This is a genomic window from Saccharothrix sp. ALI-22-I (genome assembly GCF_001984175.1).
In the GTDB taxonomy this organism is placed as follows: Bacteria; Actinomycetota; Actinomycetes; order Mycobacteriales; family Pseudonocardiaceae; genus Actinosynnema.
Map to the genome: position 1 here is coordinate 281484 of NZ_MTQP01000062.1, position 55183 is coordinate 336666.

63 protein-coding genes and 1 pseudogene (2 of these 64 only partly in view) are annotated in these 55183 nt (G+C 69.5%); 31 read left to right on the forward strand and 33 right to left on the reverse strand.

Annotated features, from left to right (window positions below):
- Both ALI22I_RS23065 and ALI22I_RS23070 read left to right on the forward strand, forming a co-directional pair.
- A protein-coding gene (locus ALI22I_RS23065) for an ABC transporter ATP-binding protein (protein WP_077007598.1) crosses the window boundary here: on the forward strand, window positions 1-571 show its end. Its footprint begins 1019 nt before the window's first position; the window shows 571 of its 1590 coding nt (coding positions 1020-1590); the start codon falls outside the window, past its left edge; the stop codon is at window positions 569-571.
- Entirely contained in the window at window positions 571-2274 is a 1704-nt protein-coding gene (locus ALI22I_RS23070; protein ID WP_077007599.1) for an ABC transporter ATP-binding protein, read from the forward strand. Before ALI22I_RS23065 ends, ALI22I_RS23070 begins: the two co-directional genes overlap by 1 nt.
- A gap of 218 nt (window positions 2275-2492) precedes the next feature.
- Here the strand turns inward: ALI22I_RS23070 and ALI22I_RS23075 are convergent, their stop codons facing one another.
- Window positions 2493-2996 (reverse strand): DUF3145 domain-containing protein, encoded by a 504-nt coding sequence (locus ALI22I_RS23075; RefSeq protein ID WP_143532371.1) that lies wholly within the window; start codon window positions 2994-2996, stop codon window positions 2493-2495.
- A 276-nt stretch (window positions 2997-3272) separates the two neighbouring features.
- Window positions 3273-4730: a S8 family peptidase gene (locus ALI22I_RS23080; RefSeq protein ID WP_238598514.1), complete on the reverse strand. Its 1458-nt coding sequence runs from the start codon at window positions 4728-4730 to the stop codon at window positions 3273-3275.
- Window positions 4731-4895: 165 nt separating this feature from the next.
- Between ALI22I_RS23080 and ALI22I_RS23085 the strand changes: the two genes are divergently transcribed.
- A complete protein-coding gene (locus ALI22I_RS23085) occupies window positions 4896-6143 on the forward strand; it encodes a hypothetical protein (RefSeq protein ID WP_077007601.1) in 1248 nt (415 codons plus the stop codon).
- Between the two features lie 10 nt (window positions 6144-6153).
- On the opposite strand, the gene ALI22I_RS23090 is transcribed toward ALI22I_RS23085, so the two are convergent.
- The 5 genes from ALI22I_RS23090 to ALI22I_RS23110 form a co-directional block, all read right to left on the reverse strand.
- Window positions 6154-6525 (reverse strand): hypothetical protein, encoded by a 372-nt coding sequence (locus ALI22I_RS23090; protein ID WP_077007602.1) that lies wholly within the window; start codon window positions 6523-6525, stop codon window positions 6154-6156.
- Window positions 6526-6659: 134 nt separating this feature from the next.
- Window positions 6660-8036: a dihydrolipoyl dehydrogenase family protein gene (locus tag ALI22I_RS23095; RefSeq protein ID WP_238598515.1), complete on the reverse strand. Its 1377-nt coding sequence runs from the start codon at window positions 8034-8036 to the stop codon at window positions 6660-6662.
- A 76-nt stretch (window positions 8037-8112) separates the two neighbouring features.
- Window positions 8113-8718, reverse strand: a complete 606-nt coding sequence (locus tag ALI22I_RS23100; RefSeq protein WP_077007603.1) for a TetR/AcrR family transcriptional regulator — start codon at window positions 8716-8718, stop codon at window positions 8113-8115.
- A 182-nt stretch (window positions 8719-8900) separates the two neighbouring features.
- Entirely contained in the window at window positions 8901-9575 is a 675-nt protein-coding gene (locus ALI22I_RS23105; RefSeq protein WP_179118317.1) for a hypothetical protein, read from the reverse strand.
- 285 nt (window positions 9576-9860) lie between these two features.
- Window positions 9861-10514 (reverse strand): VanZ family protein, encoded by a 654-nt coding sequence (locus tag ALI22I_RS23110; RefSeq protein ID WP_238598516.1) that lies wholly within the window; start codon window positions 10512-10514, stop codon window positions 9861-9863.
- Window positions 10515-10594: 80 nt separating this feature from the next.
- Between ALI22I_RS23110 and ALI22I_RS51085 the strand changes: the two genes are divergently transcribed.
- Together ALI22I_RS51085 and ALI22I_RS23115 are read left to right on the forward strand one after the other, a co-directional pair.
- Window positions 10595-10741 carry a hypothetical protein gene (locus ALI22I_RS51085; protein WP_179118318.1) on the forward strand — a complete coding sequence of 49 codons (147 nt, stop codon included), beginning with the start codon at window positions 10595-10597 and terminating at the stop codon, window positions 10739-10741.
- 223 nt (window positions 10742-10964) lie between these two features.
- Entirely contained in the window at window positions 10965-13217 is a 2253-nt protein-coding gene (locus ALI22I_RS23115; protein WP_077007605.1) for a HelD family protein, read from the forward strand.
- Between the two features lie 58 nt (window positions 13218-13275).
- On the opposite strand, the gene crcB is transcribed toward ALI22I_RS23115, so the two are convergent.
- From crcB to ALI22I_RS23130, 3 genes are read right to left on the reverse strand one after another with little or no spacing between them, the layout of a single operon-like run.
- Complete coding sequence (gene crcB, locus ALI22I_RS23120) at window positions 13276-13620, reverse strand: fluoride efflux transporter CrcB (RefSeq protein WP_077007606.1); 345 nt, start codon at window positions 13618-13620, stop codon at window positions 13276-13278.
- Window positions 13617-14030 carry a fluoride efflux transporter FluC gene (locus ALI22I_RS23125; RefSeq protein WP_238598517.1) on the reverse strand — a complete coding sequence of 138 codons (414 nt, stop codon included), beginning with the start codon at window positions 14028-14030 and terminating at the stop codon, window positions 13617-13619. Before ALI22I_RS23125 ends, crcB begins: the two co-directional genes overlap by 4 nt.
- A gap of 4 nt (window positions 14031-14034) precedes the next feature.
- Window positions 14035-14472 (reverse strand): MarR family winged helix-turn-helix transcriptional regulator, encoded by a 438-nt coding sequence (locus ALI22I_RS23130; protein WP_077007607.1) that lies wholly within the window; start codon window positions 14470-14472, stop codon window positions 14035-14037.
- Window positions 14473-14525: 53 nt separating this feature from the next.
- On the opposite strand from ALI22I_RS23130, the gene ALI22I_RS23135 reads away from it, so the two are divergent.
- From ALI22I_RS23135 to ALI22I_RS23145, 3 genes are read left to right on the forward strand one after another with little or no spacing between them, the layout of a single operon-like run.
- Window positions 14526-15827 carry an MFS transporter gene (locus ALI22I_RS23135; protein ID WP_083751940.1) on the forward strand — a complete coding sequence of 434 codons (1302 nt, stop codon included), beginning with the start codon at window positions 14526-14528 and terminating at the stop codon, window positions 15825-15827.
- Window positions 15828-15862: 35 nt separating this feature from the next.
- Window positions 15863-16669, forward strand: coding sequence for an SAM-dependent methyltransferase (locus tag ALI22I_RS23140; protein ID WP_077007608.1), 807 nt, complete (start codon window positions 15863-15865; stop codon window positions 16667-16669).
- A 6-nt stretch (window positions 16670-16675) separates the two neighbouring features.
- Window positions 16676-18721 carry a diguanylate cyclase domain-containing protein gene (locus ALI22I_RS23145; protein ID WP_077007609.1) on the forward strand — a complete coding sequence of 682 codons (2046 nt, stop codon included), beginning with the start codon at window positions 16676-16678 and terminating at the stop codon, window positions 18719-18721.
- A gap of 47 nt (window positions 18722-18768) precedes the next feature.
- Here the strand turns inward: ALI22I_RS23145 and ALI22I_RS23150 are convergent, their stop codons facing one another.
- From ALI22I_RS23150 to ALI22I_RS23170, 5 genes are all read right to left on the reverse strand, one after another.
- Entirely contained in the window at window positions 18769-20136 is a 1368-nt protein-coding gene (locus tag ALI22I_RS23150; RefSeq protein ID WP_077007610.1) for an NAD(P)(+) transhydrogenase (Re/Si-specific) subunit beta, read from the reverse strand.
- A complete protein-coding gene (locus ALI22I_RS23155; RefSeq protein ID WP_238598518.1) occupies window positions 20133-20435 on the reverse strand; it encodes an NAD(P) transhydrogenase subunit alpha in 303 nt (100 codons plus the stop codon). Before ALI22I_RS23155 ends, ALI22I_RS23150 begins: the two co-directional genes overlap by 4 nt.
- Complete coding sequence (locus ALI22I_RS23160; RefSeq protein WP_077007611.1) at window positions 20432-21529, reverse strand: Re/Si-specific NAD(P)(+) transhydrogenase subunit alpha; 1098 nt, start codon at window positions 21527-21529, stop codon at window positions 20432-20434. Before ALI22I_RS23160 ends, ALI22I_RS23155 begins: the two co-directional genes overlap by 4 nt.
- 106 nt (window positions 21530-21635) lie before the next feature.
- Complete coding sequence (locus tag ALI22I_RS23165; RefSeq protein WP_077007612.1) at window positions 21636-22787, reverse strand: nitric oxide synthase oxygenase; 1152 nt, start codon at window positions 22785-22787, stop codon at window positions 21636-21638.
- Window positions 22788-22987: 200 nt separating this feature from the next.
- On the reverse strand, window positions 22988-24088 hold the full coding sequence (locus tag ALI22I_RS23170; RefSeq protein ID WP_077007613.1) for an FAD-dependent monooxygenase: 1101 nt from the start codon (window positions 24086-24088) through the stop codon (window positions 22988-22990).
- Window positions 24089-24149: 61 nt separating this feature from the next.
- Between ALI22I_RS23170 and ALI22I_RS23175 the strand changes: the two genes are divergently transcribed.
- Complete coding sequence (locus ALI22I_RS23175) at window positions 24150-24740, forward strand: TetR/AcrR family transcriptional regulator (RefSeq protein WP_083751941.1); 591 nt, start codon at window positions 24150-24152, stop codon at window positions 24738-24740.
- An 11-nt stretch (window positions 24741-24751) separates the two neighbouring features.
- Window positions 24752-25069, forward strand: a pseudogene (locus ALI22I_RS23180) (nucleotide disphospho-sugar-binding domain-containing protein); the annotation flags it as partial.
- A 40-nt stretch (window positions 25070-25109) separates the two neighbouring features.
- Here ALI22I_RS23180 and ALI22I_RS23185 read toward each other — a convergent pair.
- Genes ALI22I_RS23185 through ALI22I_RS23195 form a run of 3 tightly spaced genes read right to left on the reverse strand, consistent with a single transcriptional unit; the run spans window position 25110 to window position 27063 of the window.
- Window positions 25110-25349 carry a helix-turn-helix transcriptional regulator gene (locus ALI22I_RS23185; protein WP_077007614.1) on the reverse strand — a complete coding sequence of 80 codons (240 nt, stop codon included), beginning with the start codon at window positions 25347-25349 and terminating at the stop codon, window positions 25110-25112.
- On the reverse strand, window positions 25346-26197 hold the full coding sequence (locus ALI22I_RS23190) for an ABC transporter permease (RefSeq protein WP_077007615.1): 852 nt from the start codon (window positions 26195-26197) through the stop codon (window positions 25346-25348). Before ALI22I_RS23190 ends, ALI22I_RS23185 begins: the two co-directional genes overlap by 4 nt.
- Complete coding sequence (locus tag ALI22I_RS23195) at window positions 26194-27063, reverse strand: ABC transporter ATP-binding protein (protein WP_083751958.1); 870 nt, start codon at window positions 27061-27063, stop codon at window positions 26194-26196. Before ALI22I_RS23195 ends, ALI22I_RS23190 begins: the two co-directional genes overlap by 4 nt.
- Window positions 27064-27249: 186 nt before the next feature.
- On the opposite strand from ALI22I_RS23195, the gene ALI22I_RS23200 reads away from it, so the two are divergent.
- Window positions 27250-28449, forward strand: coding sequence for a cytochrome P450 (locus ALI22I_RS23200; RefSeq protein ID WP_077007616.1), 1200 nt, complete (start codon window positions 27250-27252; stop codon window positions 28447-28449).
- The gene (locus ALI22I_RS23205; protein ID WP_077007617.1) at window positions 28446-28640 is read left to right on the forward strand and encodes a ferredoxin; all 195 of its coding nucleotides are present in this window, start codon (window positions 28446-28448) and stop codon (window positions 28638-28640) included. The genes ALI22I_RS23200 and ALI22I_RS23205 overlap by 4 nt, the downstream gene beginning before the upstream one ends.
- A 39-nt stretch (window positions 28641-28679) precedes the next feature.
- Here the strand turns inward: ALI22I_RS23205 and ALI22I_RS23210 are convergent, their stop codons facing one another.
- From ALI22I_RS23210 to ALI22I_RS23225, 4 genes are all read right to left on the reverse strand, one after another.
- Window positions 28680-29027 carry a type II toxin-antitoxin system PemK/MazF family toxin gene (locus ALI22I_RS23210; RefSeq protein WP_077007618.1) on the reverse strand — a complete coding sequence of 116 codons (348 nt, stop codon included), beginning with the start codon at window positions 29025-29027 and terminating at the stop codon, window positions 28680-28682.
- Complete coding sequence (locus ALI22I_RS23215) at window positions 29014-29244, reverse strand: ribbon-helix-helix domain-containing protein (RefSeq protein WP_077007619.1); 231 nt, start codon at window positions 29242-29244, stop codon at window positions 29014-29016. Before ALI22I_RS23215 ends, ALI22I_RS23210 begins: the two co-directional genes overlap by 14 nt.
- Window positions 29245-29266: 22 nt before the next feature.
- Window positions 29267-31120, reverse strand: coding sequence for a glycosyltransferase (locus ALI22I_RS23220; protein ID WP_077007620.1), 1854 nt, complete (start codon window positions 31118-31120; stop codon window positions 29267-29269).
- 82 nt (window positions 31121-31202) lie between these two features.
- Window positions 31203-31595, reverse strand: a complete 393-nt coding sequence (locus ALI22I_RS23225) for a DUF6542 domain-containing protein (RefSeq protein WP_143532372.1) — start codon at window positions 31593-31595, stop codon at window positions 31203-31205.
- Window positions 31596-31681: 86 nt separating this feature from the next.
- Between ALI22I_RS23225 and ALI22I_RS23230 the strand changes: the two genes are divergently transcribed.
- Window positions 31682-32719, forward strand: coding sequence for an LCP family protein (locus ALI22I_RS23230; protein WP_077007622.1), 1038 nt, complete (start codon window positions 31682-31684; stop codon window positions 32717-32719).
- A 264-nt stretch (window positions 32720-32983) separates the two neighbouring features.
- Here the strand turns inward: ALI22I_RS23230 and ALI22I_RS23235 are convergent, their stop codons facing one another.
- The 7 genes from ALI22I_RS23235 to ALI22I_RS23265 all read right to left on the reverse strand — a co-directional run bounded on the left by ALI22I_RS23235 (window position 32984) and on the right by ALI22I_RS23265 (window position 39302).
- A complete protein-coding gene (locus tag ALI22I_RS23235; RefSeq protein WP_077007623.1) occupies window positions 32984-33604 on the reverse strand; it encodes a hypothetical protein in 621 nt (206 codons plus the stop codon).
- Entirely contained in the window at window positions 33601-35307 is a 1707-nt protein-coding gene (locus tag ALI22I_RS23240) for a carbamoyltransferase family protein (protein ID WP_077007624.1), read from the reverse strand. The genes ALI22I_RS23235 and ALI22I_RS23240 overlap by 4 nt, the downstream gene beginning before the upstream one ends.
- Window positions 35304-36548 carry a serine--tRNA ligase gene (gene serS, locus ALI22I_RS23245; RefSeq protein WP_077007625.1) on the reverse strand — a complete coding sequence of 415 codons (1245 nt, stop codon included), beginning with the start codon at window positions 36546-36548 and terminating at the stop codon, window positions 35304-35306. Before serS ends, ALI22I_RS23240 begins: the two co-directional genes overlap by 4 nt.
- On the reverse strand, window positions 36541-37353 hold the full coding sequence (locus tag ALI22I_RS23250; protein ID WP_143532373.1) for a hypothetical protein: 813 nt from the start codon (window positions 37351-37353) through the stop codon (window positions 36541-36543). Before ALI22I_RS23250 ends, serS begins: the two co-directional genes overlap by 8 nt.
- 84 nt (window positions 37354-37437) lie before the next feature.
- Window positions 37438-38538 (reverse strand): radical SAM protein, encoded by a 1101-nt coding sequence (locus ALI22I_RS23255; protein WP_077007627.1) that lies wholly within the window; start codon window positions 38536-38538, stop codon window positions 37438-37440.
- A 103-nt stretch (window positions 38539-38641) separates the two neighbouring features.
- Window positions 38642-38980 carry an RNA polymerase-binding protein RbpA gene (locus tag ALI22I_RS23260; RefSeq protein WP_077007628.1) on the reverse strand — a complete coding sequence of 113 codons (339 nt, stop codon included), beginning with the start codon at window positions 38978-38980 and terminating at the stop codon, window positions 38642-38644.
- Window positions 38973-39302: a hypothetical protein gene (locus ALI22I_RS23265; RefSeq protein WP_077007629.1), complete on the reverse strand. Its 330-nt coding sequence runs from the start codon at window positions 39300-39302 to the stop codon at window positions 38973-38975. The genes ALI22I_RS23260 and ALI22I_RS23265 overlap by 8 nt, the downstream gene beginning before the upstream one ends.
- Before the next feature lie 592 nt (window positions 39303-39894).
- Here ALI22I_RS23265 and ALI22I_RS49520 point away from each other — a divergent pair.
- Window positions 39895-40086: a hypothetical protein gene (locus tag ALI22I_RS49520; protein WP_143532374.1), complete on the forward strand. Its 192-nt coding sequence runs from the start codon at window positions 39895-39897 to the stop codon at window positions 40084-40086.
- A 172-nt stretch (window positions 40087-40258) separates the two neighbouring features.
- On the opposite strand, the gene ALI22I_RS23275 is transcribed toward ALI22I_RS49520, so the two are convergent.
- The 3 genes from ALI22I_RS23275 to ALI22I_RS23285 all read right to left on the reverse strand — a co-directional run bounded on the left by ALI22I_RS23275 (window position 40259) and on the right by ALI22I_RS23285 (window position 42634).
- Window positions 40259-41461, reverse strand: coding sequence for a helix-turn-helix domain-containing protein (locus ALI22I_RS23275; RefSeq protein WP_077007630.1), 1203 nt, complete (start codon window positions 41459-41461; stop codon window positions 40259-40261).
- Between the two features lie 195 nt (window positions 41462-41656).
- Window positions 41657-41956: a hypothetical protein gene (locus tag ALI22I_RS23280; RefSeq protein WP_077007631.1), complete on the reverse strand. Its 300-nt coding sequence runs from the start codon at window positions 41954-41956 to the stop codon at window positions 41657-41659.
- A 228-nt stretch (window positions 41957-42184) separates the two neighbouring features.
- Complete coding sequence (locus ALI22I_RS23285) at window positions 42185-42634, reverse strand: hypothetical protein (RefSeq protein WP_077007632.1); 450 nt, start codon at window positions 42632-42634, stop codon at window positions 42185-42187.
- A gap of 399 nt (window positions 42635-43033) precedes the next feature.
- On the opposite strand from ALI22I_RS23285, the gene ALI22I_RS23290 reads away from it, so the two are divergent.
- The 13 genes from ALI22I_RS23290 (at window position 43034) to ALI22I_RS23350 (ending at window position 51134) form a co-directional block, all read left to right on the forward strand.
- The gene (locus ALI22I_RS23290; protein ID WP_077007633.1) at window positions 43034-43351 is read left to right on the forward strand and encodes a hypothetical protein; all 318 of its coding nucleotides are present in this window, start codon (window positions 43034-43036) and stop codon (window positions 43349-43351) included.
- An 83-nt stretch (window positions 43352-43434) separates the two neighbouring features.
- The gene (locus ALI22I_RS23295; protein WP_077007634.1) at window positions 43435-43848 is read left to right on the forward strand and encodes a hypothetical protein; all 414 of its coding nucleotides are present in this window, start codon (window positions 43435-43437) and stop codon (window positions 43846-43848) included.
- An 83-nt stretch (window positions 43849-43931) separates the two neighbouring features.
- Window positions 43932-45260, forward strand: a complete 1329-nt coding sequence (locus tag ALI22I_RS23300; RefSeq protein WP_077007635.1) for a hypothetical protein — start codon at window positions 43932-43934, stop codon at window positions 45258-45260.
- Complete coding sequence (locus ALI22I_RS23305; protein ID WP_077007636.1) at window positions 45257-45859, forward strand: hypothetical protein; 603 nt, start codon at window positions 45257-45259, stop codon at window positions 45857-45859. Before ALI22I_RS23300 ends, ALI22I_RS23305 begins: the two co-directional genes overlap by 4 nt.
- On the forward strand, window positions 45856-46617 hold the full coding sequence (locus ALI22I_RS23310) for a DUF7341 domain-containing protein (protein ID WP_077007637.1): 762 nt from the start codon (window positions 45856-45858) through the stop codon (window positions 46615-46617). Before ALI22I_RS23305 ends, ALI22I_RS23310 begins: the two co-directional genes overlap by 4 nt.
- Window positions 46618-47092: 475 nt before the next feature.
- Window positions 47093-47545 carry a hypothetical protein gene (locus tag ALI22I_RS23315; protein WP_077007638.1) on the forward strand — a complete coding sequence of 151 codons (453 nt, stop codon included), beginning with the start codon at window positions 47093-47095 and terminating at the stop codon, window positions 47543-47545.
- Window positions 47542-47991 carry a hypothetical protein gene (locus tag ALI22I_RS23320; RefSeq protein WP_077007639.1) on the forward strand — a complete coding sequence of 150 codons (450 nt, stop codon included), beginning with the start codon at window positions 47542-47544 and terminating at the stop codon, window positions 47989-47991. Before ALI22I_RS23315 ends, ALI22I_RS23320 begins: the two co-directional genes overlap by 4 nt.
- Window positions 47988-48293, forward strand: a complete 306-nt coding sequence (locus ALI22I_RS23325; RefSeq protein WP_077007640.1) for a hypothetical protein — start codon at window positions 47988-47990, stop codon at window positions 48291-48293. The genes ALI22I_RS23320 and ALI22I_RS23325 overlap by 4 nt, the downstream gene beginning before the upstream one ends.
- On the forward strand, window positions 48290-48694 hold the full coding sequence (locus ALI22I_RS23330; protein ID WP_077007641.1) for a hypothetical protein: 405 nt from the start codon (window positions 48290-48292) through the stop codon (window positions 48692-48694). Before ALI22I_RS23325 ends, ALI22I_RS23330 begins: the two co-directional genes overlap by 4 nt.
- Window positions 48691-49137 carry a hypothetical protein gene (locus tag ALI22I_RS23335; protein WP_143532375.1) on the forward strand — a complete coding sequence of 149 codons (447 nt, stop codon included), beginning with the start codon at window positions 48691-48693 and terminating at the stop codon, window positions 49135-49137. Before ALI22I_RS23330 ends, ALI22I_RS23335 begins: the two co-directional genes overlap by 4 nt.
- Entirely contained in the window at window positions 49134-49367 is a 234-nt protein-coding gene (locus tag ALI22I_RS23340) for a hypothetical protein (RefSeq protein ID WP_077007643.1), read from the forward strand. The genes ALI22I_RS23335 and ALI22I_RS23340 overlap by 4 nt, the downstream gene beginning before the upstream one ends.
- 55 nt (window positions 49368-49422) lie before the next feature.
- Entirely contained in the window at window positions 49423-50784 is a 1362-nt protein-coding gene (locus ALI22I_RS23345; protein ID WP_143532376.1) for a DUF932 domain-containing protein, read from the forward strand.
- A 2-nt stretch (window positions 50785-50786) separates the two neighbouring features.
- Window positions 50787-51134: a hypothetical protein gene (locus ALI22I_RS23350; protein ID WP_077007645.1), complete on the forward strand. Its 348-nt coding sequence runs from the start codon at window positions 50787-50789 to the stop codon at window positions 51132-51134.
- Between the two features lie 591 nt (window positions 51135-51725).
- Here the strand turns inward: ALI22I_RS23350 and ALI22I_RS23360 are convergent.
- Entirely contained in the window at window positions 51726-51983 is a 258-nt protein-coding gene (locus tag ALI22I_RS23360) for a hypothetical protein (RefSeq protein ID WP_077007647.1), read from the reverse strand.
- A gap of 166 nt (window positions 51984-52149) precedes the next feature.
- Here ALI22I_RS23360 and ALI22I_RS51090 point away from each other — a divergent pair, with 166 nt between their 5' ends.
- From ALI22I_RS51090 to ALI22I_RS23380, 4 genes are all read left to right on the forward strand, one after another.
- A complete protein-coding gene (locus ALI22I_RS51090) occupies window positions 52150-52749 on the forward strand; it encodes a phosphoadenosine phosphosulfate reductase (RefSeq protein ID WP_179118319.1) in 600 nt (199 codons plus the stop codon).
- Window positions 52733-53158 (forward strand): hypothetical protein, encoded by a 426-nt coding sequence (locus tag ALI22I_RS23370; protein ID WP_077007649.1) that lies wholly within the window; start codon window positions 52733-52735, stop codon window positions 53156-53158. Before ALI22I_RS51090 ends, ALI22I_RS23370 begins: the two co-directional genes overlap by 17 nt.
- Before the next feature lie 168 nt (window positions 53159-53326).
- Window positions 53327-53788, forward strand: a complete 462-nt coding sequence (locus ALI22I_RS23375) for a phage terminase small subunit P27 family (RefSeq protein ID WP_077007650.1) — start codon at window positions 53327-53329, stop codon at window positions 53786-53788.
- Between the two features lie 100 nt (window positions 53789-53888).
- Window positions 53889-55183 carry the 5' portion of a terminase large subunit gene (locus tag ALI22I_RS23380; RefSeq protein WP_077007651.1) on the forward strand. Its footprint extends 346 nt past the window's final position, so only the first 1295 of its 1641 coding nucleotides appear in the window; it begins with the start codon at window positions 53889-53891; its stop codon lies beyond the right edge, outside the window.

The window sequence follows — 55183 nt, forward strand, 5'->3', positions numbered from 1 at the left end:
GTTCATGGCCGTGGTCGGGCGGTCCGGGTCGGGCAAGTCCGCGTTGGCGGCGGTGATCGGCGGGTTGGCCCGGCCCTCGGCCGGACAGGTGCGGCGCGGCGGGTCCGTCGGCTACGCGTTCGAGCGGCCCGCCCTGGTCGGCACGACCGTCGCCGACGCGGTCCGGTACGGAACCTCCCTCGACCCGACCGACGTGATCGCGGCCTGTCGGGCCGCGCAGGTGCACGACGTGGTGGTGCGGCTGCCCGAGGGCTACCAGACCCCGATGTCGGCCGCGCCGATGTCCGGTGGTGAGGCGCAACGCCTGGGGCTGGCCAGGGCGTTCGTGCGCGATCCGGCGGTACTGGTGCTGGACGACGCCACGGCCAGCCTGGACATGGTGACGGAGTCCACTGTGGAGCGTGCGGTCGAGTCGGCGCTGCCCGGTCGGACCCGGGTCGTGGTGACGCACCGCGCGGCGACGGCACGGCGGGCGGACGTCGTGGTCTGGCTGGACGACGGCCGGGTGCGCGCGGTGGGTCCGCACTCCGAACTGTGGGACGACGACGAGTACCGGGCGGTGTTCGGCTGATGGCCTACCTGCGGGCGTTGCGTGACCAGCGGCGCGGCATCGTGGTGCTGCTCGGTTGGTCGGTGCTGGAGGGTGTGCCCGCGCTGCTGTCCGGCCGGTTGGTCGGGCTGGCGGTGGACCGGGGGTTCGCGGCCGGGCGGCCGTGGGTCGGTGTCGGGTGGCTGCTGCTGTTCGCGGCGGTGGCGGTGCTCGGCGGGTTCGGGTTGCGGCAGGTGTTCATGCGGCTGGGCGCGGTGATCGAGCCGCTGCGGGACGCGTTGGTGCGCGAGGTCGTGCGCGGGGTGCTGCACGCCGGGTCGCACACCCGACAGCCGGACGCGAGCGCGGTCGCCCGGATCACCCGGCACGTCGAGGTGGTGCGCGACGCGACCGCGGGTGTGCTGGTGCAGGCACGTGCGCTGCTGGTGACGACGACCGCCGCGCTGGTCGGGTTGGCGGCCACGGTGTCGTCGTCGTTGGCTTGGCTGGTGATCACGCCGGTGGTGGCGGCGCTGGTGCTGTTCGGGCTGCTGCTGCCGTCGTTGGCGCGCAGGCAGCGGCGGCTGGTGATGGCCGACGAACAGGCGGCTTCGGTGGCCGGGACGGTGTTCCTCGGTGTCCGGGACGTGGTGGCCGTCGGCGGTTCCGGGCACGCGTTGCGCGATGTGATGGCGCAGGTGGACCGGCAGGCTTCGGCGACCGTGCGGATGGCGTTCGCCGCGGCCCTGCGCGGTGTGGTGATCGCGTTGGGCGGGTTCGCGCCGCTGGTGTTGTTGCTGGTCATGGCGCCGGGGATGGTGCGGGCCGGGACGTTGACGGCCGGCGAGGTGCTGGGCGCGGTGGTGTACCTGAGCACCAGCGTGCAGCCGGCGTTGCGCGGATTGGCCGATACGACGAGCACCGTGGTGCTGCGGCTCGTGGTGGCGTTGCGGCGGTTGGCGGAGGCCGCGCCACCGATCGAGCCGGTGGGCGGTGACGCGGTGCCCGACGGGCACGAGGTGGAGCTGCGCGGGGTGACGTTCGGGTGGAGCGCGTCGGCCGAGCCGGTGGTGCGGTCACTCGATCTGGTGCTGCCCGAGGGCTCGCACCTGGCCGTGGTGGGGCCGAGCGGGATCGGCAAGTCGACGTTGGCCGGACTGGTGACCGGGCTGGTGGAGCCGCAGGCCGGGGTCGTGTGCTTCGGCGGTGTGCCGGTGCGGTCGGTGGTGCCGGAGGTGCGGAACCGGCGGATCGCCCTGGTGCCGCAGGAGACGTACCTGTTCACCGGGACGGTGCGGGAGAACCTGTCGTTGTTCGCGCCTTCGGCGTCGGACGCGGCGCTGTTGGAGGCCGCGTCGGCGGTCGGCGCGTCGGATCTCGTGGCCCGGTTGGGTGGTCTGGCCGGGACGGTCGGCCACGCCGGCGGCGGGTTGTCCGGCGGTGAGGCGCAATTGCTGGCCGCCGCACGGGTCTACGCGTCGGCTGCGGACGTGGTGATCCTGGACGAGGCGACGTCGTCCCTGGACCCGGCGGCCGAAGCCGTGGTGGAGCAGGCCTTCGCGGCCCGCGGCGGCACGTTGATCGTCATCGCGCACCGGCTGTCGTCCGCGTTGCGGGCCGACCTGGTCCTGCTGATGGACGGCGGCCCCCCGCTACTGGGCGCCCACACCGACCTCCTGGACGCCTCCCCCCTCTACCGCGACCTCATGGCCGCATGGCAACCCGCCCCGACCGCTCTGCGCTGACCCCACTCGCTCTCCCGGTGCGGTTATCCATATCACCTCCAGTCGCTTGCGCTCGTCGTCGGCACCGGCGACACCACCGCCCAACAGGTACGCGACCTCGCGGCAGGCACACGGCAGTTCGACGGGAGCATCCCGTTATGCCCGAGCCGGACCGGGACCCGGCTTTGATCTTATCGGCGGGGGTCTGACAGTTCTGGGTTCAGGGGCGGTACGACCGTTCAGCCCACGCGGTGCAGCCAGGTGACGGGGGCGCCGTCGCCTGCGCGTCGGAAGGGTTCCAGGGCGTCGTCCCAGGCCGCGCCCAGGATCTCGTCCACGCCGTGCGCGAACGACTCGCCGCCTCTGCTCCTGGCGGCCAGGGCTCGGAGTTGGTCCTCGGACACGACGATGTCGCCGTTCGCGCTGGTGCGGGCGTGCCACAAGCCCAGCACGGGCGCGAAGCAGTACCGCACGCCGTCCACGCCCGGACTCGGGTCTTCCGTCACCTCGAACCTGAGCATCGGCCACGCTCTGAGCGCGGACACGAGTCGGGCCCCGGTGCCGGCGTCGCCGGTCCAGTTGCATTCGGCGCGCAACTGCCCTGGCGCGGCGGGCTGCGCCGCCCACTTGAGGTCCGCTCGCTCACCGAGGGTGCCCGAGATCGCCCACTCGACGTGCGGACAGACCGCAGACGGCGACGAGTGGACGTAGACCACGCCACTGGTGCTGCCACGGGTGCTCACAGCTGACCTCCGCTACTCGACGAGGGACGTCTTCCCCTACGACCTCTCGAGGATGCGGACGATCTTGCGAATTCCCGACTTGGTCATTCTGCCCGTTGCGGCAGCAGTCCGCCATAAGAACCATCCCGTTCCTCACCCGAGTGGGTCAGATACAGGACTTTCGACCCTGAAACGCCGACCTCGCGACCCGGAGACCGGGCCGCGAGGTGACCTTGTGAGATCAACCGGACACGTTGACGTGATCAACGCCTGATAAGCGCAGCGATCAGCGGCTGATCAACTCGCGCCGAGCGCGCGGGCCGCCGCGATCACGTCGACCAGGCCCGTTCCCTTGTCGTGGCTGGTCGTGTACGAGCCGACGGGCTGGTAGCCGGAGCCGTACTTGTAGGCCGTCGACTTCAACGCCGCCTCGATCTGCGCCGGCGTCGCGGTCGGATCGGCCTGGAACAGCTGCGCCACGATGCCGGTGATGTGCGGCGCGGCCATCGACGTGCCGCTGATCGTGTTGAACGTGCCGACGTCGAGCAGGCCGGGGCCGTTCTGCGGCTGGAGCCCGGTGGCGCAGATCGCCAGGTACGGCCGGCACGCCGCGGTGATGTCCTCACCGGGCGCGGAGATGTCCGGCCACGTCGAGGAGTCCGTCGCCAGGCCGCGCGACGAGTACTCCGACACCGCGCCGTCCCGGGTGCCGGTGCCGAGGTCGTGGTAGGACGCCACGGACAGCACACCGGGGGTCGGGTCCTGGCCGGACGGGTTGGACAGGTTCGCGCTGCCGTCGCCGCCGTCGTTGCCGTTCGCCCACACCGTCACGACGCCCTCGGCCGCCAACGCGCGCTGGAGCTTGACGGTGGTGGAGTTCGGGTCGAACGCGCCGCCGCCGGACGGGCCGTAGGAGTTGTTGATCGCCTTGATCGGCGGGCACACCGACGCCGGGACGCCCGCGCCGCACGGTGCCCGGTGGTTCTCCAGCACCCAGTTCAGCGCGGCGTCCGCGCCGATGATGAACAGCACCGCGCCGGTCGAGATCACCACGGCCTTGGCGCCGGGAGCCGCGCCGCGCACCACCGTGCCGTCGGTCAGCGTGGTGTCGCTGCCGACCGCGATGCCGGTGACGTGCGTGCCGTGGCCGCCGACCGCCAGCAGGTCGGTGTCCACCGAGGTCGGCACGTCGAGGATGCAGCCGGTGCCGGCGCTCGCTTCGTCCAGGCAGACGCTCTTGAGGCTGCGGACGATCTTGGTCTGGCCGTTCGGCTGCCGGAACGCCGGGTGCGTCGGATCGACGCCGGAGTCGATCACCGCGACGGTGACGCCGCTGCCGTCCAGCGCCTGGCCGTTCGCCCCGGTCAGGGTCTGGCGCGCTTCCAGCCCGCGGGTGGCGGTGTGGGAGGTGGAGCCGGTGAACTCGATCGGCCGGTTGGCCTCGACGTAGGTCACGCCGGCAGCGGCGCGTGCGGCGGTGATCTGGGCTGCGGTGCCGTGGGCGGCGACCACGCCGATGCGGTCGAAGCTGGTGATGCGGTTCAGGCCGGAGGCGCGCACCGCGCGTTCGGCGGCGGCGAGGTCGGCGCCGTGGACGAACACGGTGCCGACGGAATCGGGCGCGGATTCACCATCGGACAGCTGACTGGCGAGCAGCGTCGAGACGGGTGCGAGCAGACCGGCCGAGGCGGAAGGGACGACCGCTACGGACAGTGCCAGCGTTCCCGCCGCGAGCAGGGCGGCTTTGCGCTTCACTGACGGACCTCCAATGCAGGGTTGAGCAATCCCACTAACGAGCCACATCCGTTCAGGTGATGGGTGTCACGGAACGTCAACTCCGGTGATGCGCCCAACCGGCCCAGCCCTCACGGGCGCTACCGTGTCCGACCGTGTGGAACGGTGTGATTCTGTGGTGATCTCGTGCGGCTGATCCGACTCGGGACCGAACCGTCGCAGGTGGGCGCGGACGTGCGCGCCGCGTTGAGCACGTGGGGCAACGGTGACGCCGTCCTCGGCGGTATCGCGCTGCTCGGGGTCCGGCCCCCGGACTGCCCGCGTGACCTGGACGCCGTGATCGTGCTGCCGCGCGGTGTGCTCGTCGTCGTCGGCGTGGACCTGCCGGACCCGGCCATGCGGCTGGAGGCGCCGCTCAACGGCCAGTGGAAGATCGACGGCTGGCCACTGACCAGGACCGACGGCGCGCTGAGCCCGGCCGCCGAGGCGCTGGAGGCCAGCACCGCCGTCGCCCGCCGCATCCAGGACATGCGCGGCGAGCCGCTGCCGGTCACCACCGTGGTGGCCGTCGGCCCGTACGTCGGCCAGGTCGTGCAGGCGACCGTCGACCTCAACCGGGGCGTGCGCGTCCTGCACCCCAAGCCGACGACGCTGCTCGCCGCAGCCCGCGAGCTGGCCACCAGCGACCGGCCCTGCTCGGCCGAGCACGCCGCCAAGCTGGTCGCCGTACTGGCGCCGACCGGCGCGCCGCCCTCCCGGCAGGTGCTGATCGCCGAGGGCTTCTCCGACGCGGCGACCGACCTGGCGTCGGCCAGCACCATGCTGCTGCCGAAGATCAAGGCCGTCCCGACCACCCGCAAGGTGCTGCCCTACGTGGGCGGCGTGGTCGGCTTCATCCTGCTGATCATCGCCCTGATCGCGTCGCTGTCGTCGGGCGGCACCGCGGACAGCTCGGCGTCCGCCACCCCGACCTCGCAGCCGACCACGGTCGTCGTGGACGGCCGGAACTTCTCGCCGCGCGGCGCGGACCGGACCGACGACTGCGCCGCGCACGCGTTCGGCGACGTGCAGGCTTGGCTGTCCGGACACATGTGCATGCAGCTGCGGCGGGCCCAGTACGAGACCACTGTGGACGGCCGCAAGGTCGGCGTCGCGATCGCCGAGCTGAGCCTGCCGGACGCCACCCGCGCGAGTGAGTTGAACGTGATCGCCTCGACGGCGGGCGCGGGCGGCATCACCGCGCTGGTGAAGGAGGGCAAGGGCTGGCCCGGCGGTCCGGCGTCGTTCGACCGGTCGGCCATCCGGGTGTCGGTGAAGGGCGCGCAACTGCGGATCACGCAGGTGGTGTGGGCGGAAGGCGAGCAGAACGCGGCCGACCCGAAGCTGGCCCAGATCGCCGAGCAGGCGTTGCGGCTGCCCGCCGCGCAGCAGTGAAAGTGGACCGTCAGCGGCCGGAGCGGACCATGCCGATGCCGATCAACCCGAACGCGACGTGCAGCACGATCACCAGACCGGCCACCGCGCACACCGTTTCGGTGCCCGGTTTGCCCGCGATCGCGCCGAACGAGAACAGCCATCCGCCGAGCGCGATCGCGGCGCCCGGGATCATCACCGAATTCGGCACGTGGGCCAGGCAGAGCAACGCGCTGGAACGCGCGCGGAACAACGTGTAGAGCACCACGGGAAGCACCAGGAACCCCGGCAGGTACACCGCGGTCGGCGGCCAGGAAGGCCCGCCGGGCAGAAACGTGGTCACGATGACGAACGCGCACCAGAGCACCGCTCCGATCGCGAGAGCCACCGTTCCCCTGGTCACCGCCGCAGTGTAATGAACTGAAGCCGCACTTTTAGGTTAAGACGCTCTATGGCCGCAGGTCCGGTACGGCACCCGGACGAAGGGGTACACGGCCCGCTGGCCGACCGTGTACCCAGCGTCAGGGATTCACGGTCTCAGAGACCGTAGGCCTCCAACAGCCGCAACCAGACCTCGCTGATGGTCGGGTACGCCGGCACCGCGTGCCACAACCGGTCCACGGTGACCTCGCCGACGATCGCGATGGTGGCCGCGTGGATCAACTCGGCGACGTCGGGGCCTGCGAACGTGACGCCGACGAGCGTGCGCTTCTTCTCGTCCACGATCATCCGCGCCTTGCCGCGGTACCCGTCCGCGTGCAGGGACGACCCGGCCACCGCGATGTCCAGGTCGATCACCCGGATCTCCAGCCCAGCCTCGCGGGCCTGCGCCTCCGTCCACCCCACCGACGCCACCTCGGGGTCGGTGAAGACGACCTGCGGCACGGCGGTGTGATCGGCCGTGGCGACCGGCGCGGTCCACGGTTCGGGGTCGGTGGCGCCGGTGACGATCGCCGTGCCGACCGCCCGTGCGGCGTATTTGCCCTGGTGGGTGAGCAGCGCGCGGCCCGTGACGTCACCCGCCGCGTACAACCAGTCCACTCCGGACACTCGACCGGTGTCGTCGACCTCCAGCGGCTTGCCCGCCGTGAAGCCGAACTGCTCCACGCCCAGGTCGAACGTGCCCGGCAGGCGGCCGGTCGCGATCAGCAGGTGCTCGCCGGACACCGAGGTGTCGTCGGACAGCCGCAACGACACCTCGCCGTCCGAGGTGGACACACCGGTCGCTTTCACGCCCGTGACGATCCGGACGCCGTCCTCACGCAGCCCCTCGGCCACCAGGTCGCCCGCGAACGCCTCGAACTTCGGCAGCGGCCGTTCACCGGAGATCACCAGCGTGACCTTCGAGCCGAGCCGGGCCCACGCCTGGGCCATCTCGACGCCGACCACACCGCCGCCGAGCACCACCAACGACGTGGGCACCTCCTGCGCCGACGTCGCCTCGCGGGACGTCCAGTACGGCACGTCGGACAACCCCGGCAGCGACGGGATGCGCGGCACGCTGCCGGTGCACACCACGACCGCCTTCGCGGCGGTCAGCACGCGGCCGTCGACCTCGACCCGGCGCTCCCCCACCAGCCGGCCACGACCGCGGAACACGGTCAGCCCGGCGCCCTCGGCCCACTCGACCTGGCCCGAGTCGTCCCAGTCGGAGGTGAAGCTGTTGCGCCGCTTCAACACCTGCACCGGATCCAGCCGGTCCCCGACCGGCACCCCCGGCACCCGGCGGGCGGCGGCGAGCGCGTGGCCGGGGCGCAGCAACGCCTTGCTCGGCATGCACGCCCAGTACGAGCACTCACCGCCGACGCGTTCGGCTTCCACCAGCGCGGTCCGGAGTCCGCCGGCGGCGGTCCGGGCGGCGGCGTTCTCGCCCACCGGGCCACCGCCGATCACGATCACGTCGAAGTCGGTCACCGGTCCACCCCACACCACCCGGACCGGCGCGGCAAGTCGCCCCCTGGCCGAGAACTGTCAGACCTGGCCAAGAACGTCAGACCGGGTCGAACACCCCGGCCAACATCTTCAAGATCACGCAGTCGGCGGTGCCCAGCACCACCGGGCGTTCGTCGGGCTCCACTCGTTCGGCCAGCTTGAACATCGCATCGGCGATCTGGGCGGCCATCCGGAACGTCAACGTGACCGGCGCGTCCCCGCGCACCGCGAAGCGCCCCAGGAACAGGTCGCGCAACCGTTCGGCCATCAACTCGTACTGGTCGACGGACGCGTCGAGCCGGTGGCCGTCGAGCAGATCGCTGAACCGCACCCGCCCGAAGCCGGGCAGTTCGACCAGCATCCGCAGGTAGACGCCGACGACCTGCCGCACCGCCTCCCGCCAGTCCCCGGCGAGTCGACCCTCCGTGAACAGCGTTTCGACCTGGCCCAGGTACTCCTCCATGCCGCGCAACGCCAACGCGTGCACAACAGAACGCTTGTCCGGGAAGTATTGGTAGAACGATCCAATTGGCACGCCTGCCAGCTCGACGATCCGGGCTGTGGTGATGTCGTCGTAGTCGTAGTCGTTGAGCAGCGCCGCGCAGGCATCGACAATCGCGGACACCGTGGCGGCGCCGCGCTGCTGAACGGGCTGACGACGCATCACCTTGGCTAAGCGGTTTTCGGCGGGATTTTCTGGCACGCGCTCATCTTGATGGATACGGACCGGTAAGCCCAAACAGACGATTCCGGAATGTGATGTGAGGTTCGCTCGACTTTTCCGAGGTGATTGTTGGGGCGCAAAACTATTTACCGGGGTCGACCGGATGGGGAAATCCGACCGCCTCACCGTGAACCGCGCTGCGCCGGGACGGGTTTCAGCACTTCACCGTGCGTGTCAGCGGCCGGGGGCCGTTCGGCGGAAGGGGCGCGGACGATCGGCGTCCCCGCCCTGCGGCGCGGTGGCCGAGTCACGTAGGGGCCGACCAGCCGGGCGAGCAGCAGACCCGGCGCGACCAGCGGCACCACCGCCGACAGCGCCGCTGCCGTCGCCCCGGCCCGCGCCACGTCCTTCGGGATCACCGCGATCCGGTCGACCACGAACGCCCGCCGCCCGGTGAGCGACACCAACCCCATCACCGCGAGGAACACCGCGAACGTCAGCAGCGCCCACCGGACCGCGACGTACCCGACATCCTCGGCCGCCGCCATCACCGCGAGCCAGCCGACCAACGCCGACGCCTGCCGGCGCGCGCTCGTCATCGCCCACAGCAGCCCACCGGCCACGGCGAGGAAGCCGGTGCGACCGTCGAACCAGCCGCGGACCGCGTCCAGCCACCCGGTCGGCAGCCCGGCCCAGCGCAGCGGCAGCACTTCCAGCGGACCAGGCCCGCCGAACACCTGCCCCACCACCCACGCCAGGGACCACACCGACACGACCACCGCGAAGCCGAGCTGCCACCGCGACCGGTCGACCGCGACCCGGCACAGCCGGACCAGCTCCTGGCGTTTCTCCCTCACACGCTCCAGCGTGCCGGGATGATCAGCCACCGCCGACGGGTTTCACCCACGTGCCCGGCGAGAGCCGCTCATCCGGTGGTCCAGTCCTCACCCGCCGTATTGCCCGACGCGGCCCAGCGGAGCTTCGCAGATCCCGCCGGGTGTCCTGTTCGGTGAATCTTGCGGGGTTCCCACCTGGCTTGCGGGGGTGCCGGCGGGATCACGTGGTGGAGGTGGAGACCGGACTCGTCCCGGGAGCACCCTCGGGCGCGCCGCCGCGCACGGGGTTCGCCCCGGCGACGCGACTCAGTCCGCCGGCGCCGGCGCGGGGCGAGGCTGGTCCGGCGGCACCTCCGCCGCAGTGCGCCACCAGCGGCGCGACGCCAGCGCGGCCAGCACGGCGCCGGCCGCGTTGACCAGTACGTCATCCACCGACGACACCCGGTCCAACTGGAAGACGTACTGTGCGGTTTCGACCAGGACCGAGCAGCCTGCCCCGAGCGCCAAAAGCCGCGGCACGGACGCCAGCGCCGCGAACCGCATCGGAGCGAAGAACCCCAGCGCCGCGAAGATCAGCAGGTTGCCGACGATCCCGAGCGGCCCCATCGTGACCAGGTCCCGCAGCGGGACCAGACTCACCCGGCCGGGGACGATGCCGGCCCCGGAGCCGGGCATCAAGGTCAGCCACACCAACGGCACCGTCCCGTAGACCATGCCCACCTCGGCCAGCGACATCCGCCACGCCGATGTGACGCCGGCGGCACGCCGACGGCGCGCCAGCGCCCACACCACCAGAGCGGCCAACGGCAGACCGACCAGCATCATGAGCACCACACCGTTCATGGTGTCGAAGCAGCCGTGCCACCGTCCGGCCATGCACCTCGGAGCGGACATCAGGAGCGGCCGCCGCACGGCGAACACCGCGCTCGCCAGGCCGAGGATCGCCAGGCTGACGAGCACGATCCTGCGCGTGCGGCGGGGCGGTGCTAACGGGGATGGGCTGTGGTTCACGCCCCCATTGGAGACGGAGGGCTGTTGCAGTGGCGTATCCAGTTTTGGATACGTCCGCGATACACGGAATCGCGCGCAGGCTGCTACCGGCGTTACCGGCGGCGTTGTCGATCACCTGGACCACCGCCTGGACCACCGCGGGCACGGCGAACGCCGAGCCGATCACCGAGTTGTAGGCCGGTCGCGGGCACCGCAGGAGGTCCGAACGCCGCCGTCGAGCAGTCGCTCGGCGGCGGCTTTCGCACGTCACGGGGCAGGGCGGGCGGGCGCGTAGTTGTTGGCGCACCACGGCGAAGAGGCGTGTAGTAGATTAGACGTTCTGCGCAGGACGGGCGCAGAGAACTATCAGCCGCAATGCAACACAGGCTGATAAACCACGCTATCCAGAAATGAGGCACGTTGTCAAGCCCCTCCGATGACCTCCGGCTCGCGGAAACCGAGTCGGAGCAGGAATACGTGTCGATGCTGTACGGCAGGCTGGACGACCTCCGCGAACAGAGCTCCAAGCGCCTCGCCGGCGCACTGCGGCAAACGGGCGGAACGCACCAGATGCGGTCCGAACGGGACACCTCGGTGGCGATGTACTCCGATCAGCTGGCGCAGTACAGCGCGGTGGAGAACGGGTTGTGCTTCGGCCGGCTCGACTTCCACACCGACGACCGGTTCTACATCGGCCGGATCGGCTTGTTCGACGAGGACAAGGAGTACGAGCCGCTGCTGATGGACTGGCGCGCGCCCGCCGCCCGCCCGTTCTACCTGGCCACCGCCGCCGCGCCGGACGGCGTGCGCCGGCGCAGGCACCTGCGGACCAAGCAGCGCAAGGTCGTCGGCTTCGACGATGAGGTGCTGGACATCAACTCGGTGGACCTGGACCGCCGGTCGGAGGGCCTCACCGGCGAGGCAACCCTGCTGGCCGCCGTGAACGCGAGCCGCACCGGCCAGATGGGCGACATCGTCGCGACCATCCAGGCCGAGCAGGACAAGATCATCCGCACCGAGCTGAACGGCGTGGTCGTCGTGCAGGGCGGTCCGGGCACCGGCAAGACGGCCGTGGCGCTGCACCGCGCCGCCTACCTGCTCTACACGCACCGGCGGCAGCTGGCGAAGCGCGGCGTGCTGGTCGTCGGGCCGAACGCGACGTTCCTGCGCTACATCGGGCAGGTGCTGCCGTCGCTGGGTGAGACGGGCGTGCTGCTGTCCACCGTCGGCGAGCTGTTCCCGAACCTGACGGCGGTCGGCCGTGAGCCCGCCGAGGTGGCGGCGTTGAAGGGCCGCATCGAGATGGCGGACGTGGTGGCGCACGCGATCCGCGACCGGCAGGAAGCCCCGAGCCTGGTCGAGGTGCCGTTCGAGCAGGACACGCTGCGGCTGGACCGGCGTGCGATCACCGACGCGCGGGGGCGCGCCCGGCGCACCCGACGTCCGCACAACGAGGCGCGGCGGACGTTCCAGCGGGAGATCATCTCCACGTTGGCGTCGCAGGCCGTGTCCCGGCTCGGTCGGCACCTGCTGGACCAGGCCGACATCGATGACATCCGGCGCGAGCTGCGGGAAGACCCCGCCGTGCAGGCCGCCATCGACAAGCTGTGGCCTACGTTGTCGCCGCAGCAACTGCTCGAAGACCTGTACGCGTCGCCGAAGCTGATCGCCAAGGCCACCCCGAAGCTGTCCCCCGCCGAACGCGCCCTGCTGACGCGTCCGCGCGGCACCGAGTGGACGCCCGCCGACGTGCCGCTGCTGGACGAGGCGGCCGAACTGCTCGGCGAGGACGACACCGAGGCCAAGGCACGTGCCGAACGGCAACGTCGTCAGGCGATCGACTACGCCCAGGGCGTGCTGGACATCCTGGACCTGGAGGACGACGCCGACCCGGACATCCTGATGGCGACCGACCTGGTCGACGCCTACAAGCTGGCCGAGCGGCACGGCGCCGAGCGCTACGAGACGGCGGCCGAACGTGCGGCGGCGGACCGGACGTGGACGTTCGGGCACATCATCGTGGACGAGGCGCAGGAGCTGTCCCCGATGGCGTGGCGGACGCTGATGCGACGGTGCCCGGCCAAGTCGATGACCGTGGTCGGCGACATCGCGCAGACCGGCGACATCGCCGGCGCGTCGTCCTGGAGCGAGGTGCTGTCCCCGTACGTGATGGACCGCTGGAAGCTCACCGAACTGACGGTGAACTACCGGACGCCGTCGGAGATCATGGCGGTGGCGGCCGACGTGCTGTCCTCCGTCGATCCGACCCTGGTGCCGCCGACTTCCGTGCGGGACAGCGGGTTCGACCCGTGGAGCCTGCGCGTGCCGTCGTTGGTCGAGGCCCTGCCTTCGGTGGTGGACAAGGAAGTCTCCGCGATCGGGGACGGCAAGCTGGCCGTGATCGTGCCGGCGGCTTCGGTGGCCTCGCTGCGTGCTGCCGTGCCCGGCGCTTCGGACGACCTCGACACGCAGGTCGTGGTGCTGGGGGTGACCGACGCGAAGGGCTTGGAGTTCGACTCTGTGTTGGTGGTCGACCCGGCCGGGATCTTGGCCGAGTCGCCGCGCGGCGCGAGTGACCTGTACGTGGCGCTGACCCGTGCGACGCAACGACTTGGCGTCGTGCACACGGGCGATTTGCCGGAGGTTCTGGGGCGGTTGGCGGCTACCGTGTGAGCGGTGTCCGACATGGGGGCAACGCACTTTGATCGGTGGATGCGGCGGGGGTTCGACGTTATCGGGTGAGGAAGTAGCCGAGGGCGGCGGCTGCTACGCCGGCGGTGATGCTGGTGGCGACGTTCGCAAACGCTTGCCAGTGGTGGCCGTCCTCGGTCAGGCGGACGGTTTCGTAGCTGAAGGTGCTGTAGGTCGTCAGGCCGCCGCACAGGCCGGTGCCGATGAGGGCTACCAAGGTTGGTGACGCGCCGGCTACGCAGCCCAGGACGAACGAGCCGATGATGTTCACCGTCAGGGTGCCGAACGGGAACCGCGTCATGTGGCGGGACTGGACGAAGCGGTCGGTCAGGTAGCGCAGTGGGGCGCCGATGGCCGCGCCGACGAACACCAAAAGCGCGGTCACGCGAGCACCTTCCTGGTCAGCGCCATGGTGGAGAAGGTCGCGCCCAAGGCCAGGAACAGGGTGGCGAAGAGGTAGGCGAAAGACGACAAGCCCAGGTGCACGATGTCGAGCGCATAAGCCGAGAAGGTGGTGAAACCGCCGAGTATCCCGACGCCGAAGAACGGGCGGGCCAAAGGGTGCAGGCGGGGCACGAGAACCATCAGGACACCGATCAACGCGCACCCGAGCACGTTGATCAGCAGCAAACCCCACGGGCCGGTGACGACCGTGGACAACCCGTACCGGGCCAGGCCGCCGAGACCGCCGCCGAGTGCGATGACACCCAGGACCGCGAGGTCACGACGTTGGGCCGGGACGTCGGGCGAGGCGTCCGGGGCGACCGGATCGGTGTGCAACGGATCAGTGCCCAAAGGATCAGTGCGTCCGGAGGTGGTCGACCAGGTGGTCGAGGGCGGACAGGGCGCGGACCACGTCGGCGCGTTCCTGCGGTTCGAGTTTGTCCAGTGCCGAACCGATGCGCTTCTCGTGCGCGGACTGCCAGACGGCCAGCTGCTCGTGTCCCTGCGGGGTCACCGAGAGGCGGGCGACGCGGCGGTCGCTGGGGTCGCCGCCCCGTTCGACCAGGCCGCTTTCGATCAGCTGTCCGACGAGGCCGCTGACGGTGTTGGGTGCCAGACGGAGTTCGGCCGCGAGGTCGCCTACGCGCATCGACGGACGCTCGGCGAGCGTCTGGAGCAACTCGACCTGCGCCATCGGGAGGGAATCCCACGGCCATTCCGACCGGATGCTCGTGCGCAGTGCCCGGCGGAGCCTCGTGACCACGTCGGTGAGCGAGCGTGCCTCGTCTGACATGCGCGAATGGTACTTGGTCGCGATACCTCGGATACCGATATAGTCTGAAGCCGATGAACCCCTCGTGGCGCTGGTTCGTCGCGGAATCACCCCGACCGCGACGGGTCGCCACCTGGTCAGGGGCGCCTTGGCTGGCCGTGGCCACGGTGTGCCTCGGCGCGTTCCTGGGTCAGTTCGACGCGAGCGTGGTCACACTGGCCCTGCCCGCATTGCGGGACGACTTCGGCGCCTCGCCCGAGTGGGTGTCGCTGGCCTACCTGCTCACGCTGGTCGCGCTCGTCGCGCCGATCGGGAAGTGGTCGGACCGCAGGGGGCGCAAGCTGGTCTACCTCTACGGGTTCGTCGTGTTCACCGGTGCTTCGGCGGCGTGCGCGTTGGCCCGTGACCTGGACGTGCTGATCGCGTTCCGGGTCGTGCAGGCTCTGGGCGCGGCGATGTTGCAGGCCAACAGCGTCGCGCTGGTGGTGGCGGCCGTGCCGCGCGAACGGATGCGCAAGGCGTTGGGCATCCAGGCCACCGCGCAGGCGTTGGGGCTGGCGCTGGGGCCGACCGTCGGCGGTCTGCTGGTCGAGGCGTTCGGCTGGCAGTGGGTGTTCGCGATCAACGTCCCGGTCGGCGTGGTCGCGCTGGTCGCGGGCCACTTCCTGCTCCCGCGCACGCACGAGCGCGGTACCGCGCCGGTGGACGGGATCGCCGTCGTGCTGCTCGCCACCGCCACCACCGCGTTGCTGCTGGTGCTGTCCGGCGCGAGCCCGTTCCTGCTGCTGCTCGCGGTGCCGGCGGGTGTCGGGTACGTGTGGCGGGAACCGCTGGTCCGCCGGGTCAAGGGCGGCCTGTTCGGCGCGTTGTGCGGTTATCTCGTGCTGTTCGGACCGCTGGTCCTGGTGCCGTTCACGTCTCGCGAGGGCCCGTTGGAGACCGGACTGCTGCTCACCGCGCTCCCGGTCGGGTTCGCGCTCGGCGCGGCGCTCCCGTGGAAACTGCCGAGGACCGGCGTCTTGCTGTCCACAGTGGCCTGCGGGGTGCTGGCCTGGCAGGTTCACCCGGTCGCGCTGGCCCTGTTGGGGCTCGGGCTCGGCCTTTTCACGCCGGCGAACAATGCAACCATCCTCAGCGCCCTCCCAAAGGGTGACGCTGGATCGGGTGGTGGCCTGGTGAACCTCGCGAGAGCCCTCGGCACCACGTTCGGTGTGGCCTTGCCCCTGTTCGTCAACGCACACTTCGGGTCGCGGGTGTCATTCGGAACACTCGCCGTGATCGCTTTGCTCGCTCTCTGTACGCCAATCGGGGACAAGCGGCCGTGCCCTCTGCCCACGGGACCAGCCGGATCAGTAATCTCGCCCCACAGGGGCTGAAGTTCGGGCGTGGCACACACACGGGTGAGGATGCGGTGACGGAAGGGCTGAGCTGGGTCCCGAGCACCATCGACACCGGGCTGCCCAGCGCCGCGCGGATCTACGACTACCTGCTCGGCGGGGGCCACAACTTCGCCGCCGACCGGGAGCTGGCGGAGAAGTTCCTCCTCGCCCAGCCCAACGCCCGCACCATCGCCCGCCTCAACCGCGCGTTCCTGCGCCGGGCCGTGCTGCACCTGGCCGACGCGGGTGTGCGGCAGTTCCTGGACCTGGGGTCCGGCATCCCGACCGTCGGCAACGTGCACGAGATCGCGCAGAGGGCCGCGCCCGAGTCCCGCGTGGTGTACGTGGACTTCGAGGACGTCGCCGTCGCGCACAGCCGGATGCTCCTCGAAGACGACGACCAGTCCACCGTCCTGCAAGAGGACATGACGGACACGGACGCGGTGCTCGCCGGCGTGCGCGACACCGGCCTGATCGACTTCGCCGAGCCGATCGGTGTGCTCACCGTCGGGGTGTTCCACTTCGTGCCGCCCGAGCGGGACCCGGTCGGCGTGGTGGCCGCGTACCGGGACGCCGTCGCGCCGGGCAGCTACCTGGCGTTGTCCCAGTTCACCGCAGACCTGCAACCGGAGGAGATGACCGGGGTGGTGGCCGTGATGCGGCGCAGCGCGAACCCGATGTTCCCGCGCACCCACGCCGAGATCACCGCCATGTTCGACGGCTTCGACCTGGTCGAACCCGGGGTGGTCCCGCTGCCGCTGTGGCGCCCGGAGGACGGCGCCGTCGAGGAGGACGCCGACAGAGCCGGCATCTTCGCCGGGGTGGGTCGCAAGAAGTGAGCCGACATGTCGCCACCCGCTAGGACGCGGCGGCAGGACATCGCACGCGCGTGGATGCGGGCGGTCTACCCCACCGCGTACGTGCCGATGTCGCCGGTCGAGATCGAGCTGTACCTGCTCGAACTCGTGGACGTCATCGCCGCCGCGACCCAGGCCGAGCCGTTCACCGTCGAGCCGGTCGCCGTGGTCGGCGATCGGCTGGTCGAGGCGCACTTCACCGGTCCGGAGACGTTGCAGCGGACCGTGGAGGTGCTCGGGCACGCCTTGCTGTTCGCCCCGGAACTCCAGGACGTGCCGCGACTGGCGGAGAAGGTCGTCGCCATCCTCGGCTGCCTGAGCACCAGCTTCGCCACCTCGATGCGGATGGACGCGTTCAACCAGCAGGAAGAGATCAAGCTGGCGCTCCTGGCGGCCAAGCTCCGGGCCGAACGGGTGCTCAAGGTCAGCGAGGCCCGGTTCCGCGAGGTGTTCGACTCGTCCGCGTTCGGCATCGCGCTCACCGACCTGCGCGGCGAGTGCGTGGACGCGAACGCGGCGTTGGCCGACATGATCGGCGCCGACCGCGCCGGGCTGATCGGTCGGCGGCTGATCGAGCTGTTCGACCCGGCCGACGTGGACGAGCTGGTGAGCACGTACCGGGCCGTCGGCGAGGGCCGGGTGGAACGGGTCCGCGAGCAACGGCGGCTGCTGCGCGCGGACGGCGAGCCGGTGTGGGTGCACCTGGCGGTGTCGTTGCTGCGTGAGGCGGAGGGCAAGCCCTCCCACCACGTGACCATGGTCGAGGACGTCAGCGAACTGCACCTGCTGCAGAAGAACCTGGACTTCCAGCTCCTGCACGACGCGCTCACCGGCCTGTCCAACCGGCAGCACTTCCTCACCCGGCTGGAGACGCTGCACGGCACGTCACGCGGCGGGATCACGCTCTACTACCTGGCCCTGGACGCGTTCTCGGTGGTGAACAACGGTCTCGGCCACGCGGTCGGCGACCAGCTGCTCACCGAGGTCGGCCGGCGGCTCAAAGCCGTGGTGGCGGACGAGACCGCGGCGGTCGCGCGGATGGGCGGCGACGAGTTCGCCATCGTGGTGGCCAACTCGCCGACCACGCCGACCGTGCCGGCCATGGTCGAGCGGATCAACGAGGCGCTGGAGAAGCCGATGGACAACGGCGTGGCCCTGTCCGCCAGCATCGGCGTGGTGGACCGGCCCGCCGCCGGGTGGGACGTGGCCGAGCTGCTGCGCGCGGCGAACGCGACCCTGCGCCGCGCCAAGGCGGGCGGCAAGCGGCAGTGGCAGACCTACGACCGGCACGTGGACCAGCGGATTCGGGAACACCAGTCGCGGGCCGCCCGGATGCCCGGCGCGCTGGCCGACGGCGAGGTGGAGGTCGAGTACCAGCCGGTGGTGGACCCGACCGGCGGGCAGGTGCTCGGGCACCTGGCGCGGTTGCGCTGGGAGGAGCTGGAGCACGACGAGTGCCTGGAACTGGCCGAGGCGACCGGGTTGTCCCTGGCACTGGGCCAGTGGGCGCTGCGCGAGGCCGCCGGCGAGGCGACCGCGTCCGACGCCCTGGGCGTGCTGCACTTCGAACTGTCGCCGATGCAGTCGCGCGACGAGGACCTGGTCCACACGGTGAAGCGGACGTTGGACGAGACCGGGCTGCCGGTGTCCCGGCTGCGGATCTTCCTGGACACCCGGTCGATGCTCGACGGCACCGGCGAGGACAACGCGCAGGTGCTGCGGGACAACGGGATCGCCACCGGGCTGGCCCGGTTCAACGGCGGTCAGGCCGAGTTGTCGCTGCTCGCGGACCTGCCGGTGGACTCGCTGATCCTCGACCCGTCCGTGGTGCGCAGGCTGGCCGAGCGCCCGGAGGGGTTCCTGCACGACGCGACGGCGGGAATGGTGCGGCTGATCCGGTCGTCCGGGCGGTCCGTGCTGGTACCGGACGTCTCGACGCCGGAACGGGCCGCGTGGTGGGCGCGGGTCGAGGTGGACGCCGCGTTCGGCGACCACCTCGCGCCCGCCGTGCCGGGGTACGAACTGGCCCACTAGAGCCGCCGGCCCGCTAGACCTGCTTCACCGCCAGACCTGCTTCACCGCTAGACCTGCTTCACCGCGGCCAGGAGCTTGGTCAGCGACTCCTTGGCGTCGCCGAACAGCATGGTGGTCTTCGGGTTGTAGAGCAGGCTGTTGTCGACGCCCGCGAAGCCCGGCCGCATCGAGCGCTTCATGAACACCACCGCCTTCGCCTTGTCCACGTCGAAGATCGGCATGCCGTAGATGGGGCTGCTCGGCTCGTCCCGCGCGCCGGGGTTGACCACGTCGTTCGCGCCGACCACCAGCACCACGTCCACGCTGCCCATGCCGGGGTTGACGTCGTCGAGCTCCTTCAGGTTCTCGTACGGCACGTCCGCCTCGGCGAGCAGGACGTTCATGTGGCCCGGCATCCGACCGGCGACCGGGTGGATGCCGTAGTCGACGGTGATGCCGCGCTGTTCCAGCAGCTGCGCCAGTTCCCGTGCGGCGTGCTGCCCTTGGGCCACGGCCAAGCCGTAACCGGGGACGACCAGCACGGAGTGGGCGTAGCCGAGCAGGATCGCGACGTCCTCCACCGTGCCGGAGCGCACGGTGCGCTGTTCGTCGGAGTGCGCGATCGCCGTGGTGGTCTGGAACGCGCCGAACAGGATGTTGGTCAGCGGGCGGCCCATGGCCGCCGCCATCAGCCGGGTCAGGATCGTGCCGGACGCGCCGACGAGCGTGCCCGCGACGATCAGCAGCGTGTTGGCCAGCACGTAACCGGACGCGGCGACGGCCAGGCCGGTGAACGCGTTGAGCAGCGAGATCGCGATCGGCACGTCCGCGCCGCCCACCGGCAGCACGAACAGCACGCCCAGCGCGAGCCCGGCCACCGCCAGCAGCACCAGCAGCGGGCCGCTCCCGGTGAGCACCACGGACAGCGCGAGCAACGCGCTGGCGGCGGCTACGCCGATGCCGACCACCTGACCCGCGGGCAGCAGCACCGGCCGGGGGGTCATGATCTCCTGGAGCTTGAGGAAGGTGACCACGCTGCCGGAGAAGCTGACCGAGCCGATCAGCACGGTGAGCACGGTGAAGACCTCGAACAGCACCGAGCCGTCCGGGACCGCCAGGAACTCGGTCAACGCCACCAGGGCCGCCGCCGCGCCGCCGACGCCGTTGAACAGCGCCACCATCTGCGGGATGGCGGTCATCTTCACCGACCGCGCCGCCGGGATGGCCACCACCACGCCGGCGGCGACGGCGAGCAGGATCAGCAGCCCGTTGTTCACCGCGCCGTGCACGAACGCCGTGATCACGGCCAGCGCCATGCCCGCCGCGCCGAGCAGGTTGCCCGCGCGGGCGTACCTCGGCGTGCTCAGGCCCTTGAGCGCGAGCACGAAGCACAGGGCGGCCACCAGGTACGCCAGTTGGACCCAGGTGGGGGTCATTTCGCCTGCTCCCCGTGCCCCTTGGTGGGCTTGTGGCCCTTGAACATCTCCAGCATCCGGTCGGTCACCACGAAGCCGCCCACCACGTTGACCGTGGCCAGGAAGACCGCGGCCAGGCTCAGCGCGATCTCCAGCCCGTGCTCGGCGCGGCCGGTGATGAGGATGGCGCCGACCAGGATCACGCCGTGGATCGCGTTCGCGCCCGACATCAGCGGCGTGTGCAGGATGGTGGACACCTTCGACACGACCTCGAAGCCGACGAACACGGCCAGCACGAAGATCGTCACCAGGTCGATCACGACAGCTCCCTCCTCAGCTCGCCCGCGTGCGTGAGGCAGCAGCCGGCCAGCACCTCGTCGGTGAGGTCGGGGGTCACCTGACCGTCCTCGGTCATCATCATCAGGAGGTTGGCCACGTTGCGCGCGTAGAGCCTGCTGGCGTGCACCGGCATGCTGCTGGGCATGTTCTTCGCGCCGTAGACCAGCACCTCGCCGACCCACGTCTCCTCACCGGGACTGCTCGCGGTGACGTTGCCGCCGGACTCGGCAGCCAGGTCGACCACCACCGAGCCGGGCGCCATCGCCTTGAGCATGTCGTTGGTGACCAGCACCGGCGCTTTCCGGCCGGGGATGGCGGCGGTGGAGATGACCACGTCCGAGGCGGCCACCCGGTCCGCGATCAACTCGCGCTGGCGTTCCAGGAACGTCTCGGACTGGGCTTCGGCGTAGACGCCCTGCTGCGTTTCGAGGTCCAGTTCGAGGAACCGCGCGCCGAGGCTCTTGACCTCCTCCTTCGCCGCGGCACGGATGTCGTAGGCCTCCACCACCGCGCCGAGACGTCGTGCGGTGGCGATGGCCTGGAGCCCGGCCACGCCCGCGCCGAGGACCAGCACTTTGGCCGGCGGGACGGTGCCCGCCGCGGTGGTGAACATGGGGAGGAACTTCGGCAGGCGGTGGGCCGCCTCGATCACCGCGCGGTAGCCCGCCACCAGCGCCTGCGAGGACAGGGCGTCGACGGACTGCGCCCTGGTCACCCTGGGTAGCAGGTCGAGGCTGAACGCGGTGATCTTGTTGGCCACGAGCACCTCGATCAGCTCCGGCTCGGCGTTCGGCTGGAGGAAGCTGATCGTGATGTCGCCCTCGCGGAGGGCGGCGGCCTGCTCGGGGGTCGGTGGCTGGACGGAGACGACCACCTCGGACTGACCGGCCGGGTGGTCGGCGATGATGTTCGCGCCGGCTGCGCGGTAGGCGGCGTCCGAGGCGTGGGCGTGTCGGCCCGCTCCGGCTTGCACGTCCACCGCGAGCCCGGCACCGATCAGCGTGGTCACCGTTTCCGGTAGACCGGCTACGCGGCGCTCGGCGGGCCGCGCCTCGACGGGTATGCCCACTCTCACGGAGAGTCACCCTAGTCCGCCTGAGGTGATCTACGCCACACGTGTGCGTTCACGTTAACCGTACATACGTCTTGCTGAGACCGCGCCGAGTCCGCCGACGTGCGGGTCAGTGGATGACCGGGCACACGCCCTTGGTGTCGCCGGGGAAGAAGTTCGGCAGCAGCTCGTCCTTGTCGTAGTACCGGTGGAAGACGCTGGTGACGCCGCTGGACATCGGCGGCACGATCCACGTCCAGTCCGCCGGGCACTTGCGGCCCGCCGCCTCCTCCTTCTTGATGTGCGTGAGGAACCGGTCCGACTCGGTGTGGTGGTCGGTGATGGTCACGCCCGCCACCGCGAACGAGTGCAGCACCGCGCGGTTCAGCTCGACCAGCACCCGGTCCTTCCACAGCGACTGCACCGACGACGTGTCCAGCCCCATCCGTCTGCCCAGGTAGGGCAGCAGGTCGTACCGGTCCACGTCGGCGAAGTTGCGGGCGCCGATCTCGGTGCCCATGTACCAGCCGTTGAACGGCGCGGCCGGGTAGTCGATCCCGCCGATCCGCAGCCGCATGTTGCTGATCGCGGGCACGGCGTGCCAGCGCAGCCCGAGTTCGGCCAGCCACGGCAGTTCCGGATGGCCGATCGGCACCTCCAGCACCGCGTCGGGCGGCAGTTCGACCAGGGCCGGTTCGGCGTCCTCCCGTTCCACGATCAACGGCAGCACGTCGAACGGGCCCCTTCGGGCGGGCGGGCGCCAGCCCATCCCGATCGCCTTCTCGGTGAGTTCGGCGTTGCGCCGGTCGCCCAGCACACCGCCGTCCTGGCCGGCGTAGCCCGCGTAGCGGACCAACTGCTCGTTGCGAATCCTCGGCGCCGGGTGACCGGGTTCGTCGGGGGCGAACACGGTGATCACCGGGCGGACCTTGCCGCCGTTGCCGGCCAGCCTGAGGTGCTCGACGCACTCGTCCGCGATCTCCTTGGGATCGCGCAGGTCGCGCAGGTCGCGGACCTTGAGGCTGCGCCAGTACAGCCGACCGATGCAGCGGGCGCTGTTGCGCCACGCGACCCGCGCGCCGAACGTGAGCTCGTCGGGCGTGTGGCGGTACGTGCCGGTGGCGGCCACCTCGGCGTGCACCTCGGCGAGGCGGTGTGCGGCGGGGCCGAGCTCGGGGTTCTCGGAGTGGTGCAGTCGGATGAAGTCGTCGGCCTCGGCGAGGTCGACGGCGGTCTCGCGCAGGGGGATGGCTTCAGCCGGACACGAGGGGACGGGGGCCATGGCGGGACACCGTAGTTGCCCTTTAGTGGTTCATGCACCGCCGTGCCGGGCACTCAGGGGCCGCCGCAGCCTGCGGCTAGTACCGCACGACTCGTGCTTGATCGCACGGAAGAGTGACACATCCTGCGAAAACGAGTGATATTCGATCGTTATTCGCTTGAATCAAGCCAGTTACCTATGAGTTACATCACAGTCCATTTTCACCTATCGAGTGACAGCTTTGGCGGGGTCCAGGCCAGGAACTTCGTCATTCCCCGAACAGCAACGCTCGCCGGAACCGCCCGCATCGCCGCGTCGCGCATTGCCACCGCCACCGGGTTGCGCACCTTGTGCCCCACTCTGCCGAGCATCCGCGACGCCTTGGCGATCGATTGCGTGCGCGCACGGCGTCGCCGGTCGTATTCGGCGAGCGCGCCCGGCACGTCGGTGTGGGCGCACGCGGCGGCGAGCACCACGGCGTCCTCGATCGCCATGCACGCGCCCTGCCCGAGGTACGGCGTCATCGCATGGGCGGCGTCGCCGAGCAATGCCACCCGGCCCCGGACGTAGGTCGGCGGGGGCGTGGCCAGTTCGTGGATGTCGTGCCGCAGCACGGTCCCGGGCGGTGTCGCGTCCAGCACCGCCGTGATCGGGTCGTGCCAGTCGCCGACGAGCCGCCGCACCTCGCCGAGCTCGTCGCCCGAACGGCCACCGGCCGGCGCGACCGTGGCCGCGAACCAGCACACCCGGCCGTCACCCAGCGGCAGCACGCCGAACTCTGTCCCCGGCCCGAGCGTCTGGCTGATCTCCAGGTCACGCGGGAACTCCGCCTTCGTCACCCCCCGCCACGCCGTCGTGCCCGCGTAGACCGGCTCGGGCAGCGCCGGGAACAGCGCCCGCCGAATCCGGCTGCCGATGCCGTCCGCCGCCACCACGAGGTCCGCGTCCAGCTCGTCGACCGACCGCACGTCGGTGTCCGTGACCAGGCACGCCTCCGGCAACGCCGACCGCAGCACCCGGTGCAGGTCGGCCCGGTGCACGGCCACCACGTGCTCCGCCCGCGACGCGTCGAAGTGCGCGAGCGGCCGCCCCCTCGGGTCGCGGACGCCGCCGGCCACGCGAGGCGTGCCGATCCGCCGCACGTCGTCGGCCAACCCCAGCGCGGCCAACGCCCGCATCGCGTTCGGCATCACGCCCACGCCCGCACCGACCTCGCCGAACTCCGGCGCGCGCTCCAGCACGGTGACTTCCCACCCGACCTCGCGCAACGCCACCGCCGTCGTGACCCCACCGAGGCCACCACCCACCACGACCGCCTTCATCCCCCACCCCTTCTACAGCTGTAGATGCCAGTACTCTACAGCTGTAGAAGGAGGACGCACTGTGACGGAGCGCATGGCCGCCCTGGCCGACGCGGCGATCCACGTGGTGGCCACCAAGGGGATGCGCGGGCTGACCCACCGGGCGGTGGACGCGCAGGCAGGCGTGCCGATGGGCTCGACCTCGGCCTACTTCCGCACCCGCAAGGCCCTTGTCGAAGGCTTGGTGCAACGGCTGGTCGAGGTGGAGACCGCCGAGGTGGACGCGGCGGGCGCGGACGTCCCGCTCGACCCGGACCGGCTTGCCGAGAGCCTCGCGCACGTGCTCGACCAGTGGATGACCACCGGCCGCGAGCGCACGCTGGCCCGCTACGCGTGCCTGCTGGAGGCCACCCACCACCCGGAGCTGCGCGGCATCCTGGCCCACGGTGAACGGCCGCGCGCCCAGGCTCGGGCGCTGCTCGCAGCGCTCGGCGCGGAGGACCCGGAGCGGCAGAGCCGGGAGGTGGTGGCGTTCGTCGACGGCCTGCTGTTCGACCGGCTGGTCGGCGCGGGCGCGCTCGGCGCACCCACTCCGGGCACGCCGGAGAGCCGGGCGGAACTGACCCAGGCGGTGCGCGCGGCACTGCGCGGCGTGCTCGGCACGCATTCATGAAAAGCATTCATGAGATCCTGTCGCACGCCAGGGTGTTCATCACGCACTGCGGCATGGGCGGCACGATGGAAGGCCTCTACCACGGTGTGCCGATGATCGGCGTGCCCGCGATCGGCGAGCAGACCATGAACGCGATGCACCTGGTCGACCTCGGCGTCGGCCGGCACATCCCGCGTGACGAGGTCACCGTCGAAGGGCTGCGCACCGCCGTGCTGGAACTGGCCGACGATCTCGGCGTGGCCGAACGGCCGGCCGTGATCAAGGCCGAGATCCGGGCCGCGGGCGGCATACCCGCGGCGGCCGACGTGATCGAGTCCGCGCTGAAGTGAGGCGGGAGGGGGCGGTGCCGCCGGCGCCGCCCCCGTTCGTCTACGCGGATCTCTCCGAGCTGCCCAGGCGGGGGAACGGGTCGGTCGAGAACACGACCTCCACCGGCACCTCGAAGTACTGGGCGATGCGCAGCGCCAGGTACAGGCTGGGGCTGTACTCGCCCCGCTCCAGGTAGCCCACGGTCTGGTAGTGGATGCCCAACGCCTCGGACAGCTGCCGGCGTGACACACCCCGTTCCGCGCGCAGCATCGCGATCCGGTTGTAGACGTTTTCGCTCATCGCACCCTCTGCAACGCCGCCTGCCGGCGTTGCTCCATTTCCGCTCCGGACTCCCGGCGGGCCATCCGCCGCAGGATCGTAGGCGCCAGCAGGAAGCCGACCACCGCCCACACCCCCAGCACGCCGACCATCTCCAAGATCCGCCAGGACCCGCCGATCTCCGCTGCCGCCGCCGAGTCCGGCAGCAGCGCCGCCCTGGCGCCGTGGCCGGTCCAGTACACCGGGAACACCTGGGCCACGGCCTGCAACCACCCCGGCAGCGCGGTGATCGGGTAGAAGATGCCCGAGATCGCGGTGATGCCCATCATCGGCAGCATGGTGATGCCCATCGCGCTGCCCGGACTCCGGCTGATCGACCCGGCGACCGCGCCCCACGGCAGGGTCGACAGCATGCCGAGCGCCAGCACCGCGAGCAACGCGAGCAGACCGCCCGCTCCGGCGTCCGCCAGCACGTTCACCAGGAACAGACCGGGCACCAGGACGACCAGCAGGCCGAACACGATGTCCAACGAGGTCTGCGTGGTCCGGCCGACCAGGTAGCCGACCATGCCGTTGGGCACGGCCTTGGCGCGCAGCAGCGTGCCGTCCTCGCGGTTGACCGAGAGCTGGCCCGCCGGTCCGACCAGACCGCCGAAGGCCACCGACATGCCGAGCATGCTCGGCAGCGTGAGCGCGGCGAGCGTGACGCCGGCGGCCTCGACGTCCGAGTCGCGCTGGAACCACAGCACGGTCACGAACGAGATGGCGATGACCACGTTGAAGACCTGGTCCTCGCTGCCCAAGGAGTGTCGGAACTCGCGCAGCCCGCGTTCCAGGCCCAGCCGGGCGCCGTGCAGCGTGGGGTTCACAGGACCGCCACCTCCTCCTTCGCCTGCCCGCTCTCGTGCCGCTGCACGAGAGCCATGTACGTGTCCTCCAACGTGCTGCGCCGCACCTCCAGCTCGGAGATGCCGGTCTCGTGCTGGCGGAACAGGTCGCGCACGAACGCCGTCGCGTCGTCGGCCGTGTGCACGTGCCGCTGGCCGCCCTGCGTCCAGCGGATCTCGGACTTGCCCTCGACCTGGCGGCTGAGCTGGTCCGGGCTGCCGTCGGCGATGATCCGGCCGCCCGCGAGCACCAGGATGCGGTCGGCCAGCTTCTCCGCCTCGGCCAGGTCGTGCGTGGTGAGCAGGATCGTCATGCCCTCCAGGTCCGACAGCCGGTGCACCAGGTCGTGGAAGTCCCGGCGCGCGTGCGGGTCGAACCCGGCGGTCGGCTCGTCCAGGAACAGCAGCTCGGGCTTGCCGACGATGCCGATCGCCACGTCCAACCGGCGTCGTTGGCCGCCGGAGAGCTTGCTGACCTTCTTGTCCGCGTGCTCGGTCAGGCCGACGGTGTCGATCAGCTCGTCGGTGTCGAACGGCCGCGGCTGGTGGGGCGTGCTGTAGGGCGTGTAGTAGCGGCCGAGGTGGTGCAACAACTCGCGCACCCGCCAGCGGCCGTGGTCGCGCCACGACTGCAACACCACGCCGAGCTTGGCCCGCCAGGCCTCGTCACCGGTGGCCGGGTCGACGCCCAGCACCCGGACCCGGCCGTCGGAGGGCAACCGGAAGCCCTCCAGGATCTCGATCGTCGTCGTCTTGCCCGCGCCGTTCGGCCCGAGCAAGGCCACCACCTCGCCGGGGCCCGCGTCGAAGTCGACCCCGTGCAGCACGTCCGTCGTGCCGTAGCGCATCCGCAGATCGCGCACCTCGATGACCAAAGACCCTCACCTCCCCCATCAGAGTTCTCGGGCATTTTGTAGCACACCTGCTATCACTCGTACTAAGCCCGTTCCCTTACAGCTTATTTACTTCATGGCTTCGTGAATTTTCTGTAGTTTGCGAAGGTAGGTCCCTGAACGCACTGGGAGGTGTGCGAGATGACCGAAACGCTGTACTCCGAGCTGCCGACCGAACGCAGCACGCAGTTCGACCCGCCCGCGGAGTTGGGGTTGCTCCGCGAGACGGCGCCGATCAGCCGGATGACGTTCCCCGACGGGCACCTGGGGTGGCTCGTGACCAGTTACGAGCTGGCCCGGGAGGTGCACGCGGACCGGCGGTTCAGCAGCCGGGCCGAGTTGCAGCACTCACCGCGACCGGTCGGGGGCAAGGCGGTCACGCAACGGCCGCCCGCCAAGCCGGGCATGTTCATCGGGATGGACGCGCCCGACCACACCCGGTACCGCAAGCTGTTGACCGGGCAGTTCACCGTGCGGCGGATGAACCAGCTAATGCCGCGGATCGAGCAGATCGTGGCCGATCACCTGGCCGCGATGCGCGCTGCCGGTTCGCCGGTGGACCTGGTGGCGAACTTCGCGCTGCCGGTGCCGTCGTTGGTGATCTGCGAGCTGCTGGGGGTGCCTTACGAGGAGCGCGAGTCGTTCCAGAAGGACACCGCGAAGGCGCTGAGCCTGGACTCCACGTTCGAGGAGATCATGGAGGCGTTCGACCAGCTGGAGGCGTTCGTGTTCCGGCTGGCGCAACGCAAGCGCGTCACGCCGGGCGACGACATGCTGTCCGGGTTGATCGCCACCGGTGAGCTGACCGACGAGGAGATCGCCAACATGGGGATGCTCCTCCTCGTCGCAGGGCACGAGACCACGGCGAACATGCTGGGTCTCGGCACGTTGCTGCTGCTGCAGCACCCCGAGCAGTTGGCGGCGCTGCGGGCCGACCCGTCGTTGGTGGACAACGCGGTCGAGGAGCTGATGCGGTACCTGTCGATCATCCAGTTCGGCACGATCCGCACCGCGTTGGAGGACATCGAGATCGGTGGTGTGGTGGTCCGGGCCGGCGAGTCGGTCTCGATCTCCGTCGCCGCCGCCAACCGGGACCCGGCGCGGTTCGAGCGGCCGGACGAGTTCGACATCCACCGGCCCGCGGGCGGGCACATCGGGTTCGGCCACGGCGTGCACCAGTGTCTCGGGCAGCAGTTGGCCAGGATCGAGATGAGGGTCGGGTTCACGGCGCTGTTCCGGGAGTTCCCGGACCTGCGGCTCGCGGTACCCGCCGAGGAGGTGCGGATGCGGGACGACATGGCCATCTACGGGGTGCACGAGCTGCCGGTGGAGTTCTCGTGAAGATCGAGGTGGATCCGGAGCGGTGCGCGGGGTCGGGCATGTGCGCGTTGACCGACTCGGCGGTGTTCGACCAGGACGAGGTGGACGGCACGGTCGTGCTGCTGCAGCCGTCGCCTCCGGTCGAGCACGAGAAGTCGGCGCGTGAAGCGGCACACCTGTGCCCGGCCGGCGCCATCCGCGTAGTGGAGTGACGGGGGCTGCTGGGGCCGCCTTCGGGCGGTCCCAGCGGGCTACAGGGAGAGGTGCACGCGCAGGGCTTCGTCCAGCTGCTTGAGCACCGCGGGCGGCAGGCCGCCGATCCGGGCGCGGAGCCTGGCCGCGGTGACCGTGCGCACCTGCTCGGCCTGCGCCTTGGAGTCCGCGCCGAGCCCGCAGTCCTTGGCGGGCAGCAGCACTTGGAACGGGTACACCCTGGCGGTGTTGGAGGTGATGGGCACGACGGTCACCACACCTCGACCGCCACGGCCGGCGGCCCGGTTCGCCGCGTCGTTGCTCACGACCACGGCCGGGCGGATCTTGTTCGCCTCGGCGCCCTGCGCCGGGTCCAGGTCCACCCAGTAGATGTCACCTCGCCGCATCGAGGACACCGTCTTGCGCGGTCACGTCCCACATGTCGGCTTCTCCCCCGGCTTCCCACTCTTCCCACGCGTTCGCGTAGGCGTTCTCCAGGCCGGCTTCGCGCAACATCGTGATCGCCTGGTGTATCACCGACGATCGCGAGGCGCTGCGATGTTGCCGCAGGTAGTGATCAACGAACTCTACGTCTTCCTCGGGAAGGCTCACACTGATTTTCATACCCCTGATGCTACCTCCGGTATTACCCGGTAGCTACCTCCGCCAGCCCACTGCGCCGTGCCGTCTGCCACTTCAGCGGCGTCCCGTGCAACGCCGTGACCAGCGACTGGACCACCACGAGGTAGGTCAGCTGCCGGTACGCCAGCTGCTGGAGTGGGAACGCCCAGAGCGGTTTGAGCGACTCGCCGTCGAGCCGCAGCGCGTAGCCGGCACTGGCCGTCTGCACGGCCAGGAACGCCGCCCAGATCACCAACGCCCACGGCGCGTCCGCCACGAACGCCCCGTACAGCACGTACACGTCCAGCGCGGGCGCCAACACCGGCAGCACGACGTGGAAGACCAGCAGGTACAACAGCCCGAACCGCCCCATCCGGCCCTCCTCGCGCAGCGCGGGCCGGTGCTTCCACATCGACTGGAACGTCCCGTACGACCAGCGGTACCGCTGCTTGTAGAGCCCGCGCGCGCTCGTCGGCACCTCGGTCCACGCGCGCGCCGCCGGCTCGTACACCACCCGCCACCCGGCACGGGTGATCGCCATGGTCAGGTCGGTGTCCTCGGCCAGCGTGTCCGGGCTGATCCCGCCGACCTCGTCCACCGCGTCCCGGCGGAACGCCCCGATCGCGCCGGGGATGGTCGGGATGCACTCCAGCGCGTTGAGGATCTGCCGGTCCAGGTTCGAGCCCGCGCAGTACTCCAGGTGCTGCCACCGGCCGAGCAGACCGCCCCGGTTGGCGACCTTGACGTTGCCCGACACCGCGCCGACGCCGGTGTCGCCGAGCGGGCGCACCACCTTGGAGACGGTGTCCGGCTCGAACACGGTGTCGCCGTCCACCAGCACCAACGCGTCGTGCCTGGCCAGCGCGATGCCCGCGTTGAGGGCGGCGAACTTGCCCAGGTTCGACTGGCTCACCACCCGCACGCCGGGCAGGTTCAGCGCCTCGACCACCTGCGCGGTGCCGTCGGTCGAGCCGTCGTCGACCACGACCACCTCCACGTCGGCGGGGTGCTCGGAGTTCACGATCGACCGGACGGCGGCGGCGATGTTCGCCGCCTCGTTGTAGGCGGGGACGATCACCGACACCGGTGGTGCGTGCGGTCGGACCTCGATCTCGCGGTGCAGGCGGCGTGAGGTGTGGGCGAGGCCGAGTTGCATCACGGTGCGCAGCAACGCGAACACGGCAACAACGGCGCAGATGATGCCGAGGATGGTGGCGACCACGTCGCCGTGGCGTTGCGACCACGACTGCGCGTAGCCGGTGACCCGTGCGCCGAACCAGGCGTCGCTCATCGCGGCGCCCCGGCCGGTCGCGGTCGTCAGGGTGGTGAAGCGGCGGTCGGGCAGCGCGTCGGCCAGCAGGTCGATCACGCCCGGTGTGGTGCTGGTGACGTGCAGCCGGATGACGCGATCCGGGTCCAGGTCGGCGGCGATCTGCTTCGCGTCGTAGCGGTGCAGGTCCGGCGTGTCCGGCTCGGGTTCCGACAGTCCTGTGTGGACGTTCACGGTATCGGCCAGGGCGTTCTGCGCGAACGCCGTGCCGAGTCTGGTCGTCTCACCCGAGCGGAACCCCGAGACGCCGACCTCGTGGCCCTCGGCGACCATCCGCCGCACCAGCTCCGGGTGTTCGTTGACCTGTGCGCCGACCACGAAGAACGTCGCCTTCATGTCCCGCGCGGCGAGTTTGTCGAGCACGCGCGACGTCCAGCGCGGGTGCGGGCCGCCGTGGAACACCAGTGCCGCCGTGCCGTCCACCACCGGCTCGCCGGTGATCGTTGCTCTGATCGGCTCATCGGGCAGCGACGTGGCGTAGGCGTGGAAGCTCAACGCACCCATCAGCAAACCGAGCCCCAGCAGCAACGAGATCCAGTGCGCTCTCACCTGACGTGCTCGAACAGCGTCGCCGCCATCAGCGCGGACAAGCTGAACAACGATGTCGCCAACGCGATGCTCGCCGCGCGCATCAACCCACGGCGTCTCCCCGTCCGGTCGACGAAGACCTGCTCCTCCACCACAATCCCCCCAGCCTCGCCAGCGCGACCAGCAGACCGACGCCCACCGCCACCGCGAGGTGCGGGAACGCGCGGACCACCGGTGGCGCGACGAGAATCGTCAACTCCCCCAAGGACTTCCCCTGCAACGCGGCCACGGCCACCACGAGCCCCGCGTAGAGCAACGGGGGTGCGGGAACCACGGTCCACAGCCCGACCGGGCGCACCATCGCGGCGGCGAGCAACGCGCCGAACACCATCAGGACGCCGAGCACCACGCCAGGTTGCTCGCCGTCGAGCCAGATTCCCACGGAGGTGAAGACAGCCGACACGGCGACGGCCGCCATGCTCGGCAGATGAGCCATGCGGTCAACCACGCCACGCCCCCAGCGTCTGTAGGAATCTAGGTTAGGGGACGTCATGGGGGGCTTGGATGTTGCGCAGAACAGTCATGGTCGTGGCGCGGACCACATGGGTGCTGCTGTCGGTGACGGTGCTCGTGGCCGCCGGGGTGGCGTGGACGACGTACCAGGACGTCGACACGGGAGTGCGGCGCTCGCAGGCGGTGCGTGCGGACGACGTGAAGTCGACGTCCGGCGTGAACGTCTTGGTGATGGGCTTGACCACGCGGCGCGACCTGGACGGCGGGGTGCCGTCCGATGAGGTGATGGAGGCGTTGCACGCGGGGGATGTGGACCGGGGCGGGTACAACGCGAACACGTTGATCCTGCTGCACGTGCCGTCGAACGGATCGGCAGCAACCGCCCTGTCCCTACCGCGGGACAACCACGCCCCGCTGCTGGGTATCCCCGGCGGCCCGCAGCACGGAAAGGTGAAGGAGGCGTACGGGAGGGCGAAGGACGCCACGGAAAAGCACCTGGCAGCCGATCGCGTGCGGCGGGACCCCGCAGAGGTCGAGTGGCTGGGACGTGAGGCCGGGCGACGGGCGCAAGTGGAGACCGTGCGGTCGTTCCTGGATGTGCCGGTGGATCACATCGCCGAGGTGAGCATGGTCGGCTTCTACCACCTGGCACAGGTGTTGGGAGGGGTGGAGGTCTGCCTGAACGCGGCGACGTCGGACGACGAGTACTCAGGCGCCCGCTTCCCCGCCGGCAGACAGCACCTGACCGCCGAACAGGCTTTGGCCTTCGTGCGCCAACGTCACGGCCTGACCAACGGCGACCTGGACCGCACACGCCGCCAACAGGCGTTCTTAAGCGCCGTCCTGCATCGAATGCGCGACCAGGGCGTAAGCGCCCTGGGCCCGGTAGCCGAGGTCGCCAAGCAGAACGTAGTGCTGTCAGAAGGCGCGGACGTCCTCTCCCTAGTACAGGGCGTCCCAGGCATCCACTTCCAAACGCTCCCGCTGGAAAGCGACCCGTCAGTAGACGCCCAACCCGCCATCCGCGCCGCCGTAGCCTCCGCCCTCTCCCCACCCGCCCCATCCGGCGCCTCCGCCCAGCCACCCACCATCCCTTGCGTGGACTGACCGACTACCGAAGCCCGAGGCCTGGCCGGCAGGTACCCGTAACCCATCGGCCATTGACGCGTGATCGAGAGCTGATCTTGTCAGGTACTGTTCCGGCTGCTCAGCTTGGTGGAGCTAACTACACAGCATGAGAACTCTATTGTTGCTGCTGAGGGGCCTGAGCTAGCCATCAGGGCCGTTGGCCCCAAGGGAGCCAACCAGTGGGGGTCAGACTGACCAGGAGCCAGGGCCACACGCCTGTGTGGCCCTGGGCTACCCGCAGCGTCAGTGCGGGATCGGGACTTCCACAGCCTTCACCACGTCCGCAGCCTTGGCCGCTGTTGTGACCTCCACGTGGATGAGGTTGGTGATGGCAGTAGCGGAAAGCACCTTCCGCACGAGTAGCTTGACCGCCAGTCCGAGTTCAACTCGATGCCCCGTCCACCGTTCGATCGCCACCGGCCCATCGAGCAACGCGGGCACGAGCATGTGCCGATGACGCTGGAAGGATGCGGCACGGCCATACAGCATCTCGATCGCTACCCGGTTAAGCCAGCACCTTTGCTGCCATGTCCGTTGGAGCTGAACGCTGGCCAACATGACGTTCACGAGGTCCGGCAGGGCCAAAGCGCCGGGCCGGTCACCGCTGGGCAGACGGTCGAGTTTGCCCGCGTGTTCGAGCCACAGATGTAGGTCGTAGTCGGGGAACCTCGGCATCCGGAGCGCAGCCTTGCGCGCGACGTGCCCGATCACCTCGGATTCAGGCAACTCGTCCGGGTCGGCTCCGCGAAGCCAGCAGAGCAACGCCGTCCACGCGGTCAAGGCACGATCGGTCTCTTCCTCGGTGCAGTGGCGGTCCACGCCATCCGGCCGGTAGACGATAAGTAACTCGCTGTTGCTGGTCACGGGCGCTCCACGACATAGGAACCGATCACGAGGGCGTCGAGCCCGCACGTCTGGAAGGTGCGGACGGCGTCGGCAGGGCTGCACACGATGGGCTCGTCCGCACCGTTGAACGAGGTGTTGAGGACCACCGGGACGCCCGACAGGTCCTCGTAAGCCTTGATCACCGACCAGAGATACGGGTTGGCCTGTCGCTCTACGGTTTGCACTCGGGCAGAGCCGTCGACGTGCACGACTGAGGGAATCAGGGCGCGCTTGCCGTGGTGGACGGCGGCCGTAGCGAGCATGAACGGGTACATCAGACGGCCGGAGTCCCTGATGTCGAAGTAGTCGGCGGCGTGCTCGGAGAGCACCGCGGGCGCCAGCGGACGGAACAGTTCACGGCGTTTGATGAGCGCGTTGATCCGGTCGACCATGTTCGGATCGGTCGCGGTGGCCAGGATGCTTCGGGCACCCAAGGCACGCGGGCCGAACTCCATCCGACCCTGGAACCACCCGATGACCTTGCCTTCGTGGATGAGTTCGGCGGCGCGCTGGTACGCGCGCTCAGTGCGCCTGATCCGGTAGTCCTCCGGGAGCGCTTTCAGCGCGGTCTGGATTGTGTGCTCGTCGTAGCTCGGGCCGAGGAAGGCGTCCCGCAGCGTGTGCCGGTCCCTGCTGGCGTCGACAAGCAGCGCCGCTCCGAGTGAGGTTCCGGCGTCGTTCGCGGCCGGCTGGACGTACACCTGATCGAACCGTCCGGAGTCGAGCACTGCCGCGTTGGCAACGCCGTTCAGCGCAACCCCGCCCGCTAGGCATAAGTTCCGCAGCGGCACCAGCCGCTGTGCGAAGGCGAGGTAGCGGCCGATGAGATCTTCGGTGAGCCTCTGGAGCGCGTGAGCCACGTCGCGGTGCCGGTCGGTGATTTCCTCCCCAGGTTCGCGGGGTGGGCCGAGGAGATCAACGAGCCGGGCGCTGTAGAGCTGCCGTGCGCCGCTGGGCCGGGAGTGGTGGTCGAAATAGGCGAGGTCAAGCCGGAAGCGGCCCGTCATGTCATCGAACCGCGCAAGCCGGTTGACCTTCGCTTGCAGGCTGGACGAGCCGTAGGCGGCCAGGCCCATGACCTTGTACTCGTCTCGCTGCGGTCGGAACCCGAGATACCGGGTGATCATGCTGTAGAGGTAGCCGATCGAGTGCGGGTAGACGATGCTGTGCCGCCGCACGACAACGCCGCCGCGCCCCTCGAATATGCACGCTGTTTCGTACTCCCCGCGCCCGTCGATGGTGACAACTAGGGCGTCATCGAACGGCGACATCAGGTAAGCACTCGCGGCGTGCGCTCGGTGGTGGACCACCGGCACGACGCGGCACTCTGGGTGGAACATGCCCGACGAGCGGATACGGCCCGGCGCGGCGTTGCGATAGCGGAATTTCCCGAGGTCGGAGATGAGCGAACCGAGCGACGCAGGAAAGCCGTGGTAGAGGTTGGTCAACGGCAACAGCAGATGCCTGCGCGGGTCAACGAACAGCGCCACCCGGTCGACGTCCCGAGGTTCAAGGCCCGCCTCATCGAGGCAGTAACGGATCGCGCCTTCCGGGAACGCCTTGGTGTGCTTGGCGCGGCTGAACCGCTCTTCCTCGCCCGCGGCCAGTACGCGGCCCTCGGCGACAACTGCGGCTGCTGCGTCGTGCGTACCGAAGTTGACGCCGAGGACCGGTCTGCTCATGACTTGGTCGGCACCTCAATACGCTCCATGCCGCCGAGGTACCGGCGCAGGACCTCGGGGACGACGACAGACCCGTCGGCCTGCACGTTGTTCTCCAGGATGGCGAGCACGGCGCGGTCGGTGATTCCGGTCGCGGAGATCGTGTGCGGGAACACCGACTTGCCGTCGCGGCGGAACCGGATCTTGAACCGTCGAGACTGGAAGTCGGTGAGGTTGCTGTTGGAGTGCGTCTCGCGGTAGGCCCCGAACGACGGGAACCACGTCTCCGTGTCGTACTTCTTGAACGCCGGAGCGCCCAGGTCACCCACGCACACGCGCACCGTCCGGAACGGGAGTTCCAGGCTGGTCAGCAGGTCCTCGGCGTTGCGCTGGCACTCGTTCAGCCAGTGCTCGGAGTCCTCCGGGGCGCAGATGACGATTTGCTCGACCTTGTGGAACTGGTGTACCCGGTAGCCACCCCGGTTGGTACGACCGGCCGCACCTGCTTCGGTGCGGAAGCAGGGCGTAAACGCCGTGGCCAGGATCGGCAGGTCGTCCGCGTCGATGATGGTGTCGCCGTAGTAGCCGATCAGAGTCTGCTCGGAGGTGCCGATCATCGAGAGGTCGGAGCCCTCGATCTTGTACGTCTGGTCCGCAAAGAACGGCAGGTAGCCAGTGCCGAAGAACACGTGATCACGCGCCATCAGCGGCGTGAGCATCGGGGTGAATCCACGCTGGACCAGGAGGTCTTGGGTGTAGGAGAACACCGCCCACGCCAGGCGCGCACCCGCACCCCGCCAGTAGTAGAAGCCGGAGCCCGCGACCGCAGCGCCGCGAGCCAAGTCGAAGATCCCCCCGAGGCGATTCGCCACGGCCTCGTGAGCGCGGGCCTCGTCGGGTTCGACGGGATTGCCGACTCGGCGAAGCTCGACGTTGCCTTCGTCATCATCGCCGGGAGGCGTGTCCTCGGCGAGCAGGTTCGGCAGCCGTGCCCACATGTCGTCACGCGTTTCCTGGAGGAGCCGAACGTCCTCGTTGAGCTGCCTCAACTCCTCCTTGAGCGCCTTCGCTGCCTCGATGTCGACCTGGCCGCCCTTGGGCTGGGCCTTCTGCTTCGCACGGAGCTGTTCGGCCTGGACGGTCTTCTGCCGCAGCTCGGCATCGACCTCGATCAACTTGTCCACGTCAACGTCGGAGCCGCGAGAGGACACCGAGCGCCGGACGACGTCGGGATCGTTCCGAAGCAGAGCGATGTCAATCACGAGGGTCCTCCTGGGCTGGTAGATAGCTCGATAAGAGCCTATCGGCGGGTGACCAGCCAGTTCCTTCGGGTGATGCGTGACGGTGCTGAGCGTTCAACCAGGCCGAGGCCAGTTCGTGAACTGATGGTGCCTCCAACGGTGATCGAACAGCTTTGATGACTTGTCGCAGATGGCGCGGTGAGGACATGGTGATCACGACAGAAGAAATGCGAGGTTCTGTCACAACCCAGCGGAGGGGTGTCAAGTCGGCTGCGCCGGATGGATGAGCGGCCAGCGTGCCTCTGCGCAGTGGCGACATGCCTACGAACTGCAATCCACGCCGCTCGATGTCGTCCAGAAACAGCGCGGGCCAAGGTTCGGCCACGTTGTACTGAGCCGCAACACCATGCACGTCCTCGGCGAGCGAAGCGGCAGCCAGGTGTGCGGGTGAGTGGCAGTAGGCGATCACCTGGCTGACCCGACCCGACCCACGCACGACCTCCGCAGCATTGGCGTAGAACTCCATGACCGCCTGCGAGTTCACGAGGAGCGCCTGGTCCTGGGTGCGCTTCAGGTCGATCTCGACGGTAACGGCGCGCAACTGGTCAACACCGAGGTTCGTGCAGCTCTCCTCGATGGCGAGCATGATCCGCGACCGCATCGTTGCGAGGTCCGCTCCCAGTGGAACCTCAGCCTTGACCAGGTGCGAGACATCCGCCGTCGACGCCGAGTCGAGCACGCGACGCACGGCCCATTGGGTGCCCAGTTTCGGGTTGGAGTGGACCAGCCGCACCCCAGCCGAGACGGCAGCGTGCAAGGCCGCCATCCCCGGCTCGGACTCCTTCTCGGGACGAAGACGCCCAGCGACGAAAGTGCTCGTGCCGAAGCACAGCCGGTCCACTCCCACCGGTCAGACCTCCTGCGACTCGATCTGCTGGCGCGTGAGGATGCTCTGGAAGTGGACGATCGGCTTCTGCGGGCCTACGACCTTGTCGAAGCGAAGCTCGCCGAGCTGCTCCCGGTAGTGGCGGCGGTTCGGGAAGTCTTCCTCGAACTGCGGGCTTTCCCGGTACCCCGTCATCTGGGCGAACAACGCGCGCTTCTCGTCCAGCGTCGTGCCCCACAGCTTGGGCGGGTTCTTCTGGCTGATGCAGATCGTGGCCAGGCCCTGGGGGCTGATGCGCAGCTTCATGCAGCCGCCGCACGGGTAGTTCCAGGAGAACATGGCCAGGACGGCAACCTTCACCCCCGTGTCGCCGATCTCGTAGTAGTTGTAGCTCGGGTTGTCACCCTCGATCGACTCGCGCGGCACCGGCTTCAGCTCGCCCGCCTTGGCCAGCGCCGCGAGGATGGTCTCCTCGTCCACGAACTGGTCTTTCCAGAACTGCTCGCCGTCGTCGGAGAGCTGGGCCGGGTTGGACGGGAAGAACTGGTTGAGCTTGATCGCCAGTTGCCCGGGGCCGCCGCGGCTGTTGAGGTCCTGGGCGAAGGCCACGAACGCGGGCAGCTCGTCCAGGGTGCTCCGCATCGTGACGCACGACAACTTCGTCATGGTCGGCAGCAGCTCCACGGACCGCTCGATGCTGCGGAGCGTGTCGTTGAGGAAGTTCGCCCTGGTGATGAACAGGTTCTTCTGTTCGTCAAGGGTGTCGATGCTGATGATCGCTCGGGTCAGCCCGGCGTCAACCGCCTCGTCGATGATGCGGTGAAGCCGGTACCCGTTCGTCGTCACGATCTGCTGCGTGAACCCGATCTCCTTCGCGGCCCGGACGATGTCCAGGAAGTCGCGGCGGACGGTCGGCTCGCCCCCGGTGTAGTGCACCCGCCTGATGCCCACGTCGTACCCGGCCTGGAGGACCTGCACGGCTTCCTCTAACGACGGTTGGGTGATCACGCCCTGCGGTCCTGCGGGGAGGCAGTACCGACAGCGGATGTTGCAGCGGGACGTCAGCCCGAACCGCAGGTTCCACTTGCGCATACCGGGTGCGTAGCGGTTGTCCATGACGAGCATCTAGTGCTCTCCCTCTTTAGTGATCACGACGCGGACGCGGCACAGTGCCGTGTACGGAACGTATCGACCTGACAGCGGTGGGTATAGATCCACCGAGGGTTGTTCAGCGTTGCTCTCGCAGCTCGACCAAGCGCTCATCCAGCAGCGCCTCCAGGTCGGCGATCGAACGTCGTTCCAGCAACATGTCCCAATGCGTGCGGGGCGGCTTGACCTTCCGTTGCTCCTGAGCGGCATCGACACGCTCAGACTCAGCGCCGTGCCTCCTGCAATCCCAGGTACGAGGCAGTTCGGCGTCTTCGGCGAAGGGAACCTCGAACTCGTGCCCCTTGGGGCAGGCGAACCGCAGCAAGCGGCGCGGCGCGGGCTCGACATCCTCGTTCTCAAGACTTCCGGCACCGGCACCGGCACCGAGCCGTCGTCCCCGGAACGCAACGTTATGCACAGAACTCCCCCCGGTCCTGGTCCAGATCGGGCTCAGCAGCGTGGCGAGGAACAGGCGACAGGACCTTCCTCGCAACCTGGGCGAAGGTCCCGACGTGCACGTAAGTCGACCGAACGGGCGCAAACGGCGTGATCAGGTCCGGCGCATCCGGCACGCAGGCGACAGCCGCGTAGCTGTCCTCCCACGCCTGCACGACGTAGATGTGGTTCTGCGCAAACCTGTGGAAATGCAGCCCAGCGACCTCGCCGGTCGAACTCAACAACGGCAGCATCCCGAAACCGGCTTCGCGCCTCAGACGCGCGATCAACTCCGGGGTGCTCACCGCTGCCGCCCTGCCGCGCGCCTGGTCCCGAGTCGACCATCTCCGCACGCCTGGTAGAGGCTCTTGACTGACAGCACGCGGAAGGTCGTTCCGCCGGTCGCTGTGATCGTCATTGGCATGGTGTCTCCGTAGGTCGTGGACCGGGCCAGGACGCGCACCCGCGAGTTGGGTGGGGGAGGTGCGCGCCCTGGCCCGACGCGCCGGCTCCTCGTCGGGAGAGGGCCGGTGGTCGAGAGTTAGGCGGCTGGCTCGGATGATCGACGGTCGTTCGAGTGGCTGCTTTGGATCTCGTCCGAGGCCGTCCAGGCGAGGCGCGCGGCGAGGAAGGCCCGGCACGGCACGTTGGGCCGTCGCCAGTAGTGAAGCCGCCAGAAACGCCTGTCACGACAAGTCGGGCACCGGCCGTTCGCGTCCGGCTGGTGCGCATCGAGTAGCGCGTGCAGTGCACGGAGCAAGCGCGGCATTTCCGACCGGGCCACGGCTGCTACCGCGTCATCGCTGCCGACGTCGACCATGCGTGCGACTGCTGCCAGATCCGCCCGTAGGGACTGCTCCAGTTCCCGGTGCATCACGCGCTCGCAGGCGAACGGGGGTGCTGCGGGCGGATGTGGCCCGAGTGCTGCGCGAGGCGCACCAGCAACGCATCGAGGTCGCGGCGGTCCAGAAGAGCAAGACCCCCCTCTGGAGCCTGCAACATCACACCCGTCGGAAGGAACACGACGTCGAGTTGTCGGCGGCGTCCGAGTACATCGCCGCACGGCACGGACCACTGGTGCGGAGATGACGGCGGCGCGCTCTCCTCCGTCACCTCGGCCACACTGTCGCTCCCATCGGCTGTGTCCAACTTGGGAACACTCCCGAAGACACTCATAGCGCCACCTCCCCGTGATGGAAGTGACGCTATGAGTAATCGGTTTGGGTCCGGTAGGACGGCGCGTCCTACCTCGGTTCCGCAATCAGGTGATCGACGGCACGCCCAGCCGACGCGCGAGCCCGAACAGCGATGACGCGTTGACGCGACGCTTGTGGTTTTCGACCAGCTCGCCGACCACGAGCTTCGGCAACGTCTGGTAGCGAACCCAATCGGGCGCCATGCGTTCCATCGTCAGCAAGGTGTCGAGCGCCTTCTGATCATGACCGAGCCGCGCGAGTGCGTAGGCGCGGTCAGCCAGGTGGCGGGCGCTGGACGCTAGCGGCAACCCCGCGTCGCGGGGCATCTTCTTGGCCACGTCGAGGGCGTCGGCGTAGTTCTCCGTCACCACGTGGACGTCCACGGTTTGCATGATGACCTGGCTCGGCCCGAACGCGGTCTCGTAGTCGTCGCGGTCATGACCGATCCTCTCGGCCACCCCACCCGCCGATCGGATGAGATCCCGTGCTTCGGCCACTCGGCGAGCACGTCCGGCCGCCGTCGCGGCGGTAATCAGCAGGCTGCCGAACGCCGACAGATGCTCTGGCGGAACGTCGCCGCTTGGTTCGATGCTCGCCGCCGTGGAGGTCGACACTCGGATCGACTCGTCATAGCGGCCTTGCACGAGGAGTTGCCACGCGACCGAACCACGCAGCGTCGCGTTCAACAAAGGATCATCAGCGCCCTGCGAGGCCGTCAGCGCCATCCGAATGGCGAGGTACGCCGGGTCCGGTTGACCCATGTGCACGAGGGTGCAACCGGTGACCCAGTACAACCGGGCCATCAGGTCGTTGGCCGGGCTCGACTCCGCCGAGCTTGCGGCATGAACCGTGGCTCGCACCTGGGGGAGCGCTGTCGGCAGGATCGACGCGAGCAGCTCGTACTTCCCGCCCCAGTAGGCACCCCAGGCGTACTCGACCGTGCGCTTGGCCTCGTCAAGCGGTAGTGCTTCCCCGCCGATGTCTCCGAGGAGGTCATCGACCGAGGTCAGCGCGTGGCGGATCGCCACAACGCCCGCGTTTGCCTCGCCGGACGGCACCGACGCGCCCTTGGCGAGTAGCAACGACGTGTCGACGTCGAGTGCACGCGCGATCTTGTGCAGGGTGCCGATCGACGTTCCCCGACGGTTCTGCTCAAGCTTGCGGATCACATCGACGCTTACCCCTGCCCTGGTGGCCAGGTCTTGCTGGGTCATCTGCCTGCCACGAAAGCGGCGGATGCGATCTCCGATAGTGGTCTCCGAGTCCATCGGCGGAACCTCCCCGTGTCGCGGACAACACCCACGGTACGCACTACCCCGCCCAGGTGAGAACGTCGATGACGTGACGCCTTGCTTACGGCCGCTGGCGTACCAGCAGGTCACATGGCCTAACGCTTCCCCGTCGACGGCGTGGCGATGAAGCGGGGCGACCAGGACGGCCGCCCCTTCGCGCATCTGGGAAACCTAGGCGTCAGTCCACTGAAGCCGGGGTGCTCGCGGCTTGACGATGTCGGGATGTTCGGGGCCGTCCGTGAGAGCGGCGTTCTCGGCGCAGTCGTGTGGGGCGGCGGGCGAAGAAGCTTCCGTGTATCGGTCACAGCAGCGTTCCTCGTCGTCCTCGAACATGTTGTTGGCCAAGTCGATGGCGAGTTCGAGGCCCAAGTCCGGGCGGACCTGGAGGGTCTTGCTGCCGTCAGGGTTGAGCTGGTAGTGCCACTGGTGTTCGAGGTCGGGTCTCAGCTCGATCCTCTTGCGTCTAGCCACGTCATCCCTCCCTGCACGCCCCACTGCGTTTGTGCGCAGGGCGACGTGCTGCGCTTCCGCCAGCACCGCACCCTCCCCGGACGATGCTGGCGGCCGGACAGCGATCCGGCGGTTTCGTCCTTCACTAGTTGAACGGTCATCCACTCAACCCTGGACGCAGGGGTCGCGTCACGGGTTTACCGCCGATTGTGCGGAAATCACAGCTTCGCAGCACCGGGCCACGCCGTGTCACGTGGTCGTGGTGGGCACGTCAGCCCGACGTTCCGGCCTACCGGAGACTTGGCGCAGCCGTTCGGTGTGTTCCTGGACCAGCGTGCGGAGCAGCCTGCGGGCAAGCGGTCGTTCGGTTGCAGGCAGGGAACGGTACAGCGTCACCAGCTCGTGTTCGTCGTCGCTGTCCGGGCCGGTGCGTCCGGGGATGTAGCTGTCGGCGGCGAAGGCGTCGGCCATCTCCTCGAAGTCGACGTCGAGGGCGGCGGCGAACCGCTCGATGACCTTGATCTTGGGGATCTTCCCGCGTTGGGCGGGTTTGAGGTAGTGACCGAGCGCGCCTTCCCGAAGGTCGGCGTCACGTTCGATCTGGCGCACGCTTCGGCCGGGCTTGGCTTTGGCTATGAGGGCGTCGACGGCGTAGGCGGGCCGCGGGCTGTCGCCGGGTGGCGTGGTGTCTGCGGTCATCGTTCGCTCTCTCGCTGTCTGTCGCTGCCAGGTCGTGCCGTGGCGGTGGGCGGTGCTCATCCTCGCGTGCCATGCAGTGTCACGCCGCGCCACCCCGTGTCACCAGGGCGCATCGTCGGTCATTTGATCATCTTTCAGTGAGTGAAATTCCGCAGATTTGCGGAATTTCCTTGACGCAGTCGTCGTTGCGTCCACAAGATGGATCACACAACGTGACGACCGCTCGGCCACACGGGTGGCGGGGTCCGGCCGTTGGAAGGGGGTCACGTGCACGCGCGTGCGACGGACAACGGCTGCTTACCCGGTCGGTGTACCGCGCTGCTGGCCCGATGGCTGGCGGCGTTATCCCGATCGTTCCGACCCGATGTTCCATCGGCCGTCGAGGGGGCGGCCAACCCGATGTCGAAGACCACCACCACTCCCGCCGCCGAGTCGATCGCGGTGGATGACCTGGCCGCGCAGCTCGACCTGTTGCGCTGGGTGGAAGACCAGCTCGACGGGCTGAAGAAGTTCCGCGCGGACGTGCAGCGCGCGGTCAAGCTCCGCCTCGGTGACACCGAGGTCGGCACCGTCAACGGCGTGCCTGTCGTGTCCTACCGCAAGTCCCTGCGGATCACGCTGAGCCCGCGCCTGGTGCGGGAGGCGGACCCGGAGTTGGCGCGCAGGTGCGAGGAGATCTCCGAGATCCGCACCTTCCTGTTGCTGGACGCGGCGTGACGTCCCCGGCGGGGTCCGACCGGTCTCGGGGGGCCGGTCGGACCCGCACCCGCCGCAGCAAGCCCCGTGACGGCGATCCCCGCGTGGTCGGGGAGTTGACCGCCGAGATCGCCCGGTACCTGGTGGGGCTGCCGTTGGACTACGGCGGCACCGTCGAGCGGATCGCCGCTCTGCTGGCCGCCGAGCCGGGTAACGCCGAGCACCTGGGCGCGGTGGTCCGCGTGATCGTCCAGGACGCGATGGCCGATCCGTTCCGCGAGACCAATGCCAACCGGTGGCGCGGCGAGCTGCCCGCCTGGGTTCGGCCGCCGATGGTCGGCGCGACCGTGCGCCGCCTGCTGTCGGTCGGGCTGCTCGTGGCCACCGGCCGCTACGTGCGCTCCACCGACGCACGCGGCGGCAACGGCGGCAAGCTCATGCCGGTCTACTCGCTCAATCTCGCCGTGCTCATCGAGCACCGCCAGGCCGTCGACGCCGACGAGGCCGCGACCGCCTGACCCGCATCACCACCACTCGTTGCCGCGCAGCGACGCGCGGTCTGTTCGTGCTGCCGAAAACCACTGTTGGGGGATGACCTTCCGTGGCGCGTGATCACGCCCGTCTGTACGTGCACATCTGGACCGACCCGGACTTCATCGAGCTGTCCGCCGTCGCCAAGTTGATCTACCTTCAGCTTCTCTCGCAGCCCAAGCTGGCCTACTCCGGCGTGCTCGACCTGGCGGCCAAGCGCTGGGCGCGGTCGCACCCGGACCTGGACGTGGCGACCGTGCGCGCCGCGTTGAGCGAGCTGGACGCGGCCCGGTTCCTGGTGGTCGACCAGGAGACCGAAGAAGTCCTCGTCAGGTCGTTCATCCGCCGTGACGAGCTGTGGAAGCAGCCCAACATGCTGCGCGGGGCGCTGCGGGTGGCGTTCGAGATCGTCTCGCCGATCCTGCGTGCCGCGCTGGCGCGGGAGCTGCGCCGCCTGCCCGCCGGGATCACCGGCCCGGCTCCGGCGGTCGCGGCCATCGAGCTGGAGAACGGCGCGCGGGAGTTGCCCGCCTCGGTCATGGCCGCGATGGAGGTCCCCGGCATCGGCCGCGCCGCCAAGTCCCGCCCGCAGGCACGCCCGACCGCCCCGCAACCGGCCGCCGCCGCGACGACCGCCGTTCCCGCTGCCGAGCCTTCCGCGACCCCCTCGGTTGCCCCCTCCCCGAACCCTTCCGGGAACCCTTCGGCGGACCCCTCGGGGAACCCTTCGACGAAGGACCTGGGAGAAGGGAGTAGGGAGAGGGAGACTGGAGAACCTGTTCTTACGTCGGTAGATGAAAAAGTGGGTGCCCCCGCGCCCGCGCGTACCCGCGCGCACCCGCGCCCGCGCGAGGACGAGCCCGCGGCTGCCGCCACGACCGACGACGTCCAGGACGAGCGGTCGGAGTCGGGCTCGGTGCGGCAGGTGCGCCGCGCGGAGGCGGAGCGGTTGGTGCGGGTGCACTGCCCCGACCAGCCCCGGCGGGTGGTGTCGGCGTTGCGCGGGCAGGTGATCGGCCTGTTGCGGGAGGGCATCGAGCCCGCAGTGATCGCGGCGGGGCTGCGGGTGTGGGCGGGCAAGACCCTGCCTCCGACGTGGCTGCCCGACCTGGTGGGTGAGCTGATGCGCGCCCGTGCTGTGCCGGTCGACCCGAAGTCCCGCCGGCGGGAGTTGGCGGTGGCCCAGACCTTCGAGCAGATCCGTGCCGACGCCATCGCCGAGGACGACTGCTCGCCGGTCGGCCTGGCTGCACGCGGCGAGCTGCCCGCGCACGCCGACGCGGCGACCCTTCAGCGGCTGCTGGACGACGCCTTGGCCGCGACGGTGGCCACCGACCCGGCGGGCACCGACCACGGCAAGGGCGCCGAGGACGAGCACGGGGCGGAGGTCGCCGCGTGACCGGCCGACCGACGCTGACCCGCTCGGAGGTCCGCGCGCTGCTGCTGCACTACCGCATCGCCGAGGACGGGCGGCCGATCTCCGAGGACGTGGTGACCGCGTGGTGGCGGGAGCTGCGCGAGCACACCGCCGCGCACTGCCAGGCCGCGCTGGCCTCGATCCCGCCGCAGCGGGTCCGCCACGCCACGGCGGCCGAGGTCGCCCAGCTCGCCCAGGTCGCCGCACTGCACCCGACCGACGCCGCGCCTGGCTCCGCGCGCCCCCCGCTGCCGATCACCCCGGCCGAGAGGGCACGCCAGCGCGCGAAGTTCGCCGCCGCCGGACAACGCGGCATCCGCGCCGTGTACGAGGCGATGGGCTGGACCCGCCACCCCGACACGGAGTTGGCCGGGACGGTGCGCTGTCCGTTCTGCCTGGCCCACGTCGGCCAGGTGTGCAAGCCGCTGACCCGCACCCGCGATGGCCGCCGCGAACAACGCGACCCGGTCACCCGGATGCACCCCTCCCGCCTGGCCTCCGCCCGCGCCACGAAGGCCGCGGGCACGTCCTCGACCACGCGCGGTGCCATCCCGCCCGCGCCGCAAGGAGTCTCCGCATGACCGCCGCCGTCGACCACGACGACTTCGACCAGGACGGCTACGACGGGGTTGTCCCCAGGTTCGTCCACAACGGGGACAACCCCGGCCAGGACGACATGCCCGCCGCGCCGACGCGCGACCAGGCCGCCGCCGCCCGGTTGGCGTGGGAGGTCGCCGTCGACCAGCTCGTGCGGCCCGGCCTGTACGTGATCCACCGCCAGGACGACGTCCACGAGGTGGCCGAGGTGCTGCCGCTGCTCGACCAGGTCCACGAGGCCGTCACCCCGGAGGGCAGGCGCACCGGGGCGGCGGGCAAGCTCGGCTCCCGTCCGCCCGCAAGCCTCGGTGCGCTGGGACTGCTCGCCGAGATCCGCACGGAGGTCCGCAAGACCTGCCGCGCCCACGGCCACGACGCCCGCACCCTGCGCGAGCAGGTCCAACAGTGGGGAGCCCACGCCGAGGACTGGCAGCACTCGGCACCGGACTACGTGCTGTGGGCCGCCGACCGCGCGAACGAGTGGGTGCGCGCCGCGCGGCTGATGCTCGACCCCGAACCCCGGTTCCCGTTGCGCGGACGCGCGTGCCCCGCCTGCGGTACCGCCACGGTGCAGGTCTGGTCCGACGACGAGTCCGACTGGATGCGCCGCCCGGCGCTGAGCATCGACCCCGACCGGGTCGAGGCCGTGTGCGCGCACTGCCGCCACAGCTGGGGCCTGGACGTGTGGGCGCAGCTCAACGAGGTGCTCGACCAGCAGCTCGCCCACGAGACGCTGGCGTGAGCGGGGTCACGCGATGTCGGGCGCGGAGCGGTTGACCTTCAGTCGTTTCAGCGCGCATAATGGCCGCATTGGGTACACGTGTGCCCATTTCGACCCGAAGGCCCGTCGCGCTCTTCCCCCAGCGCGGCGGGCCTTCGTCGTGCGGGCGGCGGCATCCCGCAGCACCGGCCCGGCCACCCCCACCCGCGCGCCCGCCGCGACGCCGCCGCCCGCCACCCCACACCAACGCCCCGCGCGTCGCCACACCGTGCTTTCCGGAATGCCGCGCATTCCGCGCCCGCCACCGGTGACATGTATTCCATTTCCTGTGCTTGCCCGGAACTGAATCCGGTAACAGGATCAGGAGAGCCCCGGAATTGCCTCTCAATTCCGATTCAAGGGCACATGTGACCCACTGGAGGGGTTTTCAATGCAAGGTGTCCGTAGATCCCCCATGCCTCAAACAAGGCCAAGAGAAGTACCCGAGGAAACGACGGTGCAGTACCCGTACATCGGCAGGCGGTTCCACGAGACGGAGCGGCTGAGCGTGCCGCAGCTCGCCCGCCACCTGATGGACGAGCTGCCCCGCCAGTTCGGCGGACTGTGGTTCTCCGCCACGGTCTACCGCTACCGGGCTGATCAGCCGTGGACGATCGACGTGCAGGTCTTCGGGGTCGCCTCGAACGTGCTGGACAGCTCGCACCACTCCCACCGGCTGATGGGCCGGATCGCGGAGCTGATCGACGAGTACAACATCACGGAGTACGCCAACGACGTCAGCCAATTCGGCACCAGCCGCTTCATGGGGCCGAATATCGTGCTTCTGCACGAATACGAGCAGGGGCAGTACAAGCCCGGTCGGGTGTCGGTGCGGCACTACTACATCACCGACAAGCCGCGCCGCCTGTGGGAGAAGGTCCGCAGCTTCTTCACGGGGTGGCTGCGATGACCGCGCACCGACCCGGACAACCGGACGAGCCCACGACGGTGAGCGAGCGCCGCCCCGATCCCGAACACGTCGCCTACCTGCTCTACGGGGCGATCCTCGACCAGCGCGACCAGTTCATGCCCGAGGCGGCGAGGGTGGGCGTGCTGTGCAGCTCCGACCGTGAGCACCTGTTCGTGCACATCGGTGGCCTGTCGGACCGGTTCCTCCTCGGACCGGCGACCAACCTGCGGTTCTTCGCCTGGCTCGACCCGGACGCGGTGTTCACGGGCGAAGCGCGCCAGCTCCGCTTTCGGCTGCTGGACCTGGCCCGCGCCACGCTGCCCCGCAAGCCCTCCGGGGAGCTGTGGTTCGCCACCGACGTGTGGCTGATGACCGAGCCCTTCTGGCGCTCGCCCCAGTTCGGATTCCACGGCGTGACCATCCTCGGCAAGGGGGACCTGAAGTGAGCACCGCGACCGAAACCAGCCCGGCGCCGCGCTGCGCCAACGACGACTCCTACGCCATCGCCGTGCTGCTCCACGACAACGGCCTGCTCGGCGCGATGCTGTGCGACGGCTGCGTGCAGTGCACCGACACCCGGTGCACCGACCTGGGTTCGATCATGGATGCCGAGTACGACGAGCCCTGGTGCGCCCACCACGCCGCCCAGTTCACCGGGGAAGAGGCGGTGCGGGGGCCGGCCATCGTGCCGATCGGCTCCGCGAAGCACCTGAAGGCCCTCGCCGAGCAGCCGGGCGGTCCGCAGTGACCCCCGCGCGCAAGGACCGGCCGTTCGAGGCCCCGCCCGCCGGACCGGCCACGGCGACGATGTCCCTGGCGGCGAGCCAGGCATACCGGCGGTACCGGGAGACGCTGCCCGAGTCGCAGCGGCTCGCCCTGGACCTGTTCGAGGAACTGAGCGTGGACAAGTACCTGATGCGGGTGCTCTACCTGGCGTGGATGGACCTCGAAGCGGCCGAACTGCCCGGACGCGACGGCACGGCCGACCGCAGCGAACTGCGGCGACGCGGCTGGATCTTCACCAGCCACGGCCGCACCCGGCTCACCGACGACGGCTTCCGTGCCTGGTGGCGCTGGAAGGTCGCGATCACCCCGCACCTGCGCAAGCCCGCGTTCCAGGAGCTGTGGCGGGAGGTGGCGGGCTGGTGAGCACGTACCGCACTAACCGCTACCCCGGCACCTGCGAGCACTGCGGGCAACTGGTGCCCGTCGGGATGGGCCAGGTACGCCGCGACCGCCACCGCAACTGGTTCACGCGCCACTACCCCGCCGAGAAGGTGGGGTGGCCGGAACCCTCGTGGATCTACGGCTGCCCACCGCCGCCGCCCGAACCCGAGGACGGAGCCGCGCCGGTCAGGGACACCCCGGCCGGCCCCGGCCTGGAGGCCGCGCGGGAGTGGCTGTACCGCCGGTACTACCGCAACCGCACGCCCCCGCCGTGGCGCGAACCGAACACCGACGCCGAGAAGGAGAAGCAGGACGCCGCGGTGCTGCGCCTGGCCGCGCTGCACCCCGTCGAGTTCATGTCCTCGACGCACCACACCGTCGAACTGCTCAGGATCGCCGAGACGCAGGAATGGGTTCTGCCATGAGCCACGACACCGACGACGCGACGATGGCAGCGGCCCGCGAGGACGTCTACCGCCGCTTCTTCCACAACGGCGAGCCGCCGCCCTGGCGCGAGCACGGCACCGAGCAGGGCCGGGCGAAGATGGATGCCGACGTGCTGCGCTTCGCCGCCCTGGCACCGATGGACGTCTTCAGCGACCCCGAGGCGTTCGCCGAGCTGCTGGAGCTGGGCGACTTCCAGGGCTGGACGTGATCATGCTCGACAGCACGGCCGCCGCCCGGCAGGATGGGCAACGCTCCTCCGGTGGATGTTGGCACTGAAGTCGAAGGGCAGCGAATGGGTTCGGCGGGTGACCGTCGAACCCATTCGTCTTCCACGTCAAATCATTTCCCCTGGTCGCGCGAATGCACGAAAAATGCGCTGCTCTATTCGTGTGATAATGTGCCGAAAAGTGCTGGACAAGAGCTGTCCGGCCGGTAATGTCAGTGGTGCCAACATTCACTGCCCACTGACACCCGCAAGGGTGGCTCTGGTTAAGGAGTCAGCCGTAATGGCTCATGAGATTGAGATTCACCAGGATGGGACAGCCGCTTTTGTGTCCGCCAACACTCCGGCATGGCACAGGTTGGGGACCGTGGCCGATGGCCCGATGACCGTTGCCGAAGCTCTCAAGCTGGGCAAGCTGGCCGACTGGGATGTCCGCATGGAACCGGTGGTTGCCACCGTGGCCGGTACCAAGTGTGTGGAGTGCCTGGCCGAGCTGGGGGGCAAGCACGACGACATGTGCGGCGTCGGCGACCACGAGGGCTTGGACGACAGCCGGATTGTGGATGCCGATGACACCGCCGTGATGGTTCCCGTTCCGTCCCACCGGGCCGTGATCCGAACCAATCCGGTGACCGGGGAACCCGAGGTTCTGAGTGTGGGAGGGTTGGACTACACCCCGATTTCCAATGAGGAAATGGGGGAAACCCTCCAAGCCATCTTGGATGAGTCCGGGGCCATTGTGGACACCGCCGGTTCCCTCCGGGGTGGGTTGTCCACCTTCATTACCGCCCGACTGCCGAAGGGGATCATGGTAGGGGGTGTGGACCCGGTTGAGTTGAACCTGGCAGGGTTCAACTACTTTCAGCCCGGTAAGTCCTCCGAATTCCTGATCACCCCGGTAAGGGTGGTGTGTGCCAACACCCAGAGTGCCGCTCTACACAACTTCCGTTCCCGCTACACCGTCCGACACTCCCCGAATGCACCACAGAGGATCATTGAGGCCCGACAGGCACTCAAGATCACCTTTGACTACCGGGATGCCTTTGCCGAAGAGGCAGAGAAGATGATCAACCGGGAACTGGGAATCCGGGAGTTCGAGAAGCTGTGCCGTGAGATCTGGCCTGCCCCCGACTCCGAGGCAAGGGCCGATGTCAAAGACAAGGATGACCTACTCACCACCACCCTGACCGGCATTTTCAAGGGTGACACCAATGCCAACATTGGTGGCAAGCGGAAGGCCGGCACCAATTGGTCCGGCTATCAAACCGTGGTTGAGTACCTGGATCACTTTGCCCCGGTGAGGGACACCGACAATGCAGCCCGTATCCGGGCCGAAAGGGCATTGACCGGCAAGGGCAGGGACACCAAAGAGCTTGCCTTCTCCCTGTTCAAGGTGGCCTGACCGTGGACCCGACAACCGCCCTTGAAGAGATCCGGGCCATCCTCCGCAGTCACCGGCAGGGACAGCCGGAAGACCTCTGGTTATTGCTGAACCTCTGGGAGGCCCTTGACCACTGGCTCACCGGGGGTGGCTTCCTGCCCCGCCAGTGGTCCGGACCGACCGAAGCCGACAGCACCCTTCACCAGGGGCTCGCGGAGGAGATCACCGATCCCACCGCCACCGTGACCGAACTCCGCAAGCCGGACCCGTCCAACCTCGCCCGGTGGGTTGCCCTGCTGGCAGGGCTTGACCGGTGGGTCACCGTGGACAGCAGCATCCTTCCCGACCAGTGGCTCACCGTTCCCCGGTGAGCACCCCGACCGCAGAGCCCCCACACCGCCCGGTGTGGGGGCTCTGCCCGTTGCCCGTGACCGGCCGGTGGTGCCCGTGCCGAACCGAGCTGCCCGCCCGTGTCCGATGCCGGGTTGCCCGAACACCAGCCGTTCCGGTGGCCGCTGTACAGCCTGCCGAAGCCGTGCCCGTAGGGCCGGTGGGACCTCTGCCCACCGGGGCTACACCGGGGCACACAGGAGCCGTTTCCGGCCCGCTGTGCTGGCCCGTGACCGGGTGTGCCGCTGTGACCGTGACCAGTGCCCCCGACACCCGCACAGGCTGTGTGACCGGCCGTCCACCGTGGCCGACCACTGGCCGCTCACGCGACGCGAACTGGTGGCCGCTGGCCTTGACCCCGATGACCCGAGCAGGGGCCGGGGGCTGTGTGCAGGCTGCCACTCCCACATCACCGCCACCGACCGACGCACCCTCGGAGGGTGGAACGCCCCGTGATCACCACTGACCGCGCCGCGACCGGCCGCCCGTCGACCGGCCGCCGCGCCACCCCAGGGGGGTCACCCCTGCACCGCCCGCAAGGGCACAAGCCACTGAGGCCCGTTGGGGTCCGGTCAGGTTTCCGCAGACGCCCGGCCCACGTCCGCCGAGCCGTTCGCGGCCGGGTCGGTCCGGGCGAGCATCCGGCTCACCGTGGACTGGTGAACCTGCGCGACCGGCGCGATCTCGTCCTGGGACGCACCGAGCGCACGTGCCTGGCGCACAAGAGATTCGACCTCGTCCGACCACGCCGCCTTCTGCCCGGCGGCCTGCTCCAACCGCTCGAACACCTCGGCGAGCTTGCGGTCCCTCTCCGCGATCACGTCGGTCATACTTCGATCATGCACGACGCATCACCTCATGCGTCACGCATAAACCACGCGGAGGTGCGCCCTGCCCATCGAGATTGACGGCATCACCCCATCCGAACAGATCCGCGCCCGACTCGCCGAGGAGGGAAACCCGGTTCTGCTCGGCTTCAGCCGGGGCAAGGACTCGTTGGCCGCGTGGCTGGCGATGCGCGAAGCCGGGATCGAGGTCATCCCCTATCACCTCTACCTCGTGCCCGGCCTGACGTTCGTGGACGACAGCCTGAAGTTCTACGAGGACTTCTTCCAGACCCGCATCGTCAACCTGCCTCACCCCTCGCTGTACCGGTGGCTCAACGCCTTCCTGTTCCAGCCACCGGAGCGGCTGGCGATCATCGAGGCCGCGCAGTTCCCCGAGCCCACCTACGAGGAGATCGCCCGGATGCTGCGCGAGGACCTGGGCTTGCCGGAGGTGTGGAACGCGGACGGGGTGCGGGCCGCGGACTCGCCGAACAGGCGGATGGCGATGGTCACCCACGGCCCGCTACGCGAACACCTGCGCAAGGTTTCGATCGTGTGGGACTGGCGTATCGCCGACGTGCGCGGCACCCTCGCCCGGCACAACTGCCCACTGCCCCCTGAGTACGAGTGGTTCGGCCGCAGCTTCGACGGCCTCGACTACCGGTTTCTGGCGCCCATCCGCGAGCACGCACCCGACGACTTCCGCCGCATCCTCGACTGGTTCCCGCTCGCCGACCTGGAGTTCTTCCGCCGTGACCTCACCCCCTGAACCCGCAGGCGACCCCAACGCCGACCTGCTCGCCCAGCTCCAGGCCACGGCGGCGGTCGGCGGTCCCACCTCGCAGGCCGACCTGCTCGCCCAGCTCAACGCCGAGCCCGAACCCGACCCGCTGGCCGGGGTCGAGTACACCGGCGACCTCGCCGCCGATTCCGCCGCAGAGCTGGACGCCGTGGCCCAGGGGTTCCGCGACCGCACCAAGCGCGAGGACGAACGGTTCCGGCTGGCCACCGACAGCGAGTACTGGTTCGCGGTCTGCTTCAAGACCCGCGCCGACAAGGAAGCCTTCCTCGCCGCCGCACGCCTCATGTCCATCGGGGACAAGTACCTCGACGGCTACGTCGTCGCCCGCGTCCTCGGCATCCCCATGCCCACCGACGCCGAGGGCGACACCGACTGATCGAGAGGAGGACCCGCTTGCGTGAACGTCTGCGCCGCGCGGCCGTCGCCGCCCGCCGCCTGCTCACCCGCCGCGCCGCCGGACCGGCCAGAGGCCGCAGCTCCGGCACCTGACCGCGAGCCGTCGCCGTGACGGGATGCCCCAGTGGTCGACAGGAGGTGAGACATCATGGGCAAACGCGGTCCTGCCGCCAAGCCCACCACCTTGCGCATCCTGCACGGCGACCGCGCCGACCGGATCAACGACCGGGAGCCGGTGCCACCCGCGCAGGAGATCGCCTGTCCGGACTGGGCCTCGGACGGCGCGCGGGAGATCTGGGCGCGGCTCGCGCCGAGTCTGGAGCAGCGGGGCGTGCTCACGGCCTGGGATGTGGACGCGTTCCTCGTGCTGTGCGAGGCGCTGCACCGCTACCGCAACGCCACCGCGCTGGTGAACGGCTCCGCGCTGTTGGTGCAGGGCGGTAGCGGGCTGATGAAGAACCCGGCGTTGCAGGTGCAGGCCGAGGCTGAGCGCACGTTCCTGACCTACGCCGCCCGGTTCGGGCTGACGCCCAGCGACCGCCAGTCCATCAAGGTGGAGGTGGGCGGCGACCAGGACCACCAGGGCGGACCGGGCCGCCTCCTCAGCTAAGCCCCGCGCCAACCCGAAGCGCACCAAGACCAGCTCGCGCACCGGCACCGCTACGCCCCGAAACCCCACAGCGAACCCCAAACGCGGGGCGCGGTTGCCGGTGTGCGGGCGCACCTTCGACGGTCACACCTGCCGCAAGCGCGGCGATCACCTCTGCAAGCCCCGCGCCGACCACGCGCAGGCGTTCGCCGAGGAGATCTGCGTCCACACCAAGGACCGGTGGGCGCGGCGGCCGTTCATCCTCGCCGACTGGCAGCGAGACGACATCGTCCGGCCGCTGTTCGGCGAGGTCCGCTGGGACGACGAAGCCGAGTGCTACGTCCGCCGGTTCCGCATCGCGTGGATCGAGCTTGCCCGCAAGAACGGCAAGTCCGAACTGCTGGCGTTCGTGGCGCTGTACCTGCTGGTCGGGGACGGCGTGGAGTCGGCCGAGGTCTATGGCTGTGCCCGCGACACCGACCAGGCGAAGCTGGTGTTCAATGTCGCCGCGCGCATGGTCCGGCTGTCGCCGGTGCTGTCGCGGCGTTTGCGGGTCATCGAGCACTCGGCGCGCATCGTGGACGAGAAGACCAACTCCGTCTACGCCGTCGTCCCGGCTGACGCGCTGGGCAACCTGGGTTCCAACCCGAGCTGCGTCATCTTCGACGAGGTCCTGACCCAGCCGAACGGCGACTTCTGGAACGCCATGCGCACCGGCATGGGCACGCGGCTGGAGCCGCTGCTGATCGCGGCCACGACCGCGGGCAACGACCCCGCATCTTTCGCCAAGGGCGAGCACGACGAGTTCGTGAAGATCGGCGAGGACCCGTCGCGGGCGCCGCACCGGTTCGTCTACCTGCGCAACACCCCCGAGGACGCCGACCCCTGGGACGAGGCGAACTGGTACCACGCCAACCCGGCGTTGGGTGACTTCCTGTCGCTGGCCGCGCTGCGGGAAGAAGCCCTCGAAGCCCGCAACGACCCGCTCAAGGAGAACGCCTTCAGGCAGTTCCGGCTGAACCAGTGGGTCAACCAGGCGTCGCGGTGGATGCCGATGCACCTGTACGCGGCGTGCACCGGCAGCACCCGTGACGAACCCGCGCAGTTGCGTCGGGAGCTGGCCCGCCGCCCCGCCTGGGGCGGGCTGGATCTGGCCTCGAAGCTCGACCTGACCGCCTGGTGCCTGATCGTGCCGGACGGCATCGACGGCCACCCCTCGGCGCTGTGGCGGTTCTGGCTGCCCGAAGCCGGGGTGACGTTCCTCGATGAGCGCACCGAGGGCCGCGTGTCGAGGTGGGTCGACCAGGGCTGGATCACCGTCACGGACGGAGAGGTCATCGACTACGAGAAGGTGGAAGCCGACATCGTCGCCGACACCGGCCTGTTGCGGGTCGCGGACATCTCCTACGACGAGTG

Coding starts and splice junctions, on each gene's coding strand:
- ALI22I_RS23070 (WP_077007599.1), top strand. CDS start 571: ATGGCCTACCTGCGGGCGTTGCGTGACCAGCGGCGCGGCATCGTGGTG.
- ALI22I_RS23100 (WP_077007603.1), bottom strand. CDS start 8,718: ATGCGTCGTCAGCCCGTTCAGCAGCGCGGCGCCGCCACGGTGTCCGCG.
- ALI22I_RS23130 (WP_077007607.1), bottom strand. CDS start 14,472: ATGTCAGACGAGGCACGCTCGCTCACCGACGTGGTCACGAGGCTCCGC.
- ALI22I_RS23135 (WP_083751940.1), top strand. CDS start 14,526: ATGAACCCCTCGTGGCGCTGGTTCGTCGCGGAATCACCCCGACCGCGA.
- ALI22I_RS23145 (WP_077007609.1), top strand. CDS start 16,676: ATGTCGCCACCCGCTAGGACGCGGCGGCAGGACATCGCACGCGCGTGG.
- ALI22I_RS23150 (WP_077007610.1), bottom strand. CDS start 20,136: ATGACCCCCACCTGGGTCCAACTGGCGTACCTGGTGGCCGCCCTGTGC.
- ALI22I_RS23165 (WP_077007612.1), bottom strand. CDS start 22,787: ATGGCCCCCGTCCCCTCGTGTCCGGCTGAAGCCATCCCCCTGCGCGAG.
- ALI22I_RS23170 (WP_077007613.1), bottom strand. CDS start 24,088: ATGAAGGCGGTCGTGGTGGGTGGTGGCCTCGGTGGGGTCACGACGGCG.
- ALI22I_RS23185 (WP_077007614.1), bottom strand. CDS start 25,349: ATGAGCGAAAACGTCTACAACCGGATCGCGATGCTGCGCGCGGAACGG.
- ALI22I_RS23195 (WP_083751958.1), bottom strand. CDS start 27,063: ATGCGCTACGGCACGACGGACGTGCTGCACGGGGTCGACTTCGACGCG.
- ALI22I_RS23200 (WP_077007616.1), top strand. CDS start 27,250: ATGACCGAAACGCTGTACTCCGAGCTGCCGACCGAACGCAGCACGCAG.
- ALI22I_RS23210 (WP_077007618.1), bottom strand. CDS start 29,027: ATGCGGCGAGGTGACATCTACTGGGTGGACCTGGACCCGGCGCAGGGC.
- ALI22I_RS23215 (WP_077007619.1), bottom strand. CDS start 29,244: ATGAAAATCAGTGTGAGCCTTCCCGAGGAAGACGTAGAGTTCGTTGAT.
- ALI22I_RS23225 (WP_143532372.1), bottom strand. CDS start 31,595: ATGGCTCATCTGCCGAGCATGGCGGCCGTCGCCGTGTCGGCTGTCTTC.
- ALI22I_RS23230 (WP_077007622.1), top strand. CDS start 31,682: ATGGTCGTGGCGCGGACCACATGGGTGCTGCTGTCGGTGACGGTGCTC.
- ALI22I_RS23240 (WP_077007624.1), bottom strand. CDS start 35,307: ATGAGCAGACCGGTCCTCGGCGTCAACTTCGGTACGCACGACGCAGCA.
- ALI22I_RS23250 (WP_143532373.1), bottom strand. CDS start 37,353: ATGGCGGCCTTGCACGCTGCCGTCTCGGCTGGGGTGCGGCTGGTCCAC.
- ALI22I_RS23255 (WP_077007627.1), bottom strand. CDS start 38,538: ATGCTCGTCATGGACAACCGCTACGCACCCGGTATGCGCAAGTGGAAC.
- ALI22I_RS23275 (WP_077007630.1), bottom strand. CDS start 41,461: ATGGACTCGGAGACCACTATCGGAGATCGCATCCGCCGCTTTCGTGGC.
- ALI22I_RS23285 (WP_077007632.1), bottom strand. CDS start 42,634: ATGACCGCAGACACCACGCCACCCGGCGACAGCCCGCGGCCCGCCTAC.
- ALI22I_RS23290 (WP_077007633.1), top strand. CDS start 43,034: ATGTCGAAGACCACCACCACTCCCGCCGCCGAGTCGATCGCGGTGGAT.
- ALI22I_RS23310 (WP_077007637.1), top strand. CDS start 45,856: ATGACCGCCGCCGTCGACCACGACGACTTCGACCAGGACGGCTACGAC.
- ALI22I_RS23320 (WP_077007639.1), top strand. CDS start 47,542: ATGACCGCGCACCGACCCGGACAACCGGACGAGCCCACGACGGTGAGC.
- ALI22I_RS23340 (WP_077007643.1), top strand. CDS start 49,134: ATGAGCCACGACACCGACGACGCGACGATGGCAGCGGCCCGCGAGGAC.
- ALI22I_RS23345 (WP_143532376.1), top strand. CDS start 49,423: ATGTTGGCACTGAAGTCGAAGGGCAGCGAATGGGTTCGGCGGGTGACC.
- ALI22I_RS23360 (WP_077007647.1), bottom strand. CDS start 51,983: ATGACCGACGTGATCGCGGAGAGGGACCGCAAGCTCGCCGAGGTGTTC.
- ALI22I_RS23375 (WP_077007650.1), top strand. CDS start 53,327: ATGGGCAAACGCGGTCCTGCCGCCAAGCCCACCACCTTGCGCATCCTG.